Origin of the sequence: Haloarcula onubensis (assembly GCF_031624605.1) — an archaeon.
Taxonomy (GTDB): domain Archaea; phylum Halobacteriota; class Halobacteria; order Halobacteriales; family Haloarculaceae; genus Haloarcula; species Haloarcula onubensis.
Window position 1 is genome coordinate 330569 of the sequence record NZ_JAMQOS010000002.1, and the last position, 55194, is coordinate 385762.

The window sequence follows — 55194 nt, forward strand, 5'->3', positions numbered from 1 at the left end:
GACGAGTTCACCGCGTTCAACGTCGGTGACCACTACAGCCCGTGGGACCGCCGTCGGGTCCCCAACGACCGGGGTGCCCAGGGCGGCCACAACGGCGTCTCGATTCGCTACAGCGCCAACGTCGTCGTCCGGAACCCCACGCTCGTCGACGGCGTCGGCGGTTCTCGTGGCGTGGGCATCAACCGCAACCACGCCCCGATGAACCTCCGGGTCGAGAACCCGGACATCGCGGGGTGGTTCACCGGCATCCGCGCGCCCCCTCGCGGTGAGAGCCCCATCACCGGCGGGCGCCTCGACAACGATATCGACGTCCACGTCATCGGGGGCGGGACCGACCGCCGCTGGACGCCCGCTCAGGACGTGCGCATCGACGGCGTCGACTTCGGCGACGGCGGCCGCGCGTCGGTGTTCCTGCGGACGAATCTCGACGACGACCTCTACGGCGTCTTCTCGCCCGAGGGCGGCGTCGAACTCGACGGCACGCCGCTGTACTTCGAGAGCCAGCGCCCCGACGTGGTGCCGTATCCGACCGCGGCGGACCTCGACGACGCGGGCGAAGACGCCCTGGGTGACCTGACGGACGCCTCGCCGGCCGCGCTCGTCGGGAAGTCAAACCGCGAGCTATCGAACGAGTTCGGCCTCGCCGTCGAGGGGCGACCGCTGCCCGACGACGCGGGCCGACGGTCGGACGTGGCCGGGGGGTTCGCCGCCGGCAGTTCGGGCGGTTCCGCCACCGACGGCCCGCTCCGGGCTGTCGAGTCGGCCGAGGGGTCGCTGTACGAGTTCGGACGGCTCGACCAGGGCGAGCGGCTCTACGTCTACGGCGACGCCGAGTTCCTGACGGTGCCCGGCAAATATGCCGGCCTCACCTACCTTCGCCCGGAGCAGGCGGACGCCGACATCGACCGGCCGTCGGGCTACCGGCTCGACCTCGCGGAGCCGGCCGACGCCTTCGTCGCCTACGACGCCGACGCCACAGCGCCGTGGCTCGACGACTGGACCGACACCGGCGACTCTATCGGCACCGACGACGGCACGCGACGGGTGTTCAGACGGTCCGTGGACGCCGGGACGACCTGGCTCGGGGGCTGTCCGGACACACACCGGATGTACACCGTGTTCGTCAGGTAGGGGCGTCGAGCGGCGGAAACCGGCCGTCGCTACAGGAACAGCGCGGGCACCGTGTTCCGGAAGATGTTGAGCGAGATGAGAAAGAGGAGACCGACGACGAACCAGTTGAACGTCGCCTCGTCGACCTCCAGCCGTCGCAGGTACGTCCCCAGCAGGAGGCCGACGACGGTGACCACCGCGATGACCGAACCGAGCCAGAGCCGGTAGGTCGTCAGCAGGTCGGTGAAGACCGCCATCTGGACGATACGGACCGTGAAGATGGTCCCCAGCACCATCGAGAGGCCGCCGATGTACCGCTCGACGTCCCGCTCGAAGGTGTGGAAGTAGGCCGGCAGCAGCGGCCCGAGGTTGGCCACGGCGAGCAGGAACCCCTCCAGGACGCCCGCCACGCCGAGGGCGATGGGGTGGTGGGCCTCCTCGACGGTCACGAAGTTCTGGACCACCTGGAAGGCCACGTAGCCGAAGATGACCAGGCCGATGAGGAAGGGGACGACGGGGCCGGTTCGATACCGCGCGAGGAAGGTGACGCCGACGACAGTGCCGACGACGGCCAGGACGAGCAGGGCCCACTCCTCGCGGACGAATTTCAGGCCGGTGTCGGTCTCGCCGACCTGGAACATGTTCAGCATCCACGGGGGGATAGCGAGGACGACGACCGCAAGCGTCGGGTCGATGACCGACGCGAAGATGGGGGTGGTGATGAGCGCGTAGCCAAAGCCCAGCATCCCCTTGACGGCGCCGGCGACGACGGCGACGACGACGAACAGGGCGAGCAGACCCACGGAGACGTCTGACTGGAGCCCCTTCGTGACGCTGTCCAGCCCCGGGAAGAACACGACGGAGCCGGTGACGACGGCGAGCGTCGCGACGGCCATCATGACCTCCCGATACTGGAAGTCGCCGAGGTTCGTGACGAACTGCTGGGCGTCGAGGTGTGATTGTTCCGAGCTCATGGACGGATGTGACGCGAGTAGCTGCGTGGGTACAGGACGGCCCCACCGCACTTCGCCCCACGCCTTCCGGTCGTATCTGAAGCGACTGATGACTGTGCGTACCGGGCGAGCCGCCCAGAGCGACGGCCCGAGACGGCGCTCTGGCCCGGTATCGACCGCGTCGGGTGTCTCATAGCTACCAGAAAGTGTTGCAGTCATCCAGGGCGCTGCAGACGGTTTCACCGTTCGCAACCGCGGCTCTCGCTCGTCTCGTCGCGACGGCCGGCCGCCCTCGGCAGGGGCGCCGTCGACGTTCGCTCGCTACGGTCGGTTACTGTACTTACTCGTAAGTTGGTAACCGAGTCATCAGGAATACTTATACTACTTCATGATTGATTATGAATAAGTGGTGGAATGTTCGACAAAGTCCTCGAAGCTTCGAAGCAGAAACTCTCCGCCGGCGTCTCGGACGAGACGGCCGTCGACGAGGAGACGCTCGCGGAGCTCTCGACGTTCGTTCCGGACGACGAGACTGTCGAACACGGGCTGTTGAGTGCGGGCGACCTGACCTGGACGCGGGGGGGCCGCGAGGAGACGCGGTCGCCCGGCCCGGACGGGTACGTGTTCCTGCTGGTTACCGAGCGGCGCGTCCGCGTCGTGGTCGGCGGCGCCGACCCCTCGGAACCCGTCCCGACACTGCCGCTGGGTGCTGTCACCGCCGCCGAGTATCGGCGTTCGCTGTTGTCGAGTTCCTTCATCGTCGAAACCGCCGACCAGCGTGTCTCGTTTTCGCCCGTCGGTGACGACAGCGAGGCCGTCGCGGACTACATAGGGGACGCCGCCGAGGGGTGGCAGCAGATGGATGCGGCCATCGAGAACGCTCGCGAGGTACTCGCTGCCTACCAGGACGAGGACGGGACGTTCGACGACCTCTGGCGCGTCGGCAAGCAGGTCCGGTCGCAAACGAAGACGGCCGCTCGGGCGACGGCTCGGGACAGCGATGCGGTGACGGCCCATCTCCGTCGGATATTCGAACCGATTGCTGCGGACCTCGCCAGGGAACTCCGCAGCGAGGCCCACAGAAGCGCGAGCGAAACCGACATCGCCGAAGACGGCGCCAGCGAGACCTACCAGCAGGCGCGAAAGGTGATGGTGTTCGCGATGGAGATTATCGAAGAGCACACGACGGTCGACGTCAGCCCGTTCGAGGAGAGTCTCGAAGCCCTCGACGACGATATCAGCCGAAGCGAGTGGCAGTGGGGCGGCGCCGAGTAGTCGACCACGAGGTCACGGATTCGACTCCACCCGGCCGCCCGCCGGTCCCGGCGCTCTCCCGCCGGCACGTGCTTGTGCCGATACGCTAGGACCCACGCCTCAGGCGAACAGCTGTCTGGCGTCGTCTATCGCCGCGACCAGCTTGTCGACTTCCTCGCGCGTGTTGTAGACGTAGAAGGACGCGCGCGCCGACGCCGCGACGCCGAGTTTGTCGTGGAGCGGCTGGGTGCAGTGGTCGCCGGCGCGAATCGCGACGGCGGAGTCGTTGAGGATAGAGGAGAGGTCGTGGGCGTGGACGCCGTCGACGTTGAACGCGACGAGGCCGCCCCGCTCCTCGCCGGCGGGCGGGCCGTAGGTCTCCACGTCGCCCTCGGCTTCGAGTCGGTCGAGCGCGTACTGGGCGAGTTCGTTCTCGTGGCGGCGGATGGCGTCCATCCCGATGTCGTCTAAGTAGTCACAGGCCTCGGCGAGCGCGATGCCCTGACAGATGTTGGGCGTGCCGGCCTCGAACTTCCAGGGGAGGTCGTTCCACTTCGACTCCTCGAAGGTGACCTTCTTTATCATGTCGCCGCCGTAGAGGTAGGGCTGCATCTCTTCGAGGATATGTTCCTTGCCGTAGAGGACGCCGATGCCGGTCGGGCCGGCCATCTTGTGCCCCGAGAACGCGAGGAAGTCGGCGTCGATGGCCTGGACGTCGACGGGCCGGTTCGGGACCGACTGGGCGCCGTCGACGAAGATGTAGGCGTCGTGGTCGTGGGCGACGTCGGCCAGTTCCGAGACGGGGTTGACGGTCCCGAGGGTGTTCGAGACGTGGACGACGCTGACCATGGCCGTGTCGTCCGTGATTAGCTCGCGGGCGTGGTCCATGTCGAGGCGGCCCTCGTCGTCGACCCGGATGTACTTGCAGGTGGCGCCGGTCCGCTTGGCTATCTGCTGCCAGGTCACCAGCGAGGCGTGGTGTTCCATCTCCGTGAGGACGACTTCGTCCTCGGGGCCGAGTTCGTTCAGGCCCCAGGCGTACCCCACCAGGTTCTCGCTCTCGGTGGTGTTCTTGGTGAAGACGATCTCTTCGCGGCCCTCGGCGCCGATGAACTCGGCGACGCGGTCGTGGGCCTCCTCGTAGGCGATGGAGGCCTCCTGACTCAGCTGGTGGAGCCCGCGGTGGACGTTGGCGTTGGTCGTCCGGTAGTAGTCGGCGATGGTCTCGACGACCCGTTCCGGCGTCTGTGTGGTCGCAGCGTTGTCGAGATAGACGAGTTGCTCGCCACCGAACTCCCGCTGGAGGATGGGGTACTCCTCCCTGATGGCCGCCACGTCGAGGGGTTCGATATCGGTTTGTCCCATTGGCTACGGAAACGGGTCGGGCAGTGAACTTTCTTTTGGTTCACCAAAACCACGCTTCGTCTGGACCGAAAACCGGCCCCGGAAAGGGCTGAAACCGTCGTTCTCACCGCAGATAGTCGGGGAGGGGTTGATTTCGCCGGACCAGGGATAAATTCGGCTGGAAACGCGCTCCGTTTATCAGCTGCTGAAATAATGACAATTATTTTATTTGAGTGGAACTAGGTGTAAGACAGCAATGGGTGACCCAGACGACCGCGGTTCCGGTGCGGTGAAACAGCCCGACGGCGGCGTGATTCAGCGCGGCCGCGGTGGGCGAGCCCGCTCGCTTCGACCGAACGGGACCCACGAACAGCCCGGTATCGAGCGCCACGAGGTGCCCGGCACCGTCCGCGTGGGCGACTACCACGAGTACCACCACGCCGACCGGTGGAACGCGGTCGACACCCCGCTGCGCGCGGCGGGCGACATCGACTGGCTCGCCAGCGACGAGTGGCTCGCCTACGACGTCTACATACAGGCGGCAGGCAGCTACGAGCTGACGTTTCACGTCGCCGCGGCCGACACCTTCGGCGGCGGCGACCTCGGCGTCGTCGTCGACGACGACCCCCTCCGTCGGGTCGCGTTCGAGTCGACCGGGGGCTGGTACGACTGGGCCGAGGTCACGACCGAGGTCCGACTCCCCCGGGGAATCCACACCCTCCGGCTGGTCGTCTTCGAGGGGGGCTGGAAGCTGAAACAGCTGGAGCTGCGGTAGCCGGTTTAGAGCCAGAGTAGCTGCGCGTGGCGGGTCCCGTCCACGTCGAGGACGTTCTCCTCGTCGACGAAGCCGTGTTCGACGGCCACGTCCACACTCTCGGCCCCGACGATGTTGGCGACGCTACAGCGTGCGAGGCTGTCGACGACCTCCGACTCCGAGACCTGGTCGCCGCCGTAGAACGACTCCTCGACCGTCAGCGAGACGGGGCCGTCCTCGAACGTCTCGCCCATCACGTCGGCGTCACAGACGGAGACGAGCAGCCCCTCGTCGGTCTCGCGTTCGTTGAGTATCATTCGAGCAGCTGCTGTTCGGCCCGGTCGCGCATCTCCTCGACCTCGTCGGCCAGCTCCTCGGCCTTGTCGTACTCGCCCAGCTCTTCGAGCCCACGGGCCTTCTCCTCTAACACGTCGGCGTTCCGGAAGCCCAGGCGGATGGCGTTGTCGAACGCTTCGACGGCGTCCTCGGCCAGCCCCCGCTCCAGCAGGAAGAAGCCCCGGTTGTACCAGGCCTCGCCGAAGCGCGGGTCGATTTCGACCGCGCGCTCGGCGTGTTCTAGGGCCTGCTCACTGTGGCCCGACTCCCACAGCGCGTACGCGAGGTTGGTCTCGGCGGTGGCGGCGTGGTCCGACTCCTCGTCGAAGGTCAGCGCCTCCTTGTACGCGCCGATGGCGGCGTCCCACTCCTCCAGTTGGGCGTGGGCCGCGCCCTTGTTCGTCCAGGCCTCCTGTTCGAGTCGGTCGTCCTCGGTGAACTGCGCGACCCGCTCGAACGTCTCGGCGGCCTGCTCGTGGCGGTTGATGTGCATGTACTCCAGGCCGACGTTCAGGAGTTGCTCCGGGTCGACGGCGTCGCTCGTCACGTTGCGTCGGTCGAGCATGTCCGTCAGCACGCGTGAGTCGACGGGGTCGACCTTGTCCGGGTCGACTTCGAACTCCGGCGGTTCGAGGTCAAAGCCCTCGTAGGGGTCGTCGAACCCCTGGCCCTCCGAGAACTGGTGGTCCTCGCGCTCGCGGTCTGTCATTACCCTCCGATTGTCGGTCAGGTGGGTTAAGGGCTACGTCCCGGGCTCGTCGGCGTCGGTGTCGCTCGGCGCCGCGAACCGGCGTCCCAGAGCGTCGCTCCCCACGGCGAGGGCGGCGAGGCCGCCGGCGCCGAGCAGGTAGCCGACGACGGGTTCGCCGGTGGTGAGCCCGACGATGGCCAGCCCGATGGCCGCCACCAGGATGGCGGTGCATCGCCGGCTGGGCAGGCGGAGGGCGTCGATGTCGTCCATACACGTCGTCTCACGGATGGGTCGGATACGTGTTTCGCCACCGAAGCCAAGGGCGGCCGGCGCGTCCTGGTGTGTATGAGCAAGCGACTGTTCGTCAGCGTCGACCTCGACGGACTGGCCGACGCCGTGCGGGAGGTCCAGGGGCGCTTCGAAGGTGCCGACGGACTGCGGCTGACCGACCCCGAGCAGGCCCACGTCACGCTGACGTTCCTGGGCGACACCGACCCCGACGCCGTCGACGACCTGGTGACAGAACTCGAAGCGGCCGTCGCCGAGAGCGGTGTCGACCCCTTCGGGGCACACGTCGGCGGGCTGGGCGTCTTCCCCTCGCTTTCCTACATCAGCGTCGTCTGGGTCGGGGTCCGCGACGGCGAGGGGGACCGCGAACTGACGGCGCTGCACGAGGCCATCGAGGCCCGCACGACGGCGATGGGGTTCGACGCCGAGGACCACGACTTCACGCCCCATGCCACTATCGCCCGGATGGACCACGCCGGCGGGAAAGAACGGGTTCAGACCGTCGTCCGGGACGAGGACCCCGACGTGGGACGCCTTCGTGTCGAGGAGATTCGCCTGACGGAGAGCGTCCTGCGCGAGGACGGCCCGGCCTACACCACCGTCGAGTCGATACCGCTCTGAGCGCCAGAAATCGGCTCTAGGTCGACCAAAAACAAATCAGATTCATGATAATTCTTATGCCCGTCAGCACAGTAGGGGGGGCATGGTCACCATCGAGAACGTCGCCTTCGTCTTCGTCGCCGGGTTGCTGACGGCGCTGGCGACGGGGCTGGGAGCGGTGCCGTTCTTCCTGGTCGACGAGTTCTCCGACCGGTGGAACGTCCTGCTGTGGGGGGTCGCGTCCGGTATCATGGTCGCCGCGTCGCTGTTCGGCCTCGTCCGTGAGGGGTTGAACTACGGCTCGCCGATTCTGATGGTACCGGGGCTGCTCACTGGGGTCGCCCTCGTCGTCGTCGGCCACAAGGTCCTTGAGGGGTACGACACCGGGCCGAAGAAGTTCGAGCAGGCCGACTTCAAGAAACTCGTGCTCATCCTCGGTATCCTGACGATACACAGCTTTCCTGAGGGCGTCGCCGTCGGCGTCTCCTTTGCGGAATTGGGGCTGGAGGGGAACGTCACCGGGGAGACGGTCGCCATCGCCGGCGTCGCGGTGCCGCTGCTCGCGGTGTTCATGACGGTCGCCATCTCGATCCACAACATCCCCGAAGGGACGGCCATCGCCATCCCGCTGCGCTCGCTGGGGGTCAGCGAACCGAAGATGGTGTGGTGGGCGGTGTTCTCCTCGCTGCCCCAGCCAATCGGCGCCGTCATCGCCTACTACTTCGTGACGCTGGCCCGGCAGTTCCTCCCCTTCGGCTTTGGCTTTGCGGCCGGGGCGATGATATATCTCGTCGCCACCGAGTTCGTCCCCGAGGCGCTGGAGTACGGGCAGAACCTCGCCGGGGGCGGCAAGCGCGAACTGCTGACCGGCGTGCTCGCGGGCGTGCTGGCGATGGTCCCGCTCGCCTTTATATGAGCGAGCGGTTCCTGATGACCTTCAGGTCCACGAAGGCCTGCAGCGGGTCGTCGAACTCCTCGACGCGGTTCTCCATCCGGTAGTTGGAGTGGTCGACGACGAAGTAGTACGGGCCCGCGGTCTGGACGGGTTGGCGGTTCCCGCCGTTGTCAGTCGTCGCTTCGTACAGTTCCTTGCCCTCCGCTGGCACCGCCGCCTGGCTGAACTCGTCGTTGCCCGGTGGCGTCTCCTCGGGGTCGTCGCCCTTGATATACGCGTTGTACCGCTCGAAGTTCGACTCGTCGGTGAAGAAGTAGACGTCGAAGGCCCGCTCGGCCCGGACGATGTACTCGATGGCGCCGCCCGACTCCGAGAGGTTCGGAATATCCGTCTCCATCCACGCGTCGCCCGGGTCGACGGAGACGTCCTGCTGCACGCTCACGATGACTTCGCCGCCGCCACCGAGACACCCGGAGCCGCCGACGACCACCCCCGCACCGACCGTCCGTAGTAACGACCGACGATTCACGTGTGGCTATCTCCCGATTTCTCTACTTAGTTCTATCCGCCCACTTACAATCCCTGATAACGAAAGCAACCTACCCCCGGCCGGAGGACAGCGACCGAAAAGGAAGGAATTTAAGCCGGGACGGAGAAGGTCCGACACCATGAGCAAGAAGTCGAAGGCCAAGAAGAAGCGTCTGGCCAAACTCGACAACCAGAACAGCCGCGTCCCGTCTTGGGTCATGCTCAAGACCGACCGCGAAGTCCAGCGCAACCCGAAACGGCGCCACTGGCGCCGGGGCGACACTGACGAATAATGAGCGCCGGAGACTTCGAGGAGCGGGTCGTCACGATTCCGCTCCGCGACGCCCGTGCCGAGCCGAACCACAAGAAGGCCGACAAGGCGATGAGGCTCGTCCGCGAGCACCTCGCCAAGCACTTCTCGGTCGAGGAGGACGCGGTCCGCATCGACCCCTCCATCAACGAGACGACGTGGGCCCGCGGCCGGTCGAGCCCGCCGAGCAAGCTTCGCGTTCGGGCCGCCCGCTTCGAGGAAGAGGGCGAGGCCGTCGTCGAGGCCGAGACAGCGGAATAACCCTTGCTCCGCGCGGCATTCTCCGGGTCGTCGTACGTCGGTGTCTTCGCCCGAGCGACCGACGACTGCGTGCTGGTTCGCCCCGACGTAGACGAGTCGCTGGCCGAGGATTTCAGCGAGGAACTCGACGTGCCGGCCATCCCCACGACGGTGGGTCACTCCGCGACGGTCGGGGCACTCGCGACCGGTAACGGAAACGGCCTGCTGGTCTCCTCTCGCGTGCGCGAGACGGAAATAGACCGGATTCAGGACGTCGTCGACGTGCCGGTGACGAAACTACCCGGTCGTATCAACGCCGCCGGCAACGTCGTCTGCTGTAACGACTCGGGCGCCTACGTCCACCCCGACCTCTCGCGGGAGGCCGTCCAGGCGGTCCGCGACGGGCTGGACGTGCCCGTCGAGCGCGGCGTCATCGCCGGCGTCAACACCGTCGGCACGGCGGCCGTCGCCACCGACAGCGGCGTCCTCTGTCACCCGAAAGCCACCGACGGCGAACTCGACGCGCTCGAAGACCTGCTCGACGTGCCCGCCGACATCGGCACCGTCAACTACGGCGGTCCGCTGGTCGGCTCCGGGCTCGTGGCCAACGACAGCGGCTACGTCTGTGGCACCGACACCTCCGGCCCGGAACTGGGTCGCATCGACGCCACGCTGGGCTACATCGACTGACGACGCGGCTTTCGGGCGGCACTTCGCTTCGACTGCGAGCGTCGGCTGTCGGCGACGCTCCAGCAATGTCAACATTTATCATGATAGACGCTGGAGATAGATACATGTCAGAGAAAGAACCAACGGTGTCGAAACCGAAACCGCTCGTCTGCCGACGGTGTGACTACGCGACGGAGGTTCTCAGGACCTCCTGTCCGCTGTGTGGCGGCGACATGATATCCGCGCCGGAGAGCTAGCTCCCCAGCGACGCGAGCGTCGCCGCGTTGAGCGCCACGACCCCGAGCGAGACCAGCGCGAACCCGACGAGGACTGCCGTGGCCCGCCGGTCGTCCAGGCGGGCCCACGTGACCACCACGACCAGCAGTGCGCTGAACTTCAACAGGCCGATGCCGGGCGTCCCGTAGGTCTCGATGAACGCCCGGGCGACGGCGTTGCCCTCCCCGAGGCCCCGGTCCATACCCACCATCGTCGTCACGATGTCGAACAGCGACGACAGAATGACGACGGTCCACAGCACGGTGTGTGACTCCGACAACTGGCGCTCGCCGGGGAGCCAGCCGCCGTCAAGCACAGAACTGTCTTCCCCCACTGTTGTCTCTCCAATCGGTGGCGACCGACATAAGCGCTGTTCCCCCACGTCCCGCCGCCGTCCCGGACTCCGGGGGCGCGGGTGAGAATCACCGAAGGGGAAGATACTTCCCTGTCCTGCCCGCACCGGAGGGTATGAGCACGTACACTGTCCGCGGAAGTTTCCCGGCCCGCGACGGGCCACAGCAGTTCGAGAAGGAGGTAGAGGCGCCCAACGAGAACGTCGCCACCGAGCGCGTCTACAGCGACTTCGGCTCCCAGCACAACCTCAAGCGCACACAGATTACCATCGACGAGGTGGCAGCATGATGGGCGGCGGTGGCGGTGGCGGCGGCGGCATGCAGCAGCTGCAACAGGAGATAGAACAGCTCGAAGCCGAGATGGAGGCCATCGACGAGGAAGTCGAGCGCCTGCAGGAGAAGCAATCCGACATCGACGACGCCATCGAGGCCATCGACGTGCTGGAGTCGGGCTCGACGGTGCAGGTCCCCGTCGGCGGCGACGCCTACGTCCGCGCGACGGTCGACGACATCGACGAAATCGTCGTCTCGCTGGGCGGCGGCTACGCCGCAGAGCGCGACCAGGACGGCGCCGTCGACACGCTCGAAGCGAAGAAGGAGACCCTCGACGACCACATCGACGGCCTCCACTCCGACAAGGCCGAGGTCGAGAGCGAGATGACCGAGCTCGAACAGCAGGCCCAGCAGATGCAACAACAGCAGATGCAACAGATGATGCAGCAGCGCGAAGAGCAGTCCGACGAGTAAGGTCCACATGTTCGACGGACTGAAGGACAAGCTCAGCAGCTTCAGAAGCGACGTCGAAGAGGACGTCGACGAGGAGGCCGTCGAGGAGGACGAACCCGGCGACGCCGAGGCGACCCCCGAGGAAGCGGACGCTCCCGAAGCGGAGAGCGCTGCAGACGCGGAAACTGCCGATGCGGAGAGCGTCCCCGAGGACTCGACGGATAGCGCCGAGCACACGCCCGAGGGCGGGCCCGGCGAGGAGACTGTCGAGCCGGCCGCCAAAGCGGCGGCCACGCCAGAGACGCCGGCCGATACCGCCGAGGAGCCGCCGGAACCGGTTGGCGAAGGCGACGACGAAAGCGAAGCCGACGCCGACGAAGCGGCGACGGTCGAAGCAGATACCGAGTCGACGGACGCGTCGGAAGCAGACGCCGCTGAAGCGGACGAGGACGCGGATGCCGACGACGAGGCGGACGCCGCTGAAGCGGACGCCGCTGAAGCGGACGAGGACGCGGATGCCGACGACGAGGCGGACGCCGCTGAAGCGGACGAGGACGACGACGGCGGCCGAAGCTTCACCGAGAAGGCCAAAATCATGGCCACGGGGAAGACGGTCATCGAGGAGGCGGACCTCCAGACGCACCTGGACGACCTCGAACTCGCGCTCCTGTCCTCGGACGTCGAGATGAGCGTCGCCAACGAGATTTTGAGCGGCGTCGAGGCGAACCTCACCGGCCAGACGCGCCGTCGCCTCTCCAGTACGGGGAACCTCGTCCGGGACGCCCTGCGCGAGGCGCTGTTCGACGTCATCAGCGTCGGTCAGTTCGACTTCGACGAACGGGTCCAGGAAGCCGACAAGCCCGTCGTCATCATCTTCACCGGCGTCAACGGCGTCGGGAAGACCACGACCATCGCCAAGCTCTCGCGGTACTTCGAGGACCGGGGCCGCTCGACGGTGCTTGCAAACGGTGACACCTACCGCGCTGGCGCCAACGAGCAACTCGAAAAGCACGCCGAGAACCTCGGCAAGAAGATAATCACGCACGAGCAGGGGTCGGACCCGACGGCCGTCGTCTACGACGCCGTCGAGTACGCGAAGGCCAACGACGTCGACGTGGTGCTGGGCGATACGGCCGGTCGGCTCCACACCTCCGACGACCTGATGGCCCAGCTTGAGAAGATAGACCGCAACATCGACCCCGACATGACGCTGTTCGTCGACGAGGCCGTCGCGGGTCAGGACGCGGTCAACCGCGCCCGCGAGTTCGACGACGCGGCCGAGATAGACGGCGCGATACTTACGAAAGCCGACGCCGACCCACAGGGTGGGGCGGCCATCTCCGTGGCCCACGTCACGGGCAAACCCATCCTCTTCCTGGGGACCGGGCAGGACTACGACGACCTCGAACCGTTCGACCCCGAGGAAATCGTCGACAGCCTGTTCGACGAGTAACCCGTCTCAGGTCTTCCTCACACACTACGCACTATATCGGCGGTCAGCGTCGCCTACGACAGATATCTGTACCAGATACCGTCGAGGACCCTCCGAATTAACTCACGATTTACGTCCCGTACACTGTCACTTACCAAAGGCCCCGCCGGTGTCGGCCCTACCGATGCAACGGAACAGCAAGACTCGACGCGGTGTACTGACGGTCGCCGGCGGCGCGCTGGCTGCCCTCGCGGGCTGTAGTAACAGCGACGGGCAGAGCGGGACGCCGACCGAGACGGGCACCGCGTCGGACGGCATGGAGCCGATGACCGAGACGGCCGAGCCCACCGAATCGGGGACCGAACAGGGCACCGAGTCGGAGGGGACCGAGGAGGGGATGCCCCCCGAAGGCGACGCGATGCTCCGGGTCGCCCACCTCGCGCCGGACGCGCCCAACGTGGACGTGGCCGTCGACGGGACGACGGTCCTCACGGACGTGCCCTTCGAGACGGTGAGCGACTACCTGGCGCTGACGACCGGTGAACACCAGGTCACCGTCACGCCGACCGGCGGGTCGGAGGCGGTGTTCGACGAGGCCGTCACACTGGACGCAGGCCGCCAGACGGCCGCCGCCATCGGCGAAGTGTCGGGCGAGAACCAGCCCTTTACCGTGACGCTGCTGACCGACGACGCCACCGCGGCGGAGGCCGGCAGCACGCGCGTCCGGGCGGTCCACACCATCCCCGACGCCCCCGCCGTCGACGTGACCTCCGGCGAGACGGTCATCGCGGACGGACTCGAGTTCGGCGAGGCCGGCGACTACGTCACCGTCCCGTCGGACGTCACCGCCGTCGAACTCCGCCCCGACAACCTGAACAACGACGCGGAGCCGGTCGCGACGTTCAGCGTCGACCTGACCGAGATGGCCGCACAGACCGTCTTCGCGGCGGGGTATCTCGAACCCTCCGGCGACCAGCCCGGCGCCCGACTCGTCGTGGCGACGGACGCCGAACCCTCCGAAATGGGCGGCGGGACTGAGACCGGCACGGGAATGGGAACCGGCACCCCGTCCGGAACGGAGATGGGGACGCCCACCGGCACGTCGACCGGCGGCATGTAAGCCGGCCCCACGAGCCACGGCGTTCGCCCGTCGTGACGGCGCCCGGGTCACGCTGTCGCGACGCGTCTTTTCCCTGTTCGTCGGTTGCCGCGAGCGGCGGCGCTACGCACCCCTTTCGAGAACTATCGCTCAGCGCCTCGCTGCTCGCGGTTTCACCGCTCGCCCTGACCGAGAGAGTTCGCTTCGAGAGACGGAGTGTAGCGACGTTTCTCGCTGCTCGCGGGTCGCTGCGCTCCCCGCTCGCTTTGTCCGAGGCGCTTCGCTCGGCGACTCGCTTGCTCCACGGCTCACTCCGTTCGCCGTTCCGCTTCGAGGGACCTCACTCCGTTCGGTCCCTCGCTTCCTCCACCGCGTCGACGAACGCCGCCGCGCTCTCGCGGACCTGGTCCATGTCCTTGTTGCGGATGGCCTCGTAGTCGACCAGCGCCGACCCGGCGCCGACGGCGACGGCGCCCGCATCGAAGTAGTCGGCCGCGTTGTCGGCGTCGACGCCGCCGGTCGGCATGATGGGCACGTCGCCCAGGGGTCCCTGGATGGCGCTGATGTGGCCCGGCCCGACGGTGGAGGCCGGGAACAGCTTCAGCATGTCGGCGCCGGCGGCCATCGCGTCGGCGGCCTCCGTCGGCGTCATCACGCCGGGGATGCACAGCACCCCTTCCCGGTTGCACACCTCGACGACGTCCGCGTCGAAGTGCGGACCGAGGACGAACTCGGCGCCGGCCTCGATGGCGTTGCGCGCGGCCGCGGGGTCCATCACCGTCCCCACGCCGACGACGGCGTCGGTGTCGGAGAGCGCGCGGTCGACGGCCGCGACCTGTTCCGAACACCGCTTGGCGTCGGCGGTCAACTCCAGGGCGCGCACCCCGCCCTCGTGGACCGCGCGGGCCACGTCGACCATCTGGTCCTCCGGAATGTCACGCAGGACGGCCGTGACGCCGCTGTCGACGAGTGCCGCTCTGACTTCCTGCTTTCGTGTCATGGGTGTCTCTCGACGGGCCGGCGGGAAAAGCGTAGTCACACACGTCACTCGTCTGGCTCGTACGGCAGGCCGGGGTCGCTCTTTGGCGCGCCGACGCCGAGCACGCGGGCCGACGAGTCGGCGTCGGCGGGATTGAACGCCCGATGTGGGCTCTCCGGTTCGGCGACGAACACCTCGCCGCGCTCGACGACGAACTCCCCTTCCGGCGTCTCGACGTGGACCGGTCCCGAGACGACGTAGAACAGTTCCTCGCGCTGCTGATGATAGTGATACGTGCGCGGGAGCTGTTCGCCGGGCGCCATCTCGTAGGTGGCCGCGTGCAGGGCAAGTAGCTCCGCGGCGTCCGAGATGCCCCGCCGGTCACACGGGTAGTCCTCGGTCTCGGGGAGGTCCGCCGGGTCGATGTGGTGGTAGGTCACGGTGGGTGTCGGTCCGGGAGCGGGGAAAAGCGCACGGTGAGCGGCCGTGACGCCGTCGCCTCAGCCGAGCAACCAGACCAGCGTCGAGAGGGTCACGAGCGAGGCCACGGTGGTCACGACGACGTTCATCGAGGCGAAGGACTCGTCGCCGCCGAGTTCGCTGGTGTAGACGTACGTCGAGACGGCGGTGGGCACGCCGAGCATGACGACGGCGGCCGACAGCGCCGTCGACCCGAGCCCGAGCGCCGAGAACACGACCCACGCGAGCACGGGCATCCAGACCACCTTGAGCAGGACGACGCCGGTGGTCGGCCGCAGCGTCGACAGCGACAGCTCCGCGTCGAGTTTCGCGCCGACACAGACCAGTGCGAGCGGGAGCGCGAGCGTCGAGACGGCGTCGAGCCCGGCGATGGCGACCGACGGCACGGCGACCCCGCCGACGGAGGCGGCGACACCGGCGGCCAGCGACACGAGGACGGGATTCCGCAGAAGCGAGCGCAGTTCGGCCGACAGCGACGCGTCGCTGTCGTTGATGCGGACGAGCGTGAGCATCGTCACGGGGGCGTGGGTCAGCGCGCCCAGCCCGAGGACGACGCTGGCGATGGCGGCGGCCTCGCCCCCCAGCGTCGCCGCTACCAGCGGCAGGCCGAGAAAGCCCATGTTCCCGTGGTAAGACTGCACGATGGCGACGCTCCGGCGGGCGTCGCTCGTCCGCTTCCGGTGGACGAGCCAGCCGACGGCGAGGGTGATTGCGAGGACGGTCCAGAAGCCGGCGAGCAACGCCGGCGAGACGAGTTCGCCCAGGGGGCGGTCGAACGTCGAGGCAAAGACCAGCGACGGCAGGGCGACGTAGAACGCGAAAGCGGTCAGTGTCTCGGTGCGGCGCTCGTCGAGGAGGGAGACGCCGCTGGCGGCCGCGCCGACGGCGAGAAAGACCAGCATGAATCCGAGTTGTTCGAGGACGGCCATACGGACCCCTTCGGGCAGGCGTTTTAGTCGCTTTCGTCACCGGGCCGCCCTGTGACGCGCTCGCAGGGCAAACGGGCCCCGGAGGTCGGGGCCGTTCAGGACGCCGGGACGACGACGGAGGTGCTGCCCGCGTCGGTCGCGACGGTCACGGTGTAGGCCCCCCGCGGCTCGACGGTCCAGAGCACGCCGTCGCCGCCGGTCGTCCCGACCACCTGGCCGTCGATGGTGACGGTGCCGTCGACGGGCGCGTTCGTCTCGTTGTTCGCGGCGCTGACGAGCAGCGGACCGGTCGAACTGGACTGGCGGACAGCCACCGCGAGCGTGTCGTCGACGTTGCGCTCGGTCGCTCTCGTCCGCACGCTGGAGAGCTGGCGGACCTGTTCCTCGTAGAACACGTCGGTCGTCCCGCCGTCGAGATACGCCGTCAGCACGCCGTTCGGGTGATCGGCCGTCAGTTCGTAGATGCCCGAGGTCCCGTAGAAGGTGAAGCTCGGGCGCTGCCGTTCGTACAGCCACGGGTAGAGGTCGGCCGCCCGTTCGTCCGCGACGTCCAGACGGTCCGTCTCGGGGTCGCCGTCGTTCGTCGCCTCCGCGAGGAACTGGTCGGTGGCGCCGGGGTCGCGCGCGTCGTCGAGGCGCGTCTCGCGGACGTACTCGTCGCCGTCGACCGTCGCGAGCATGTAGCCGTCGTCGGACGCCTCGACGTAGAGCGTGCGGTCGGTGGCCCCGCCCGACTGGAGCTGAGCGCCGATGGGACCGGTGAGCGTCCGCAACTCGCCCTCGACGGCCCGCAGTCTGGCGGTGAGCGACTCGTTCAGCGAGTACCTGGGCGCCGTGTTGGGGGCGGCGGCGATACGGTCGACCGTCTCCAGCAGTTCGCTCGCCTCGGCGTTGACGACGAGGCGCGTCCTGAGAAACGCCGTCGCCGATATCTCGCCGCGGGCGTAGCGGGCGACGGCCCTGTCCTGGCGCTCGTCGAGCGCCTGTTCCTGGGCCTCGATGGCGGCCAGGCGGTCCGTGACGAGCCCTGCTCGCGCTTCGCGGCCGTCGGTGCGACGGAACCGCTCCTCGAAGGCGATGGCGTCGTGTCGGTGGTGGAGCTGTGCCGACCAGGCCTCGGTGGCGGTGCCGACGTCGATACCGGTGTCGTTGTAGCTGGCGCGCCGGACTTCGTCGTCCGGGAGGCTGAGTTGATTCGTCGTGTTTTCGACGGTGTCGATACTCGGGAGGGACGTCGCGGTCGTCTGGGGACGCTCTGGCGTGGTGCCGATGCCAGCGACCGGGATACCCGCCGCGGTGACGAACAGCAGCGCGACGAGGAGGGCAGGAAGCGGTCGCATTGCCGACCAGTATAGCGCCAGCGTACAAAAACCTCCCCCATTACGGGACCAGTAACTGCGGTCGGAGAACTGCCGAGACGTTTCACCGCCACCGCTGACGTTTTATTCTTCGATAGAAAGGGTTTTGCCGACGGCCTGTCGACTGTTTGGGTGACATGGCCCCGCGGGCATCCGCCGTCCTCCTCGTCCTCCTCCTGTGTGCGTTCCCAGCGGTCTCGGCGGCCACGCCGCTCGCCGCCACGGCCGGCGCACCGGCCGCGCAGTCGGCCGCGACCCAGGAACTCGAATCCGAGAACACGACGTTTCGCGTCCAGTTACGTCCCAACGGGAACGCGCGCTGGACGGTGACCGAGACGTTCAACCTGTCGGACGCGAACGACACTCGGGCGTTCGAACAGCTCGGCGAGTCGTTCGTCGCGGGCGACGGCGACGCCGGTCCGCTCTCGGAGTTTCGCGCCGCGAGCGACGCGGCGTCGACGGCGACCGGCCGGGAGATGGCGATCACCGACGCGAGCCGTGATTACGTGGTCGACGACGGCCAGGGACGGCTCGTCCTCTCCTTTAACTGGACGAACTTCGCGGCCGTCCGCGGCGGTCGGCTGTTGCTTCGGGACGCGTTCTACACGCCCGATGGGACGTGGTTCACGAACCTCGAAGCGGGGCAGTCGCTCGTCATCTCGCCGCCACGGGGGTACGTCCTGACGAACTCCCCCCAGAACTCCTACATCGACGAGGGCGACCTGCGAATCGACGGCAGCCCGACCACGACGTTCGAACGCGGCGACCTGAACATCGTCTACGAGAGCGACAACGCCACGTCGACGGGGACCGGTCCGATTCGGGGCGGGGACTTCCCGCTGTGGCTCGGCATGAGCCTCCTGCTCGTCGTCGCGCTGGTGGCCGCGTTGCTCTATCTGAACGGGGAAGACGGGTTCCCGGCCGTGGGCGCGACCGACACCGACGACGGCGGCGGGGACGCCCCGGCGCCCGAGATAGCCACCGACGACGCGGAGCCGTCGACCGACGACATCGACGTGGAACTGCTGAGCGACGAGGAGCGCGTCGAGCGGCTGCTCACACAGAACGGCGGGCGGATGAAGCAGGCCCGCATCGTCAAGGAGACCGGCTGGTCGAACGCCAAGGTCTCGCAGTTGCTCTCCGCGATGGACGAGGACGACCGCATCGACAAGCTCCGCATCGGGCGGGAGAATCTCATCTCCTTCCCCGACGAGGACGTCACCGAGATCGAGGACTGACCGGCGGTAGCGTTTTCTCGCTGCCGACCGTCCGTTCGGTGTGCAACTACTTGTCACAGTGGCGCCGGGGTCCCGGTCGGCCGGGAGCGCCGACGGCGCCGAGTACGCCCTCGGGGAGTGGGACGCACACGCCCTGGAGGCGGCGGTCGGGCTGCGGGCGACCCGCGACGACATCGAGGTCGTCACCGCCACCGTCGGCCCGCCGGCGGCCGAGCCGGTCGTCCGGGCGGCGCTGGCGAGGGGGGCCGACCGCGCGGTCCGTGTCTGGGACGACCGGGTAGACGGGACCGCCCTGCTCGACGCTCGGGTGACGGCGCGGCTCCTGGCTGCGGTCGCCGCCGACGTGGACCCGACGCTCGTCCTGGCGGGCGCTCAATCCGGACCCGACGGGTTCGCCGCGACCGGCGTGGCTCTGGCGGCCCGTCTCGAATACGGCTGGGCGACGGTCGTCACCGACCTGTCGCTCGACCGCGAGGCGGGCGTCGTCTCGGTCCGCTGTGACCGCGGCGGCAACCGCACCGAACTGGTCGACGTCGACCTGCCGGCCGTCCTGACCGTCGGCGCCGGTTGCAACGAGCCGCGACCGGCGAGCCTCGGCGCGGTCAGGGCCGCCCAGCGCGCCGACGTCGCGGTCCGGTCGCTCGCCGACATCGGGACCGAGCCCGACGCCGTCGAGGGTGCGCTCACGCCGGTGGACACCGCCGACCGGGACCGGAGCGTGACGCTGTTCGAGGGCACGCCAGCGGAGACGGCCGCCGACGTGGCGGCGGTCCTCCGCGCGCACGGGGTGGAACCGTGACCGTCCTCACCGTCGCCGAGCACTGCGGCGGCCGACTGTGCGACGTGAGCCGGGAGGCACAGACCGCCGGACGGGAACTGGCCGAGGCGACCGGCGACCCCGTCCACACCGCCGTCGTCGGCGACGACGCCGAGCAGGTCGCCGAGGGACTCGCTCGCGACGGCGTCGACACGATACACACGGTCCCCGGTGGCGACGGGTTCAATCACGACGTGTACGTGCAGACGCTGTCGCAACTGGCGGCGTCCGTCGACGCCCGGGCCGTCCTCGTTCCGCACACGGCGACCGGGCTGGACTACGCGCCGGCGCTCGCGGTCCGACTCGACTGGCCCGTCGTGACGGACGCCGTTGCGCTCCACGCCGCGGACGGCCTGGCTGTCACCCGCGAACTGGACGGCGCGTCGACGACACTCGCCGTCGACGGCGGGCGGGCCGTCGTGACCCTCCGGCCCGGCGAGTGGCCCCCCGAAGACGGGACCGGCGAGACCGACGTGGTCCCCTTCGCGGCCGACGTCGACGACGAAGCGGTCCGTTCGACGATGACCGGCCACGAGGCGCTCACCGACCCCGACCTGGCCGAGGCCGACGTGGTCGTGGCTGTCGGGCGCGGTATCGGTGCGGAGGCGCATCTGGACGCGATATTCGACCTCGCGGACGCCGTCGGCGGGACCGTCGCCGCCGCCAGCCCGCCGGTGAAACGCGGATGGGTCTCGGCAGAGCGACTGGTCGGCCACTCTGGCGTGACCGTCGCCCCCGATGTCTATCTCGCTATCGGCATCTCCGGGGCCGCCCAGCACCTCGCCGGGATGCGCGAGAGCGACACCGTCGTCGCAGTCAACAGCGACCCGACCGCGCCCATATTCGACGTGGCCGACTACGGCGTGGTCGCCGACCTCTTCGATATCGTTCCGGAACTCATCGCGGAGTTCCACCCCGACGACGGCTGAAATTTACGGCGGCGCTGTTTGCGTCGAGTCGGGTTGGGGAGAGCCGTGCTACTGGACCGTTTTAGGAAGCTAATAGCCGCCAGTAGGCTCTTCTTTACTGCCAAGACCCCGGTTTCCGGTAAACTTATGATGTGTGATTAATGATGTACGTGTCAGCAAGAGGGGTGAGTATGGACCGGTCGTTTTTGCGACCGCGTGGGACCTCTCAGCACACGATACATCACAATGACAGACCGGATTACTGAACACATATCAAGACGGAGCGCACTCAAATCACTGGCTGTCTCGGGGACAGTCGGCCTCGCCGGGTGCGGGGGAGTCTTTTCGGAATCCGAGACCGAGTACGGTCCGACCGACGTCCCGCCCAAACAGGCCGGCATCGAGGAGTGGGGACAGAAGCTCAATGAGCACGCGAGAGAGGCCAACATCGACTGGGAGCAGTTCAAGGACGACGACATCACGCTGACGTTCGGGATGGGACTGCACCCGTACTCGACGACGTTCTCGACGACGGCCGAAGGCGAGGAGAAGGCGGTCAAGGACTATTTCACGGATCTTACAGGTATCGAAATCGAGTACGAAATCGTCTCCGAGGACAAGTTCTGGTCCGAGACCGAGAACGCGCTCTCCAGCGACGACAACCCGTACGACGGCATCATGAACGGGCTGTGGCCATCGGGCGGGTACCACTTTGGCGACGACGGTACCTCCTGGGTCCGTGACCTCATTCCCTTCATCAACGACGCCAGTCTGACCGACAAGAAGTGGCTCAAGATGGGCGACTTCCGGCGCCAGACCATCGAGTTGATGTCCTACCCCAACGCGGACGGTACCGTCGAGCTAACGGCGCTGCCCAACGGTATCGAGTTCTACGGCGGGACGGCCATCCACAAGCCGACGTTCGAGAAGCTCGGGCTCAGCGAACCGACGAACTTCGCGGAACTGGAGTCCTGTGCCAAGACGATAGCCGAGTCCAACGAGGTCGACCGCCTGGGTATCGTCTCCCGGACCAGTTCGGCCACGCTGTCGGCGGCCAACTGGGGGACGATGTTCAAGACCTACGGGGGCGAGTGGATCGACCGAGAAGAGCGGGTGCCACGGCTCAACGAGGAGCAGGGCGTCGCATCCCTCGAACGGTTCGGCAATATGCTGAACCAGTACGGCCCGGTCGACCCCGGGACCTACGACTGGTACGCCAACAACAACGCCTACAGCAACGGCGACGTTGGGATAATGTACTCGACGCCACAGACGTCCGGCATCGTCGACACCCAGGTCATGCGGGAGACGAAGTGGCTCCCGCCGCTGCAGGGGCCGGACGGCCGCGACCCGGTCGTCGACACCTGGGTCTGGGCGACCGGTATCACCGCCACCACGCCCAACCCGGAGGCGGCGTGGCTCTACCTCCAGTGGGCTAACTCCCGGATGGCGAACCTGCTGCTCTCGACTCGCCAGTGGGAGGGTGACGGGCCCCGGGCGGGGTATGCCCGGTTCAACTACATCAAGGACCAGGTCCAGCAGGGCAACGCGCCGCCGGTCCCCGGCGAGGGCTACATCAGCGCCTTCGAGGAGGGAATGAGCGCGGTCCCCGGCGGCAACCCCGACGACCCGAGCAGTTATCCGCCAGTCCCGGTCGACACACCCCAGAACATGAACATCATGGGCGAGGCGGCCAAGGCGATGAGCAGCGTCGTCAGCGGCCAGCGGACCGCACAGGCCGCCCTCGACAGCGCCGCCTCGACTATCGAGAGCAACGGCTACCTCTCCGAGGAGTCGATTCCCGCTCGCTACGTCGCGGACGACAGATTCTTAGACAGGGACTACGGCCAGCAATACGGAACTAACGGGAGCTAATAGACAAACGATGAGCACGGACGACACACCAGAGGCCCGAAGCGTCGACGAAGCCAGTAGTATCCTTCCCGGATTCCTAGCGCGGAGCTTCCTCGCGAAATTCCTGGTCGCGCTGCTGTTGATATCGGTCGTCATCGTCGGTGTGAGCGCGAACACCTACAACCAGACGTCCAACCAGTTGACCGAGGAGACCCGGACCGAGTACATCGGTGTCGCAAACCAGAGCGCGGCACAGATTGCGGACTGGCGCGAGTCACGGAGCGACACCACCCGCCGCCTCTCGCAGTTCGAGGTGGTCCGCAGCGGGACCCAACAGGAGCGGCAGGCGTTCCTCCAGAGCGAGAAAGAGCAGCTCCCGGAGGACGTCCACAACGTTCACCTCGTCAACCTCTCGAACGCGAACATCACCGCCAGCACGGACGAATCCGAAGTCGGGCAGAACCTCAACACGCGGGAGGCACCCTGGCAGACCCAGACGGAGCTGGTGTACAACAGCGACGGCGTGTTCATCTCCAGCGCAGAGGAGGCGCTGACGCGCTCGCTCGTGTCGTTCGTGACGCCAGTCGAGACGACGGACGGTGAGAACCGGTACCTCGTGGTCCAGGCCGACATGGACGCACTGGCCGGGAGCCTCCCGGCGCCGTCCGAGGACGTCTACTCGCAGGTCGTCGACTCCCAGGGCCGCATCGTCGCGGGGACCCAGGAGACCCAGGCCCTCGACCGTAACGACGGGAGCCTCTCCGTGTACACGGAGAACCCAGACCAGCTGGGCGTCCTCCAGAGCGGCCTCAACGGCCAGACCGAATTCGTGCAGGGCAGCGATATCAACGGGACGACGGCCCCGTCACACGGCTCCTTCGCAGTCGCGTTCGCCCCGGTCGCGGGCGAGGACTGGGTCGTCGCGACCCACGTCCCGCTCTCGACGGCGTACGCGCTCCGGAGCACTATCACCACGAACCTGCTCGTCCTCTCGGGCGCAGCGTTCTTCGGCATCGCCGTCATCGGCATCGTCTTCGGGCGCGGCGCGACCAGCGCGCTGAACCGGCTGACCGAGAAAGCCGAGCGCCTGGAGGCCGGGAACCTCGACATCGACCTCGAGGTGACCCGCCGCGACGAGTTCGGCCAACTGACGGCCTCGTTCGCGAACATGCGCGACGCGCTCCGGGACCGCATCCAGGAGGCCGAGTCCGCCCGCAAGGAAGCGGAGGTCTCCCGGCAGGAAGCGCTCGCCATGACCGACTACCTCCAGGAGAAGGCGGAGGACTACAGCGAGGTCATGCAGCGGTGTGCGAACGGCGACCTGACCCAGCGCATGGAGATCGACAACGAGAACGACGCGATGGACCGCATCGCGGAGGAGTTCAACGACATGCTGGGCGAACTGGAGAAGACCACCGGGCAGCTCAAGACCTTCAGCGAAGAGGTCGCCGAGTCCAGTGAGATCGTGCTGACCAACACGGAGAACGTGCGCCAGTCCGGAGAGCGGGTCACGGACTCCATCGAGGCCATCAACGCGGACGCGACCGACCAGGAGGCCCGCCTCGAAGAGCTGGCCGCCGACCTCGACGGCGTCATCGACCGGCTCCACTCGCTGAAGGGCAACCCACACGTCGACATCAACGAGGAACTGGCCCAGTTCCAGTCCGTCGCCGACGTCCTCGAACAGGCGACCGGCCGGAGCCAGTCCATCCGGACGGAGGCCGAGAGCGCCGCCGAGACCTCCAAACAGCAGGCCGACGAGCTGGACGAGGTCTCCGAACGCGCCGACCGGCTGAAACGCTACGCGAAACCGCTCGGTGGTATCCTCGACCGCTTCGAGACCGCCGCCGAACACGAGTTCGTCTTCTCGGGCGGTCCGAGCCAGCCGGTCGACAACGACGACTGAGACGGTCTGTCACACGCGGTCCGGCCATCTTTCTCGGCGCACCCCCCACGGACACCCAGCAGTGTTCCGTTTAGCAGCGACGCTTCACAGAGCCAGCCGGAACGTTCTGGCTGATAGCACCCCGATTTTGCTCCCAACGGACGACCGAACGCTGGGTCGTCAGGTACTTTTCCCCGTGGTCCTAACTCGGCGCTAATGGAGTATCTCGAGGCGCGTCGTGACCGCGTCGAGGCGCGGCTACAGGCCGTCATCGACGACGTCGAACCCGACGAACTCGCGGACCAGGTCGGCCACGTCGTGCTCTCGGGGGGGAAACGGGTCCGGCCGACGGTGGCGGTGCTCGTCTGTGAGGCGCTGGGCGGGGACCCGGCCGACGCCGTCGACTACGCCGTCGGCATCGAGCTGGTCCACAACGCCTCGCTCGTCATCGACGACATCATCGACGAGTCCGAGGTCCGCCGCGGGACGCCCGCGGCGTGGGCGCAGTACGGCCACGGCTCGGCCATCATCGCCTCCGACGGGCTGCTCGGGGAGGCCTTCGCCCTCTTTTCGGCGGACGAGCGGGCGATGCAGACCGTCTCCGAGGCGATGGTCGAACTCGGTGAGGGCGAGGCTATGGAACTGATCGCCCAGCCGACCAACGAGGCCGAGTACATGGAACTCGCCCGCCGGAAGACGGGCGCGCTGTTCCGGGCGGCCGCCGAACTGGGCGCTATCGCCGCCGACGCGGACGCCTACACCGTCGAGGCGATGGGCGAGTACGCCCAGCGGGTCGGCGTGGCCTTCCAGATGCGCGACGACGTGTTAGACGACACCGCCGACGAGGAGACGCTGGGCAAGCCGACGGGCCACGACGCCGAGATGGAACGGCCCTCCTTCGTCGAGGTGACCGACCTCACGACCGAGGAGGCAAACGCCAGGGCCCGCGCCGAGTCCGACGCCGCCCTCGAAGCGCTGGAGACGGTCGATGCGTCTCACTCCCAGTCCGTCGAGTACCTGCGGGAGCTAGCCGAGTTCGTCGTCGTTCGGGAACGGTGACTCGGAAACTCGGTTTTTGTGACGACATGTGATTGTGTGACGCAGACAACCACCGGTGCAGAGAGCCAGAAAGCCCCGACTGGCTTCGGTCCCGCGACTCGCTGCGCTCCTCGTCGTTCGCTCCGCTCACTCTTGCGGTGCTTACTTCGCCGGGGTTCCCGAAGCCAGTCGCCCCTTTCAGTCCCACCCATGCTGGCTGACCAACCGGGCTACGGGTGGACTGAAAGGGGCGGCATGCTACACTCGGGGGGCTCGTTGCGCTCCTCGGCCTCCGGCCTTCGGTGCTTACGTCGTCCGCCTTCGTGTAGCATGCCGGGGCTTTCTGGCTGTTCCCTATCGCTCTACCACCGAAGACCGTCGCTCCGAGAACAGCAGGTCTTTAGCCGGTTCTCGACAAAGCGCCTCCAATGACAGTCATCGGTGTCGTCGGACTCCCCGGCAGCGGCAAGAGCGAGGCGGCCGAGGTCGCAAGCGAGATGGGCGTGCCGGTCGTGACGATGGGCGACGTGATTCGCGCGGAGTGTCGCGAGCGCGGGCTGGACCCGGCGACCGACCACGGGACCGTGGCGAAGGCGCTGCGCGAGGAGAACGGGCCGGGCGCCATCGCCGAGCGGTCGCTGCCGGTCATCGAGGCCGAGCGCGAGGATAGCGACACCGTCCTCGTGGACGGCATCCGCTCGGACGTGGAGGTCGAGGCGTTCCGCGAGGCCTTCGGCGAGGCGTTCGTGCTGGTCGAGATAACCGCGCCATTCGACGTTCGGGCCGAGCGACTGGACCTCCGGGGCCGGGACGCCGGCGTCGACGAGGGCGGCGAAGCCTTAGAGGACCGCGACGAGCGCGAACTGGGCTTCGGGATGGGCGCGGCGATGGAGATGGCCGACGTGACCGTCGAGAACACCGACTCGCTGGCGGCGTTCCAGCGACGTATCCGGGCGCTGCTGGAAGAGGGCGTGGAGGCCCAGTCGTGAGTAGCGTCTACAGCGTCGACGTCGAGATTACCGCGCCGGTCAACGACACCGAGGTCACGGCGCGGGTCGCAGACGCCGTTCAGAACCTGTTCCCCGAGGCCGACCCCGACCACCGCGCGGGCGAACTCGTCGCCGAGGTCCACACGATGGAGGGGTTCTCGGCGGAACTGCACCGAGCGGAGATTCTGGACACGGCCCGTTCGGTCTTCTTCGACAGTCTGGCGGGCGACCGCTTCGCGTTCGACCTGAAGAAACAGGCGGCCTTCGAGGGCCGCGTGAACTTCGCCGTCGGCGAACCCGCCGAACTGGGCGACATCCACGTCGAGGTGACGGTCCGCGAACCGGACGCCGATAGCTACATCGACTACGTCGCGCCGCCGACCGAGGACGGGAAACCGATAGACACGGAATGACGGACGCCCTCTGTTTCGCGCTGGACGGCGTGCTGGTCCAGCGGACCCGCTCGGACGCCGAGATTCTGCGGGACGTCTTCGCCGCCCACGGCGTCGACCCGACGGACGAGCTACTGGCGACGGCGCGTGACTCGTTCCGGCGCGCTTTCGAGGGGTTAGAGCCCGAGCCCTACCGGCAGTCGATGGCGGCGGCCGTCGCGGCGGCCGACAGCGGTGCCGACCCCGACGCGATGGTCGCGACGCTGCGGGAGGAAACCTACGCCGGGACTGCAGTGCCCGAGGCCGCCCGCGAGAGCCTCGCCGGGCTGGCCGACGACAGCGCGCTCGCGGTGATAACCGACGGCCCCCGCGAGTGGCAGGTCGGGAAGCTCGACTACCACGGCCTGTCCGACCGCTTCGACGCCGTCGTCGCCTCCTACGACGCCGGCGCGCACACGCCCGATACCGCTCCGTTCGAGCGCCTGGGCGAGCGGCTCCCCGCCGAGGAGTACGTGATGGTCGGGGACAGCGAGGCCGTCGCGGGCGCGCGAGCGGCCGGGTTCGTCCCGATAGAATACGCTAGGGAGGGCCCGGACCTCTGGGCGACTATCGACGCGCTGCTCTGAGCCGCCGTCGACGCGTCACTCTCTCCGCCTGTCTCACTCCTCCGCCAGGTAGACGCCGGCTTTCGGATGCTGGTCCGCGTCCTCCACGAGTCGGCCGTCGTCGCGGCCGGATTCGATGGCGGCCTTGGCCGACCGACGGCTCAGCCCGCCGACGACCGTCATGACGTCGATGAGCTGGTCCTCGTTGACGCCCTTGCGGCCGCCGGCCGCGTTGTTGAGTACCGACGGGGCCTCCGCCTCGAAGAACCGGATGTAGGCCGCGGGGTCGCGCTCGCCGCCCAGCCGGTCGTGCCACGTCGCCGGGTACTGGCTGATGCGGTCGTCGCCGAGTTCGTACAGGCGACCGGTGTCGTCGACCCAGCTGTCGGACTCGGTGAGGCGCTCGGCTATCGTCTCCTCGAACGTGTCGACGTCGAAGCTGCTGTCCTCGCGCTCGGCCAGTTCGCGGGCGTAGGCGTCGATAGCCTCGCGCGAGACGCCGGGCTGTTCGTCGTGGTGCCGTTCGAGGATGTCGAGGAGCTCCCTGCTGCCGAGGGCGTCGCCCTCGTGGACGATTTCGTCGACCGCCTCCTGGTCGGTGTTCACCATGCCGGCGGTACTGTCGGCTAGTTGATAAATGGGTGGCTTTCAGACGCCACTGAGGAAGATGGCCAGCCACTCCCCGACCTCGCGGCGCTCGGTCACGCGGACCGACTCGACCCACTTCACCCACTGGAACCCCCGGCGGCCGGGCGCGACAAGCCGGAGGGGGTAGCCGTGACCGTGGGAGAGCACGTCGCCGTCGACGCGGGTAGCGAGCAGAGCGTCGCGGGCCGCCTCGATGGGGAGGCTCCACCGGTAGCCCGTCACGGAGCGAAACTGCACCCACGCGGCGGCGTCGTCGGGGTCCGCGGCGTCGAGCAGGTCGCCCACGCGCACCCCCTGCCAGTCGTGTTCGGAGTACCAGCCGCTCGTACAGTCCAGCAGCGCCCGCCCGCTCGCGCCCGTGGGGAGGTCCGCGAGGTCGTAGGCCGTCCCGTTCGCCACGCGCCCGCCGACGGTGAGCGTCCAGTCGGCGGGGTCGACGGGGTCGGGGTCGTCCGCGACCCAGCTCGTCACCGGGAAGCGGTTGCCCGCGTCGCTACCCTCCTCGCGGGAGCCGGTGAAGCGCCGGTCGGCGCCGGCGGTGTCGAGCGCGTCGTTGACCGGCCCCTGGAGCCGCCAGACGACCGCGCCAGTCGCGACGAGGCCGGCGTAGCGGATGGCGTCGCGGCGACCGTGTCGCATCGCGGTCGCGGGGGAGTGGACGCGATAGCGCAGGTGGGCCAGCAACAGCGGCGCGACGAGTAGCCCCAGCGCGGTGTGGAGGTGAAAGAGGCCCCACGGGCCCAGGTCGAGCGAGCCGCCGAATAGCCACCAGACGCCGGTGACGAGCGCCCCGGTCGCGTCGACCGCGAGCGCGACCGAGAGCACCCGCGCGCCGGTCAGGCGCCCGGGGGCGACTCGGTGGCGGACCCGCCACAGCTTGACGGGCAACAGACAGACGAGGACGATTCCGGAGACGGCGTGGAGGTCGATGACCCACGCAGCGGCGACCGTCCCGACGAAGATGGTCCCGATACCCGTCGCCAGGAGCGTGGCGACGGCGACGAACAGCCCCCAGTCGACGGCCCGCGGCGAGGGGGTGTACCGGCGCCAGTCCATACCGACCCGTGGCGCTGGACGGGCTTAGTACGCCCGCTGGTGCGGGCGAGTGACTCAGTAGGCCCGCTGCAGTGCCACGTCGCCGCCGTCCGTCCGGACGGTGACGGTGTCGCCGCCGTTGTTCCAGACCGCGCCGCTCGCGCCCCAGTAGCGCGCCGTCGCCGTGTCGGTCCCGCTGCCGGTGTGGAGGGTCACGCGCTCGCCCGGCGCGAGCGAGTACTCCCCGAAGGCGTAGCTGTGCCCCGCGGCGTCGGTGACGGTCCAGCCGGACAGCGCGAGCGACTGGTCGCCCCGGTTCGCGAAGACGAGGTACTCGTCGTTCAGGTTCTCGTTGTCGTTGCCGGCGGCGTCTTCGTGTATCTCGACGAGCGCGAGCCCCGAGGGACTCGCCGTCGCCGTGGGCGTCGTCCAGTCGGCCGCGTCGGGGTCGGTACAGCGCCAGAGGCCGCGCCGGTCCTCGCGGGCGCTCGTCTCGGCGCTCGTGAACGACTCCTGTCGGCTGAACTCGCTGTCGTAGACGCGGGCGCGGCCGGACGCGACGAGCCGGTAGTTGAACAGGCGGTCGTCCACGACCACGTAGGCGAGCAAGCGGTCGTAGTAGCCCCGCCGGTCGAGGTTGGGGTCCGTGGCGATGCCGATGCTCCGGCCGAGCAGGCGGTCCTTGGCGAAGTTCGACGCGTTGATCCCCGCACTCCGGAGACAGTCCTCGCCGGCGGCGGTGTCGGGGACGCCCTCGAACTCCGAGGGGTCGTTCTCGGTGTGGACCTCCGGCGTGTCGACCCCGACCAGCCGGACGGTGTCGCGGGTGCCGTTGCGGTACTCGACGCGGATCGTGTCGCCGTCGACGACGGCGGTGACGCTGACCCGGGTGAGGTCGTCGGGAACGTCGGCTGCCGTCCCCGTCGGGGCGGCGCCGTCGCTCCCGGTCGGGACGAGGCCGCCACAGCCCGCGAGCAACACCAGCGCGACCACGACTTCGACGCGACGGCCTGTCATCGTCGGACCGAGGGCGGCCACCTACAACACGCTGTCGGGCGGAGAGTTATGCCACTGGCCCGAGCAGTTCCAGCCGATGCTCGCCCTGCACGTCAGTGAGGTCATGCAGACGCCGGCACGGACCATCACCCCCGAGAGCTCCGTCGTCGAGGCCGCGACGCGGCTCCGAGACGAGGGCATCGGCTCGCTCGTCGTCGAGCGCGACGGGGAGTGTGTCGGTATCGTCACCGAGAGCGACATCGTCGCCGTCACCGCCGAGGAGGGCGACACGCGCAAGCTGACCGTCGGGGACGTGATGGCGACGGCGCTCGTGACCGTCGGGCCCGACGCACCCATCGAGACCGCCGTCGAGCGCCTGCGCACCCACGGTATCAAGAAACTGCCCGTCGTCGAGGACGGCGAACTCGTGGGCATCGTGACGACGACGGACATCTCGCGGTACGTCCCCCACATCACCCGGCCGAAACTGTCGACCGAGTCCCACCCCGAGCGCCGTCGCTTCACGCGCCCGGACACGCTGTACGAGGACGACGACTGGGAGTTCGACAGCTACGGCGTCGCCGACGGCATCGACGTGGGCGACCACGTGCGCTTCTCGAAGACGCTCTCGGAGAGCGACGTGGAACGCTTCGCCGAGATAAGCGGCGACACCAACCGACTCCACCTCGACGACGGGTTCGCGGAGGGGAGCCGGTTCGGCCGCCGCATCGTCCACGGGACGCTCGTCTCCGGTATCATCAGCGCCGCGCTGGCTCGGCTCCCGGGACTGACCATCTACCTCTCGCAGGAGCTTTCCTACCGGGGCCCGGTGGATATCGGCGACCGCGTCACCGCCCACTGCGAGGTGGTCGAACAGCTCAAAGCGGACCGCTTCCGACTGTCGACGGCCGTCGACGACGGCGACGGCGAGACGGTCGTCGAGGGCGAGGCCGTCGTCATCTCGGACCCGATTCCGGACAGTGCCTAATCAGGGCACCAGTAGGAAGACGAGCGCCAGCGCAATCCACCCTATCTTCAGCCCCGTGTTCACCGCGATGACCTTCGAGCCAAAGTCGCGGCCCCAGATGCCGTACTGGAAGGGGATAGAGCGTTTGAACGTCGAGACGGCGAAGGAGACGATGCCGCCGACGAGCATCGTCGCCACCGCGGTCCGAGCGGTGAAGGTGCCGTTCTCGACGAGCGGCGCGATGACGACGGCGCCCGAGGTGGTATCGAGCGCGAAGGCCGCCACCACCGGAACGGCCGCGCCCGGCAGGCCGAGCAGGCCGGTCAGGCCGTCGGCAGTGACCGAAAGTGCCTGTCCGGAGCCGCCGGCGAGTGCGAGAATCTCCTCGGAGTAGGCCACCAGCAGGGCGACGACGACGTAGATGGCGGCCAGCCGCGGGAGAACGTCGCCGAGCTTCTCGCCGGTCTCGCCGAGGGCCTCGCGCACGCGGTCCCGGTTCGCGCCGTCGTCCACGGCCGCTCCGGTGTCGTCCACCGCCGCACCGCCGTCCGTCGTCGGTCCCTCGGCCATCGCCGCGTGGTCGACGTTCGAGCCATCGAGCAGGACGGCGCCGGCGGCGATACCGGTCAGCGTGATAGCCAGCGCGACGAGTCCCCGCGTCGTCACGTAGAGCACGCCCACGCGGGCGCCCAGGATGGGGATGAGGATGGGGGCATAGAACGTGACGATGTGCTGGGCGAAGCCAAAGAACGTGTTGATGGTCACCGCCACGAGGGTCGCGCGGTCGTCGAGGACGCCGGAGTCGCGGAAGTCGGCGAGCATCCCGTAGCCGGCCGTCGGCGAGGCCGTCGTCGTCAGGATGGCGGTGCCGACCTCGTCGGGGAGGTTGGCCGGGCCGGTGAGATACTGCGAGACGACGGCTATCTTCTCGACGAGGCCAAAGGCGACCGCCAGGTTCGCGAGGAAGACGCCTATCGAGAGGAAGACGGCGATTCGCAGGACCCGAACGAGGACGTCGGAAAGCAGCGCGACCAGCGAACTCACGCGGCGTAGTTGGGCCGAGAGCGCCATAGGAGCGTCGGTCTCGCCGCCCCGGAGCGTTGGGCCCGCCGGCTTGCGCTGGCAAGCTATCGACGGCGACGGACGCTGGCTCGCTGCAGACGGACGCTACCGACCCTGTCTCAGAGCCGAAACCTCGATGCGAGACCATGTCGGACTGTCTGGGGCCAGACAGCGGGCCGGGAGCCTGCCAGTGCAAGCGGGTCCTGCAACATGGTAGCGATTGTTATACACCTGAGGTAGTGATAGCGATGGGAACATCCTCTGACCGACCAGACGTGTCGCACAACAACTATGGCTGACGGCGACCGGTCGCGGGGCGTCGACCGACGCCGGTTCGTGAAGGCGCTCGGCGCCACCGGGCTGGCGGCCAGTGGCGGCCTCGCGGGCTGTCTCTCGCGGGGCGCGAGCGGGCCACAGACGATACAGGTCGCGGCCAACACCGACTTCAAGTCGAACGTCGGGAAGATAGAGTCGAAGCTCCACGAGGTCGGCCTCTCGGAAGACATCGAGATTTCGGCCATCGCGGGCGTCTCCTCGTCGGGGGCGCGCAAACAGCAGTACAACCGCTGGCTGTCGGGCAACTTAGAGCAGCCGTCGCTGTTCATGATGGACAGCGGCTGGACGATACCGTTCATCCTGCGCAAGCAACTGGTCGACATCTCCGAAATTCGGCCCGAACTGGCCAACAAGATACAGAACGAGTACTTCGAGACGTTCGTCCGGTCTATCGAGGACCGGACCGGCGGGCTCTACGGGGTGCCACTCTTTCCCACCACGGGGACGATGCTCTACCGGAAGGACCTCGTCAAAGAAGCCGGATTCTCGCCGGAGCGGAACAACTGGGCCACCGAGCCACTCACCTGGCAGAAGTTCTCGCGGGTGACGAAAGAGACGATGGACGCCACGGACACCCGGTGGGGCTTTTCCTTCCAGGCAAACGCCTACGAGGGGCTGGCCTGCTGTGACTTCAAGGAGTTCACCGGCTCCTGGGGCGGTTCGTACTTCGGCGAGAAGGACAACCTCTTCGGGCCGGTCGGCGAGCGTCCCGTCACCGTCGACAGCGACCCGGTGGTGAACGCGACCCGGATGGTGCGGACCTTCATCGACGGCGACGCCGACAACGCGCTCGACTCGGTCGCCGGCGACATCTCCCCGCGAGCGGTCCTCCAGTGGCAGGAGGCGACATCGCGACGGCCCTTCGCGAACGGGAACGTCGTGATGCACCGGAACTGGCCCTACGCTATCGCGCTCGACGGCGCGGAGGACGCGTTCGGTCGTGACCTCGGCGTGATGCCGATTCCCTACGGTGTCACGGAACAGGAGGCCAAATACGACGGCTACGGCGGCACGACGTCGTCGCTTGGCGGCTGGCACATCACGCTCAACCCCAGCACGCCAAAGCGGGAGCCGGCGCTCGAAGTGATGGCGGCGCTGACCGAACCGGAGATGCAACTGTTCCTCTTCGAGTTGCTCGGCTGGCTCCCGCCGCGGCCGGCGCTGTTCGAGACCGAGCGGATGAAAGACGTGCCCGTGATGGGCCGCTACGTCGACACGCTGAAGCTGACGGCGGAGAACTCGACCCCGCGGCCGGTGACGGTCGCGTGGCCACAGGAATCCACGAAGATAGCACAGCAAGTCAACGCCGCACTCAGCGGCGACGGGACTCCCACCCAGCAGATGCAGACGCTCAAAGGACAACTGCAAGCAATCGAGGACGCATCGGAGCGCAAAGACGCCGCGGGCGGCGGTGGCGGACAGCCCGCGTCGGGCACCGCCACCTCGGGAGGCGGGTGAGATGGCCACCGAGACCGGTTCTGGACAGTCCGTCTCGCTGACCTCTCCGGGGAGCTGGGTCGAGAGCCTGAGCGACACCCAGTTTGCCTACCTACTGTTGACGCCGTGTCTGCTGGTCTTTGGCGTCATCGCGTTCTGGCCGCTCTTCCGGACGTTCCAGATGTCCCTGCACGCCGACCTGCTGTACGGCGCCGAGCGCCTCGGCCCGTTCGTCGGCCTGGAGAACTACGTCGAACTCCTCACCGGGGAGCGCAACGCCGCCCTGCCCCGGCCCTTCTTCGACCCGAACCAGATATTCACGAGCGCGCTCACGGTGACCATCATCTTCACCGTCGTCAGCGTCTTCTTCGAGACGCTGCTTGGCTTCGGGCAGGCGCTCATCCTCAACCAGGAGTTCCGCGGTCGGCGCTGGGCGCGGGTCGCCATCATCCTCCCGTGGGCGGTGCCAATCGTCATCCAGGGGATGATTTTCTTCCTGCTCTTCCAGCCCACCATCGGCTTCCTCGTGGAGCCACTCAACCAGTTGGGCATCTTCTCGTCGACGCCACAGGCCAACAGCCTCGACTCGCTCATCATCGTCATCGTCGCCGACGTCTGGAAGACCTCGGCCTTCATGGCGCTCATCATCCTCGCCGGGTTGCAGAGCATCGACCGGTCGCTGTACGACGTTGCCGACGTGGCGGGGGCCTCGAAGTTCGAGCGCTTCCGGACCATCACGCTGCCGCTGGTGTTGCCGTCGGTGCTGGTCGCGATGCTGTTCCGGACCATCGGCGCGATGCGGGTGTTCGGCCTCATCGAGACCGTCTCCTCGTGTAGCACCGTCCCGTCGCTGTCCTGTCTGGTCATCCAGGCGTTCAGTTCGAGCCGATACGCGTCGGCCGCGACGGTGGCGTTCGTGACGGCGGCCATCATCGGTCTCGTCGTCTCGGTGTACATCGTGAAGTTCGCCGACGTCGAGGGCGGAGGTGGGTTCTGATGGGTACCGAGACCCAGAACCGCACGACGAACGCGACCGAATCGGAGGACAAGAGCTTCGTCCAGCGGTGGGCCAGCGGCAGCATCTCGAACCCGGAGCGGACCTACAAGGTGCTGTTCTACATCGTCACCATATCCTTCCTGGTGACGACGCTGTTCCCGTTCTACTGGCTCGCCGTCGTGGCGCTGACGCCACAGGGCAGCCTCACGAACGTCGGACTGTTGCCCAACGGCTTCAACCCCAGTGCGTTCGTCGAGGTGTTCACGACGGTGCCGTTCCACATCTACATGCTCAACAGCGTCATCATCGGACTGTTGACGACGGCGCTGGTGCTGGTGCTCGCGAGTCTGGCGGGCTATGCCTTCGGGCGCTTCGAGTTCCCGGGCCGGACCCCGCTCATGCTCATCTTCCTCGCCATCAGCTACTTCCCCCCGGCGGCGTTCCTGCTGCCGCTCTTTAACCTCTTTACGGCGAACATCACGTTCTTCACGCTGCCCGGCGGGAGCGAAGTCACGAGCCCGATGCTGTTCAACGGGCCCGGCGCGATGGTGTTGCCCTACACCGCCCTGTTCCTGCCGCTGTCTATCTTCATCCTGACGACGTTCTACAGCCAGATTCCCGACGGGCTGGAAGACGCGGCCCGCGTGGAAGGGAACACCCGTCTGGGCGCGCTGTTCAAGGTCATCATGCCGCTGTCGGCCCCCGGTGTCGCCACCGCGGGCGTGCTGACGTTCATCGCCGTCTACAACGAGTACTTCTTCGCGTTCCTGATGACCGACGGTCGCGTGCAAAACTGGGGCACCATCGTCTGGGGCCTGCTCAGCTACCAGGGCCGGTACCAGACCTCGTACAACCTCATGGCCGCGGCGAGTCTGGTGGGGGTCATCCCCATCGCCATCCTCGTCGTCATCGCACAAGAGAAGATTGTCAGCGGGTTGACCGCTGGCGGACTCAAAGAATGACACGGAGAATCCACTAATGGGAGACGTAACGTTCGACGACGTTCGCAAGGAGTACGACGACACGACCGCAGTCGAGGGCCTCGACATCGACATCCAGGACGGCGAGTTCGTCACGCTCGTCGGCCCGTCGGGCTGTGGGAAATCCACCTCGCTGGAGACGGTCGCGGGGCTGACAGAGCCCACCAGCGGGTCGGTCTACATCGACGACGAGAACGTGACCGGCCGGCCGCCGAAGGACCGCGACATCGCGATGGTGTTCCAGAACATCGCGCTGTTTCCCCACATGGACGTCTACGACAACATCAGCTACGGCCTGCGCCTGCGGGACACCGACAGCGACGAGGTCGACCGCCGCGTCGACGAGGCCGCCGAGATGGTCCAGATGCAGGGGATGTTAGACCGTATGCCCGACGAGATGTCCGGCGGCCAGCAACAGCGCGTCGCCATCGCCCGCGCCATCGTCCGCGAGCCGGCGGTGTTCCTGATGGACGAGCCGCTGGCGAACCTGGACGCGAAGCTCCGGGTCCACATGCGGACCCAACTGCAGGAGCTCCACCGGGAACTCGACACGACAATCATCTACGTCACCCACAACCAGGAGGAGGCGATGACGATGTCCAGTCGCATCGCGGTGATGAACGAGGGCGAACTCCAGCAGTTCGACGAGCCCCTCGAGTGTTACTACCACCCGAAGAACCGCTTCGTCGCCGGCTTCATCGGCTCGCCCTCGATGAACTTCATCGAGGGCCGGCTCACCGAGGACGGCGTCGAGACGGACCACTTCACGCTGGCCGTCGACCGCGAGTTACCCGACGCCGAGCTCGGTCAGGCGGTGACCGTCGGCGTCCGGCCGGAGGACATCACCCTCGCCGACAGCGCGACCTTCGAGACCGACTCCGGGCCGGTCGACACCCAGGACGAGAGCGAGTTGGACGGGGCCTACTCCGACCCGATAGATGTCGTCACCGACGTGCTGGAACCGGTCGGCGACGACATCTACGTCTACACGCGCTTCCCCGACGCGGGCGAGAGCGGCGCCTCGTCGGCCGCGCCGGCAGGGTCCGACGGGCAGGCGGCGGCCGACGCCGAGGCGGACGGACACACGGAGGCCGGCGAGAACGCGAGCGAGGAGCGACTCCTCATGAGCATCCCGCCGATGCCGGACATGTCGACCTACGAGGCCGAGGGCCAGCGCACGCAGATCGTCCTGAACCTCGATATGGTCCACCTGTTCGACGGCGAGACCGGCGAGGCTATCACGCACGGGCTCACGTCCGAGACGGTGAGCGACCACGGCACGTCCGCCAGGGCCGAAAGCGACTAGCCGACGCCGCTCTCACCCCGCTCGGTTCTCGGGACTTGCACCTTCAAGCACCAGCGTTGCCACGCCGGGCCCGATAGCACGGTCGATGGACGACACCCAGTCGACAGCCACGGACGTCTCGGTCGAGCGCAACGAGGAGATATTCAACGACGACGGCCAACTCGTCGGCGTCGTCGGCGACGCGACCGACGAGGGATTCGTGGTCGAGACGGTCGCCTCGGCGGCCGTCGAACACGGCGACGCGGCGGCCAGCGAGGAGGACGAACCCGGCCAGACGTTCGGCGAGGGCTACATCATGTGGCGCTGTACGGAGTGTGGCGAGATGGGCGAACTCGACGACGGCCTCCCCGAGGCGTGCCCGAACTGCGGCGCGCCCAAAGAGGCCCTCGCGAAGGCACGCGAGGACTGAGCGCCACCGCTCGCCCGGTTCCGACCGGCTACACCAGCACCCTGACGGCGCCGAAGAGAACGAGGACGCCCAGCACGTCACAGACGTTCGTCACGATGGGGATGACCACGTCGTCTGGGTCGAGTTCGAACCGGTAGGCGGCGTAGGTCGTTATCGTCGTGACGGCGACGGCCAGCGCCGCGAGTACGACGCCGCTCGCGAGCGCGACCGCGACGACCGTCAGGGCCGCGAGTTCGCTCCCGCCCAGCAGCGTCTGTAACAGCCACGCCCCGACGCCGACGGCGGGGAAGACGGTGACCGCGAGGGCAATCGTGGCGACGGCGTTGCCCAGCAGGCGGTCGTCGGCCGCGTCGAACGAGAGCAAGCCCAGATGCAGTGCCGTCGAGAGCCGCGCCGCGAGGATACTGCCGAGATTGCCGGCCATCCCGATGGTGACCGGCACGAGCACGAGCAGCGTCGGGTACCGGAGCAGCGTCCCCTCGAACGTATCGAGGACGATGCCGCTGCCGAGTTCGATGGTCGTGAGGACCACGAGCACGGGCAGCATCCGGCGGACGATGCCCCGAACGGTCCAGGCCGACGCCGCCACGCTACCCACCTCCCAGCGCGAGCACGATACGGGTCGACACCAGCAGCGTCGCGATGCCGACGACGTCGCCCGTCGTCGTCACGACCGGCCCCGCGAGCGTGTCCGGGTTCAGCCCGCGTCGGTAGCCCACGAAGACGACCGAGACGACCGCGACCGTCAGCAAGACACCGGAGATAAGCCCCGCCAGCAGCGCGATGGCCACCATCGTCGCCAGCGGCGCCGCGGGCCGGTCCAGAACTGCCAGCAGCGCGACCGCCAGGACGGCGGCGATGGCGCTGACCATGACGCCGTTGGCCAGCGCCGCCGCGACGGCCGCGTTCACCCGCTCGTCGTCCGTCGAGAACGTCGGGTCGACCAGCCCCTGGTGCAGCGCCGACCCCAGCCGCGCCCCCAGCGACCCGTAGACGTTCCCCCGCGTCGCCAGCAGCGCCGGGACCAGCACGAGCAGGCCCGCAACCTGCTCAAGTTCGGCGTCCATCCCCCCGAGAACCACGCCCGCGAACAGTCCGCCGGCGGCACTGAGCGCCAACACGGGGAGTGACTCCCGGTAGGCCTGCTGGGCCACCTCGCGGACGGTCATTACGACACCCAAGCGTATCCAGTCGCAAAAAGCACCCGTGTTCGACTCTGGAATCGACGCGAGTGATACCGTGACCACTACGGATACTACTCTGGCTACGGCTGTAAGCGAGACTGAGAGCCAGAAAGCCCCCGCGCTCTCGGCTTTGGTTCGCGGGCCGAAGGCCCGCTCACCAAGACGAGGGACCTGCGGTCCCTCGCGAACTGCGACTCGCTGCGCGCGCTCGTTTCACTCGCGTGCTTGCTTCGTCTCGAACGCCGAGAGCGCGGCCCCTTTCAGTCCCACCCGTAGCTGTTTGACCAGCCGGCATGGGGGGCTGAGCGAAGCCGGAGGCTTCGCGAGGGTTTGGAGACGCGAAGCGTCCCCAGGGACTGAAAGAGTCGGGGCTTTCTGGCTGTTCGTAACGCCGTTAGAACCATCGACGGTCACCGTTGCTAGCGACCGAAGTGTTCACACGGGCTGGCGCCTACCACGGAGTAATGAGCGAACCACGGGTGTTGCTGACGAACGACGACGGCATCGACGCGGCGGGGTTGGCGAGCTGTTACGAGGAACTCCGGGCGGTCGCGGACGTGACGGTGGTCGCGCCGATGGACAACCAGAGCGGGGTCGGGCGGACCCGGAGCCACCGGACAACCGTCGAGTCCCACCCCTGGGGGTACGCGCTGGACGGCACGCCCGCCGACTGCGTGGCCTACGGGCTCCGGGGCCTCGACGCGGCGTTCGACCTCGTGGTCTCGGGCTGTAACCACGGCCCCAACGCCGGCAACTACGTGGTGGGCCGCTCGGGGACGGTCGGCGCCTGCGTCGAGGCCGGCTTTCTGGGGACACCGGGCATCGCGGTGTCGGCGTACCACTGCGAGGACTTCTTCGTCCACCCGGCGGACGACTACGACTTCGACCGGCCGGCCCGCGTCATGACCGAGGTCGTGGTCCGGGCGCTGTCGGGCGATATCTTCGACACCGCCGACTTCCTGAACCTGAACGTCCCCGTCGACGTGGCAGACCCGGAGATGCGCCTGACCGAACCCTACCACGACTACGACCTGCGGGTCGAACACGACACGGAGACGCCGGGCGACGAACAGGCCACCCAGGGCACCGTCGGCGACATCGCCCTGCGGGACGTGGTCTGGCCCGACACCGCGGGGTGGGAGAACCCCTTCGAGAGCGACGCGGACCTCGCCGAGCGCTACCCCGAGGGCAGCGACCGCCGGGCCATCGTCGAGGGCGCGGTCAGCGTCTCCCCGCTGACGGCCCCCGCCGTCGGCGTCACGACGAGTGCGCTCGAGACCATGGTCTCGGAGTTCAACGAGAGCGGCGCGGCACGCGAGCGGGCCGGCGGCCAGTAGTTACTGTTCCAGGGGCGCCTCGTCGTGCTCTCGAAGGCGTCCCTCGTCGTCGAAGCGCCCCCGGACGCCGGTCGTGTACCACTCGCCCGCGCTCGTGCTGGCGGCCACGTCGCTGGTCTCCCAGTAGGCCTCGACGACGTGGGCGCCGCGGACGGCTAACTCGTCGGCCTCGGTCACTGCTACCTCCGTCCCCGGGAGCGGCGTCCCCAGCGCCTCGGGCGCCCCGGAGCCGTACGGGGTCACACACCCCACTCCGGTGAGCTCCGGCGCGCCGTACACCTGGCTCACGGGGATACCGACGCCCCAGAGGAACTCGACCAGTTCGGCACCCACCGGGTCGGGGCCGGCGATGGCGAAGTCGAGGTCGGCGATTCCGAACGACTCCCGCAGCGGGCCGAAGACGACCCGTGCGGCCGCCGAGTCGGTCAGCGACCCGGTCGCGCCCTCGCGGAGGGCCCGCCCGCGGTCGACCGCCGCGCCGTCCGCCAGCCGGCGTTTCAGGCCGCCCATGTCGTCGATGGCCGCCCGGAGCGCGGCGGCGAGTCCCTCGTAGAACTCGGCGCGGCCGACCAGCACGTCGGGCTCGAGGGCGCTCAGTTCCGCCCGCAGGTCCTCGCCCGGGAGATACGCCGCTGTCGCTCCGCGGTCCCAGAGGTAGTACGTCGCCACCCGGGGGAAGAGGCGCGACAGCGGCCCCGGGCAGGTCCCCGTCGACCCGCGGGTGACCGGGAACTGCTCGCCGAGCATCGCCACGGCGGCGAGCAGGTTCCGATGGGTGACCGCACAGCCGAGCGTCCCCGTCTCCTCGTCGACCGGCGCCACGACCGTCGCCACGTCGTGGGGGTCGGCGTCGAAGCCGGGGAGGTGGTCGCGGTCGCCCGTCGGCAGGGCGTCCAGTTCGAACACCGTCCCGGCGGCCTCCCGTAGCGCCGCGCTCGCGCTGTCGTCGGCCACGAGCGTGTCGACGCCTGTCGTGGTCTCGACCGCCACCGCCCGCGTGTCCGCGGGGTCGATGGGGACCGACACGACGCCCGCGAGGTGACAGGCCAGGTCGACGACCGACCAGGCGTAGCCGGACCGGGCACAGAGCCCGAGCGTCGACCCCGGCGAGACGCCGGCCTCCAGCAGACCGCTGGCGACGGCCCACGCCTGGTCGTACAGGTCGCGAAACGTCCGGGTCGCGTAGCCGTCCCCGTTCGGGGCGTAGGCCACCGGTCTGTCGCCGTGGCGGTCGACCAGCCGGCCGAACCACTCGGCCATCGACCCCCGTGGGATGGAGACGGCGCCGCCGGCCCGGACGTCGCTGGCCAGTGTCACCTCGCCGTCGTCGTCGGCTGCGTAGGTCCGCTCGCCCTCCCGCTCGCTGTTGAGCTTCCCCGGCTGGTAGTCGTAGTCCTCGGGCACTTCCTGTCGGTAGTAGTGGCTGTACTTCTGGTCGACGTCGGGGCCCGCGATGTGGGCGTCGAGCCACTCCTTCGTGAACTCCAGGACGTCCGTCGTGATTGGTTCGCCGTTTTCGTGGCGCTCACGGAACTCCCCTACCGTCTCGACGAACTCCTCGTGGAACTCCCGGTGCTGGTAGAAACAGTCCGCACAGTCCATAGCGTAGCCACAGTCCTGCATGAACTCCTCCTCGTCGCCGAAGTGGTACTCCGTGTACCGCTCCAGTTCCTCCAGGATATCCCCGACCACGGCCTCGGAGTGACCCGCCTCGATAGCGACGTGCAGGTCGTTCAACAGGCCAAAGAGGTGTTTGTGCTGTTCGTCGAAGCGGTCGATGTCGGTGCTGTAGCGCTCGTCGCTCCACTCGATGAACTCACCCTCCGACTCTGCCATGTGACAGGATTTGGAATTTTCCCTGAAAAGTCCGGGCGGGGATTCCCAGCGGCTGAAAAGCCCGCGCCGCTCAGAACGGCCCCATACCGCCCATACCGCCCATCCCGCCGCCCTCGCCCTGCTGCATCTGTTTCATCATGCGCTCCATGTCGCCGTCGCCCATCCCCTGGAACTGCTTCAACATCTGGGACATCTGCTTGTGCTGTTCGAGCAGTTCGCGCACGCGCTCCTCGGGCTTGCCCGAACCCGCACAGATGCGCTCGGTCCGCTCCTGGCCGATGATGCGCGGGTTCTCTAACTCCTCCTCGGTCATCGAGTCCATGATGACGTCGAAATCGCGCATTCGCTCCTGGGTGACGTCCATCGCGTCGTCGGGCAACTGGTCCATCAGCCCGCCGCCCAGGCCGGGAATCATGTCCATCACCTGGTCGAGGGGGCCCATGTTGTTCATCGTCTCCATCTGCTTGCGCATGTCTTTCAGGGTGAAAGAGCCCTCGAGCATCTGCTCTGGGTCCCAGTCGTCCTCGTCCTCGCCCGTCTCCTGCATCGCCCGCTCGACGCGCTCGGTGAGCTGTTTCAGGTCGCCCATGCCCAGCAGCCGGGAGATGAAGCCAGAGGGCTCGAAGCGCTCGATGTCCTTGACCGTCTCACCGGAGCCGAGGAACGCGATAGTGGAGTCGGTCTCGTCGACGGCGGCCAGCGCGCCCCCACCTTTCGCCGTCCCGTCGAGTTTGGTGATGACGACGCCGTCGATGCCGATGGCCTCCTGGAAGTCCGCCGCCTGGCTCTTGGCGCTCTGGCCCATCGCCGCGTCCAGCACCAGCAGGTCCCGGTCGGGCTGGACCTCGTCCTCGATGCGTTCTATCTGCTCGATGAGCTCCTCGTTGAGCCCGTCCCGCCCCGCAGTGTCCACGATGCGGACGTCGGCCTCTTCGGTGGCCTCGAGCCCGTCGCGGGCGATTTTGACCGGGTCGTCCTCGTCGGGGTCGCCGTAGAAGTCGACCTCCGCCCGCTCGGCCATCTCCTTCGACTGGTCGTAGGCGCCGGGCCGGTCGGTGTCGGTCTGGATGATGGCCGGCCGCAGCCCCTTCGTCGAGAACCACCACGCCATCTTGGCGGCCGTCGTCGTCTTCCCCGACCCGTACAGGCCCGCGAGCATGATGGTCTGTTCCTCCAGAGGGAGGTCGGTGGACTCGCCCACCAGTTCGACCAGTTCCTCGTAGACGATGCGAAGCACCCAGTCCCGCGGCGTCGTGCCCGCGGGCGGGTCCTCCTCCAGCGCGCGGGTCTTGATGTTGTTCGACAGCTCCTGGACCAGCGCCACGTCGACGTCTGCCTGCAACAGCGACCGCTGAATCTCCTTGACGATGTCCTCGATGTCCTCCTCGGAGATGCGTGACTTCCCCCTGAGGTTGTCCAGCGTCCCCCGAAGGGAGCTTCCGAGATTGTCGAGTACCATTGTTACGGGTACGTACACCGCCACGCGGGTAAAGGCTTACCAACCACCTTTTTACTGCGGGGGGTTCGCGGAGCGAACCCCCGCTTGCAAAAACGTGGGCGAGCCGGAATCGCGGCCACGCCGCGATTCCGGGGAACCGGCGGCAAAGCCGCCGGATACTCTCCGTAACGGGCCTGCCCTTCCCCGTCGGCGCGGCACGGCGGCCGCGCCCGGCCACTGCGACCGCTACTACCCGTGACTCGCCACGCAGAGCGTCCTCAGTTGACTTCGTTGTGCATCTCGTCTATCATCTCGTCGAGGTCCGGTCGGCCGCCGCCGGGCTGCTGGGGGGTGTAGCTGAACTCGCCCTTGCCGTCCGGGGCGTCGCCCTGCGTCCACGGCTGGTCGGGCTCCTCGCGTTCCTCCCGGGTCGTGGACATGAACGTGTAGTTGTACTCCTGGTTCTCCTTTTCCTGGTCGAAGCTGTTCGGGACGGGGCGGTGCTCGCCGATGGCCTCGAGGGCGGCGTGCCACTGGTTCTGGTGCATCGTGTCGCGGGCGATGAGGTACTCCAGCATGTCCTCCATCCCGGGGTCGTCGGTGAACTCGTAGAGTCGCGTCGCGAGCAGTCGGCCGGTCGACTCGGCCATGATGTTGGCGTACATGTCGGCCGCGAGGTTGCCCGAGGCGACCACGTAGTTGCCGGTGAAGGCGTTGCCGTTGCTGTCGACGGGCATCGCGTGGAGGCCCGCGGAAAGCGCCTGTCGTGGCTGGCCCGAGCGCAGCATCTCGTCGATGACGGCGTCCTCGCGGGCGGCCTCGCGGGCCTCGTCGGATGCCCCTTCGAGGTTCTTCGAGACCGCCGTGGCGAGCATCTCGATGTGACCCAGTTCCTCCGTCGCGGTCTCCATCAGGAACTGCCGGATATCCTGTTTCTCCGCGGGGACGGCGAAGGCCTGGAACATGTACTGGAGGGCGACACGCATCTCGCCTTCGGCGCCGCCGATGGCCTGCTGGAGCAGCTTGGCGAACTTCGGGTTGGGCTCTTCGACCTCGACCTCGAACTGGAGTTCGTCGTCGTGGTAGAACACGCTCTAATCGACGCATAGCAGCCGAAAAAGCGGGATGCCTGCAGTTGCGAGTGGCGGCTGCGACGCTACTCCGGAACCTGGGCGATGGTCGTGATAGCGCGGGGGCTGCCACGGCCACCTTTTTCATCGTCGGGTGTCCTCGCGAGCTGTTGGCTCGCTGCGGGCACCCTCCTCGAAAACCGTGGGCGAAAAAGGCGCGAATCGCTGCGCGATTCGCGTGAACCGACTCGCTTCGCTCGTCGGACGCTCACTCCGGAACCTGGGCGATGGTCGTGATAGCGCGGGGGCTGCCCGGCCGGGACTGCTGGATGTGGTGTTCGAACTCGGTGAAGCCGGCCTCGCGGAACATCCGGTCGGCCTCGTCCTCGTCGTAGAACAGCATGATGGCGTCGGCCACCTTCTGGAAGACGGAGGAGTTGGGGTAGTCGGGGCCGACGATGAGGACCTGGCCACCGGGTTTGGCGATGCGGCGACACTCCGCCAAGGCGTCGACGGGGTTTGGCCAGTACTCGATGGAGCCCGAGGACCACACCACGTCGAAGGTGTCGTCTTTGAAGGGGAGTCGCTCCGCGTCGCCAAGGTGAAAGCGGACGTTCCCGTGCTTGCCGAACTTCTGGTAGGCTTTCGAGAGCTGGTGTGGGCTCTGGTCCAGCCCGTAGACGGTGTCGACCTCTTCGAGCAGGCCTTCGGTGGCGAAGCCGGTGCCACAGCCGATGTCGACCACCGTGTCGTCGGGCTCCAGCCCGAGCATGTCGATTGCCTCGTCGCGCATCCGCTCGTCCCAGACGAAGGGGTTGATCTGGTCGTACACCTTCGAGAGGTACTTGTAGAACGTCCGCGCCCGGGCCTTGTTCTCGAGGACTCCCATTGCTCGCGTTTGGGCCTGACTGGTGATAATTCCCCGGATTCTCTCCCGCGTTCGGCCCCAGAGACGCGTCGGTCGACGCCGCGAAAACTTCGCAACTACCAAATAGCCGCTATGGTAAGGTTCGGACGATTAGAGAATGCCACGGCCAGAAGTTCTAGACCGGATACAGGAGGCCGAGCAGGAGGCCGACGATATCGTCGCCGAGGCCGAGGCGGACCGCGAGGAGCGTATCGCGGACGCCCGCCAGGAGGCCGACGAGATTCGCGAACAGGCCCGCGAAGAAGCCGAGGCGGCGGCCCAGGAGCGCCTCGATGACGCGCGCGAGGAGATAGAGGCCGAGCGCGAAGCACTCATCGAGGAGGGCCAGAACGCTCGCGAGGAGCTCGAATCCCAGGCCGAAGGGCGCGAAGACGAGGTGGTCGACTACGTCACAGACCTCTTCGAGGAGGCGGTGCATGCTCAGACCTGAGAAGATGTGCCGCGTCTCGGTGACGGGGTCGAGACGCGTCATGGGCCCCGTCGTCGAGGCGGTCCACGACCTGGAGATGCTCCACGTCACCGAGTACGACGGTTCGTGGGACGGCTTCGAGCCCGGTGACCCGGTCGAGGGCGCCGACGAGGCCTCCGACCAGCTCGTCACCGTCCGCTCGCTGAAGTCCATCCTCGACGTGGACGCCGACGACGCCGGGCCGACCCGGCTCGTCACCGACGAGGCGCTCGAAGAGGACCTGGAGGAGGTCCGGACGGAGGTCACCGAACTCGACGACCGACGCGACGCGGTCCGTGACGACCTGCGCGACGTCGAGGACCGCATCGACACGATGGAGCCGTTCGTCAAGCTCGGTATCGACCTGGACCTGCTGCGGGGCTACGACACGCTCGCCGTGGCGGTCGGTGAGGGCGACGCCGACGAAATCGAGGACGCGCTCGCCGACAGCGACATCGAGACCTACCAGCTGTTCACCGAGGGCGACGTCGTCGCGGCCTTCGCACGCGCCGACGATGACGAGCTTCAGGACGCGCTGGTCGGGGCGACGTTCTCGGCGCTCTCGGTCCCCGAGGGCGACGGCGACCCCGGCGAGTACTTGGAGGAGCTGAACCACCGCAAACAGCAGCTCGAATCGAAGCTCGCGACGGTCGAGGACGAACTGGAGGAGCTTCGCCTGGACTACGCGGGCTTCCTGCTGGCCGCGGAGGAGAAACTGGCCATCGAGGTCCAGAAGACCGAGGCGCCGCTGACCTTCGCGACGACGGAGAACGCCTTCATCGCCGAGGGCTGGATTCCCGACGAGCGCTACGAGCTGTTCGAACAGCAGGTCGGCAGCGAGGTCGGCGAGGCAATCGACATCGAGAAGCTCGAAATCGCCGAGTACGAGGACGGCCACGCCCACTCCCGCGAAGAAGCGGCCATCGAGGAGAGCGAGGAAGCCGCCGAGGAAGGCGGCCCGACCGCCGACGAGGAGGGCAGTCCCGGCGAGGCCGTCGCCGACGGCGGACTGGTCACGATGAGCAGCGACAGCCCGCCGGTCATCCAGAAGAACCCCCGCGGGGTCAAACCGTTCGAGTCGCTGGTCGAGGTCATCAACCGACCCAAGTACAACGAGTTCGACCCGACGGTGGCCTTCTTCCTGACGTTCCCGGCCTTCTTCGGGTTCATGATCGGCGACTTCGGCTACGGTGCGGCCTACCTGCTGCTTGGCTACCTGCTGTACTCCCGGGTCGACAGCGACGTGCTCAAGAGCCTGGGCGGCGTCGCGATGTGGGCCGGCGGGTTCACGATGCTCTTTGGCGTGCTGTACGGCGAGATATTCGGGCTGCACCAGCTCGGTGAGATAGTCTGGGGCGGCAACCCGCCGATACACAAGGGGCTGCAGCCACACTACGGTGAGTACGCCACCGCGTGGCTCGCCATCAGCTTGCTCGCCGGGATGGTCCACCTCGCTGCGGGCTGGACCTTCGACTTCGTCGAGAACCTCGGTCACGGGCTCTGGGACGCCATCACCGAGAGCGGGTCGTGGCTCCTGATGCTGTTCGGTCTGTGGGCGTGGATTTTCTCCGGCGCGAACGGTAGCGCACCGGAGTTCCTCTACGCCGCAGGCGGGATCTTCGACGGGAACCCGATTCCACTCGGGTTTACCGGCCTGCCGGCACTGAACCTGTTCACGCTACCGGTTATCGGCGCGCCATTCTCGGCGTGGCTGGCCGTCTTCTTCGTGGGCCTCGGCCTGCTGTACCTCGCCGACCCGATAGAGATTGTCGAGTTCCTGAACGTGCTCGTCAACGTGCTCTCGTACACCCGACTGGCCGCGGTGCTGCTCGCCAAGGCGGGGATGGCCTTCGTGGTCAACCTCCTCTTTTTCGGCGTGTACGTCACCGGTGAGGGCGCCGACGCGGAGTGGCACTTCGGTATCAACCACTCTCCACAGCACATGCTCGAACAGGGAACCTACCACGGCCACGAGGTGACCGAAGTGATGTTCGGCGGCCTGATGCACTCCGGTATCGGCGGGGTCATCGGCGGCCTGCTCGTCCTCGTCGTCGGCCACCTGCTCGTCCTCGTGCTGGGTATCACCAGCGCCGGCCTGCAGGGCGTGCGTCTCGAGTACGTCGAGTTCTTCGGGAAGTTCTACGAGGGCGGCGGCAAGCCGTACAACCCCTTTGGCTACGAGCGGACCTACACCACCGAAGACTGAGCCGTCGGCCGCTCCGGCGCCGACCGCCGGTCGGTTTCTCCGTATCTGATAACTGTCCAGAAGGTCCTTCAGCACCGCGAAATCACGGGACTGGACTGCTGACGAACTTGGGAACCTTTATGAACTCCGTGGCGTCACATACGCATGTTCGGACACGAGCAACCCTAGAGAGGACTTCAACGCTATGATCGAAACCATCGCACCCGTTGTCAACGCTGTACTGCAGGAAGGTGGCGCTGCTGCGCCGGCCATCCCAAACAAGGCCGCTGCTGCCCTCGCCGTCGGCATGGCTGCCCTCGGTGCCGGGCTGGCGGAGCGAGGTATCGGGGCCGCCGCTGTCGGTGCCGTCGCGGAGGACGACAGCATGTTCGGCCGTGGACTCATCCTGACAGTCCTGCCGGAGACGCTCGTCATTCTCGCGCTGGTCGTCGTCTTCGTCGTCCCTAACTAACGTACCCCCCTTTTCAACAATGAGTCTTGAAACAGTTGTAGAGGACATCCGAGACGAGGCCCGCGCGCGTGCAGAGGAGATACGCGACGAGGGCGACGAGCGCGCCGAGGAGATTATCGCCGAGGCCGAGGCCGACGCGGAGGAGATCCGCGAGGAGCGCGAGGCCGAAGTCGAGCGCGAGATAGAGCAGCTGCGCGAGCAGCGCCTCTCGTCGGCGAAACTCGAGGCCAAGCAGGCACGCCTGGGCGCCCGCCGCGACGTGTTAGAGGAGGTCCACACCGAGGTCGAGCAGGCCGTCGCCGACCTCGAGGGAGACCGTCGCGAGGAGCTGACCCGCGCGCTACTCGACGCCGCCGTCGACGAGTTCGACGACGGGGCGACGCTGCTGGTCCACGGTCGCAGCGAGGACCAGGCGCTCATCGAGGATATCCTCACGGAGTACGACGGCGCAACGTTCGCCGGGAGCCACGATTGTCTCGGCGGTGTGGTTGTCGAGAGCGAGGCCTCCCGGGTCCGGGTCAACAACACGTTCGACTCGGTCCTGGAGAGCGTCTGGGAGGACAACCTGAAAGCAATCAGCGACCGCCTCTTCGACGACCAATGAGCAGCTACGGAACAGCATCCAGTGGCCGGGGCGGCAACTACGAGTACGTCATCGCTCGGGTCCGCTCCCGCCGCGCCTCGCTGTTCGACGACGACGACTACCGCAAACTCGTGCGGATGGGGACGAGCGAGATAGCTCGCTTCATGGAGGAGACGGAGTACGAGACGGAGATGAACGCGCTGGGCGCACGCTACAGCGGCTCGGACCTCGTCGAGTACGCGCTGAACCGGAACCTCAGCAAGCACTTCGACGACCTGCTGGCGTGGTCCGAGGGCGGGCTGTACGACTACATCGCTCGCTACCTGCGGAAGTTCGACGCCTGGAACGTCAAGACGGTCGTTCGCGGGCTCTACGCCGGCTCCGACGCCGAGGAGGTCGAGGACGACCTCATCCGCGCCGGCGAGTTCGGCGACGACCGCATCGACAGCCTGCTCGGCGCGGGCTCCATCGAGGAGGTCGTCGAGTCGCTCTCGGACACCATCTTCGGCGACTCGCTCGCCGACGCCTACGAGGTGTACGAGGACCAGAACGTGCTCGTGCCCCTGGAGAACGCCGTCGACCGAGCGTTCTACGAGACGCTCCTCGAGGGCCTGCCGGAGAACCCCGAAGTCGACAGCCCGACGGGACTGTACGTGCGGTTCCTGCAGGCGGAAGTGGACTTCCGGAACCTCCGGAACGCCTTGCGGCTGGCCCGCAGCGGGGCCGACACGGACCCGACGGAGTACTACATCGCCGGCGGTCGGCTGTTCGACGAACAGTCGCTGGCCCAGTTGACGGCCAACGTCGACGGACTGGTCGCCGCGGTCCGCGAGAGCACCTACGGCGACGACCTCGACGAGGCGCTGGACTCACTGGAGGACGCCCAGAACCTCGTCGAGTTCGAGCGCGCGCTGGACGCGGCGCTCTTGGAGTACGCCGACACGCTGTCGAACCGGTACCCGCTGTCGGTGTGTCCGGTGCTGTCGTACATCCTCGCCAAGGAGCGCGAGGTCGACAACATCCGGGCCATCGCCCGCGGTCGCGAGGCGGGCCTTGGCCCCGACGAGATAGAACAGGAGCTGGTGATACTATGAGCCAGGAGATAGCGGTCATCGGGAGCCCGGAGTTCACGACGGGCTTTCGGCTGGCGGGCGTCCGCAGGTTCGCGGACATCCCCGCGGAGGAGAAAGAGGAACAGCTGGACGACGCCGTCTCGGAGATGCTGGGAGACGACGACGTCGGTATCGTCGTGATGCACGACGACGACATGGACCATCTCTCCCGGTCGGTCCGGAAAAGCGCCGAGACGAGCGTCGAACCCGTGCTGGTGACGCTCGGCGGCGACGGCGCCGGGAGCGGCGGGCTGCGTGAACAGATCAAACGAGCCATCGGTATCGACCTGATGGACGAGGACTAACAATGAGTCAAGCAACAGAATCCGACGTCCGCGAGGACGGCATTATCGAAAGCGTCTCGGGACCGGTCGTAACGGCTCGGGACCTCGACGCCCGGATGAACGACGTCGTCTACGTCGGTTCGGAAGGGCTGATGGGCGAGGTCATCGAGATCGAAGGCAACATAACCACCATCCAGGTGTACGAGGAGACCTCCGGCGTCTCCCCGGGACAGCCGGTCGAAGGGACCGGCGCCCCGCTGTCGGTGGACCTCGGGCCGGGCATGCTCGACGCCATCTACGACGGCGTCCAGCGCCCGCTCGACGTGCTCGAAGAGAAGATGGGCTCGGCGTACCTCGACCGCGGTGTCGACGCGCCGGGTATCGACTTAGAGAAGACCTGGGAGTTCAACCCCGAAGTCGAGGAAGGTGACTCGGTCGAGCCCGGCGACATCGTCGGTATCGTCCCCGAGACGCCCAGTATCGACCACAAGGTGATGGTCCCGCCCAACTCCGATGGCGGCGAGGTCACGTCGGTCGAGTCGGGCAACTACACCGTCGAGGAGACGGTCGTGGAACTGGACTCGGGCGAGGAGATACAGATGCGCCAGGAGTGGCCGGTGCGCCAGCAGCGCCCCTCCGTCGAGAAGGAGACGCCCACGGAGCCGCTCATCTCGGGCCAGCGCGTGCTCGACGGCCTCTTCCCCATCGCGAAGGGCGGGACGGCCGCGATTCCCGGCCCCTTCGGCTCCGGGAAGACCGTCACGCAGCACCAGCTCGCCAAGTGGGCCGACGCGGACATCGTCGTCTACGTCGGCTGTGGCGAACGGGGCAACGAGATGACGGAAGTCATCGAGGACTTCCCCGAGCTGGAGGACCCCATCACGGGCAACGCCCTGATGGACCGGACCTGCCTCATCGCGAACACGTCGAACATGCCCGTCGCAGCGCGTGAATCCTGCGTCTATACGGGTATCACCATCGCGGAGTACTTCCGCGACATGGGGTACGACGTCGCGCTGATGGCCGACTCCACCTCCCGGTGGGCCGAGGCCATGCGCGAAATCAGTTCGCGACTGGAGGAGATGCCCGGCGAGGAGGGGTACCCCGCGTACCTCTCCGCTCGCCTGAGCGAGTTCTACGAGCGGGCCGGCTACTTCCAGAACATCAACGACACCGAGGGTTCGGTCTCGGTCATCGGCGCCGTCTCCCCGCCCGGCGGGGACTTCTCGGAGCCGGTCACCCAGAACACCCTGCGTATCGTCAAGACGTTCTGGGCGCTGGACGCCGACCTCGCGGAGCGTCGGCACTTCCCGTCTATCAACTGGAACGAGTCCTACTCGCTGTACCGCGAGCAGCTCGACCCGTGGTTCGTCGAGAACGTCCGCGACGACTGGCCCGAGACGCGACAGTGGGCCATCGACACGCTGGACGAGGAAGCGGAGCTACAGGAGATCGTCCAGCTCGTCGGGAAGGACGCGCTGCCGGAGGACCAGCAGCTGACGCTGGAAATCGCCCGCTACCTGCGTGAGGCGTGGCTCCAGCAGAACGCGTTCCACCCGACGGACACCTACTGCGAGCCCGAGAAGACGTACCGCATCATGGACGCCATCAAGACGTACAACGACGCCGCCTTCGAGGCGCTCGACGCCGGTGTCCCGGTCGAGGAGATCACGGACATCGACGCCGCGCCCCGTCTCAACCGCATCGGCGTCCAAGAGGACTACAACGAGTACATCGACGAGCTCGAGGACGACATCACCTCGCAGCTCCGGGAGCTATACTAATGAAAGAGTACCAGACAATCACCGAGATTAGCGGCCCGCTGGTGTTCGTCGAGACCGACGAGCCGGTCGGCTACGACGAGATCGTCGAGATCGAGACCGGCGACGGCCAGACGCGCCGTGGCCAGGTGCTCGAATCGGCGAGCGACTACGTCGCCATCCAGGTGTTCGAGGGGACGGAAGGTATCGACCGCGAGGCCTCCGTTCGCTTCCTGGGCGAGACGATGAAGATGCCCGTCACCGAGGACCTGCTGGGGCGGGTCATGGACGGGACCGGCCAGCCAATCGACGGCGGCCCCGAAATCGTCCCGGACGAGCGCCAGGACATCGTCGGCGCGGCCATCAACCCCTTCTCGCGGGAGTACCCCGAGGAGTTCATCCAGACGGGCGTGTCCGCCATCGACGGCATGAACACGCTCGTGCGCGGCCAGAAGCTGCCCATCTTCTCGGCGTCGGGGCTGCCCCACAACGACCTCGCGCTCCAGATTGCGCGACAGGCGTCCGTGCCGGAAGAAGAGGAGGGCGAGGACGACGACGGCTCCGAGTTCGCAGTCATCTTCGGCGCGATGGGTATCACGGCCGAGGAGGCCAACGAGTTCATGGACGACTTCGAGCGCACCGGCGCGCTGGAACGCTCCGTCGTCTTCATGAACCTCGCGGACGACCCCGCCGTCGAGCGGACCATCACGCCGCGACTCGCGCTCACCACGGCCGAGTACCTGGCCTTCGAGAAGGACTACCACGTGCTGGTCATCCTCACGGACATGACCAACTACTGCGAGGCGCTGCGTGAAATCGGCGCCGCGCGTGAGGAGGTCCCGGGCCGACGTGGCTACCCCGGCTACATGTACACCGACCTGGCCCAGCTCTACGAGCGGGCGGGTCGTATCGAGGGTCGCGACGGTTCGGTCACGCAGATTCCCATCCTCACGATGCCGGGCGACGACGACACCCACCCGATTCCGGACCTGACCGGATACATCACGGAGGGCCAGATATACATCGACCGCGACCTCAACAGCCAGGGCGTCCAGCCGCCGATTAACGTCCTGCCCAGCCTGTCGCGGCTGATGGACGACGGTATCGGCGAAGGCCTCACGCGGGCCGACCACGCCGACGTGAAAGACCAGATATTCGCCGCCTACGCCGAGGGTGAGGACCTGCGTGACCTCGTGAACATCGTCGGTCGCGAGGCGCTGTCGGAGCTTGACAACAAGTACCTCGACTTCGCGGACCGCTTCGAGGACGAGTTCGTCGACCAGGGCTTCGACACGAACCGCGACATCGACGAGACGCTCGAACTCGGCTGGGACCTGCTCTCGATGCTCCCGAAAGACGCGCTGAACCGCATCGACGAGGAGCTTATCGAGGAGCACTACCGCGAGGAAGAGACGGCAGAAGAGGTCGCTGCGGACTGAGACCGGCGAGTTCGGCCACCAGCCGCTTTCGCTCTCTAGGCCGAATCTACCGCTGGCGCCCCGGGTTCGCGCAACCTTCGCCGCTTCTTGCCTAACTGTTTGGGTGTTCTAAACTTTATCTTGGAAACCCAAACTCTAGTTGCACTATGCCACAACCAGGAAGCGAACAGATATGGCTATGGCTCGGCACAGCAGGCATGTTCCTCGGCATGCTGTACTTCATCGGCCGAGGCTGGGGCGAGACGGACGACCGTCGCCAGAAGTTCTATATCGCCACGATACTGATAACGGCGATCGCCTTCGTGAACTACCTGGCGATGGCGCTTGGCTTCGGACTGACGATAATCGAGTTGCCCAACGACCCCGAGGCGCCCATCTACTGGGCCCGCTACACGGACTGGCTCTTTACCACACCGCTGTTGCTGTACGACCTCGCGCTACTCGCGGGGGCGGACCGTAACACCATCGCGTCGCTCGTCAGCCTCGACGTGCTGATGATCGGCACCGGTGTGGTCGCGACGCTGTCGGCCGGGAGCGGGGTGCTCGCCGCCGGCGCGGAGCGACTCATCTGGTGGGGTATCAGCACCGCCTTCCTGCTCGTCCTGCTGTACTTCCTGTTCAGCACGCTGTCGAGCAGGGTGACCGACCTCCCCAGCGACACACAGGGGACGTTCCGAACGCTGCGGAACCTCGTGGCCGTCGTCTGGCTGATATACCCCGTCTGGTGGCTCATCGGCACCGAGGGGCTGGCCCTGGTCGGCATCTTCACCGAGACGGCCGGCTTCATGGTCATCGACCTGGTCGCGAAGGTCGGATTCGGGTTCATCCTCCTGCGCAGCCACAGCGTCCTCGACGGCGCGGCCGCGCCGACGGGTGCGACGCCGGCGGATGACTGAAACGGACACCACACACCGCATCGCGGGCGACGGGCCCGCGGTACGGTCCGCCGACTGACGCCCTTTTTTGAGACCGTCACCGACCCCGAGACGACTGAAAACGGTTAACTGGCTACGCCCGAAACGCCCCTGTAATGGCGAAGGACGTCAAACCCACTCGGAAGAACTTGATGCAGATAGAGGACCGCATCGAACTCTCCGAGCGCGGGCACGATACGCTGGAGAAGAAGCGTGACGGCCTCATCATGGAGTTCATGGATATCCTCGACCAGGCACAGGACGTCCGTGATGACCTCGACGACTCCTACGACCGCGCCCAGGAGGCCATCAACATGGCCCGGGCGATGGAGGGCGACGTGGCGGTGCGGGGCGCCGCAGCCGCGCTCAAGGAACACCCCGAACTGACCACCCAGTCGAAAAACATCATGGGCGTCGTCGTTCCCCAGATAGACTCCACGGGCGTCAAGAAGTCCCTCGACGAGCGGGGCTACGGCGTGATGGGCACGTCCGCCCGCATCGACGAGGCCGCCGACGCCTACGAGGAACTCATCGAGAACATCATCCTCGCCGCCGAGGTAGAGACGGCGATGAAGAAGATGCTCGAAGAGATAGAGACGACCAAACGGCGCGTCAACGCCCTGGAGTTCAAGCTCCTGCCCGACCTCCACGACAACAAGGAGTACATCGAGCAGAAGCTCGAAGAGCAAGAGCGCGAGGAG

Annotated in this window: 60 protein-coding genes (2 of these 60 only partly in view); 39 read left to right on the forward strand and 21 right to left on the reverse strand. The window is 67.4% G+C overall.

The window, feature by feature from the left end; all coding sequences use genetic code 11:
- On the forward strand, positions 1-1131 hold the end of the coding sequence (locus tag NDI86_RS08440) for a G8 domain-containing protein (protein WP_310899976.1). The gene continues 1650 nt to the left of window position 1, outside the view; only the last 1131 of its 2781 coding nucleotides appear in the window; its start codon lies off the left edge, out of view; the stop codon is at positions 1129-1131.
- A gap of 29 nt (positions 1132-1160) precedes the next feature.
- Here NDI86_RS08440 and NDI86_RS08445 read toward each other — a convergent pair whose 3' ends face one another.
- Entirely contained in the window at positions 1161-2084 is a 924-nt protein-coding gene (locus NDI86_RS08445) for a TSUP family transporter (RefSeq protein WP_310899977.1), read from the reverse strand.
- Between the two features lie 393 nt (positions 2085-2477).
- Between NDI86_RS08445 and NDI86_RS08450 the strand changes: the two genes are divergently transcribed.
- Positions 2478-3338, forward strand: coding sequence for a hypothetical protein (locus NDI86_RS08450; RefSeq protein WP_310899978.1), 861 nt, complete (start codon positions 2478-2480; stop codon positions 3336-3338).
- A gap of 99 nt (positions 3339-3437) precedes the next feature.
- Here NDI86_RS08450 and NDI86_RS08455 read toward each other — a convergent pair whose 3' ends face one another.
- The gene (locus NDI86_RS08455) at positions 3438-4682 is read right to left on the reverse strand and encodes an aminotransferase class V-fold PLP-dependent enzyme (RefSeq protein WP_310899979.1); all 1245 of its coding nucleotides are present in this window, start codon (positions 4680-4682) and stop codon (positions 3438-3440) included.
- A gap of 235 nt (positions 4683-4917) precedes the next feature.
- On the opposite strand from NDI86_RS08455, the gene NDI86_RS08460 reads away from it, so the two are divergent.
- Complete coding sequence (locus tag NDI86_RS08460) at positions 4918-5436, forward strand: carbohydrate-binding protein (protein WP_310899980.1); 519 nt, start codon at positions 4918-4920, stop codon at positions 5434-5436.
- Positions 5437-5441: 5 nt separating this feature from the next.
- Here NDI86_RS08460 and NDI86_RS08465 read toward each other — a convergent pair whose 3' ends face one another.
- Genes NDI86_RS08465 through NDI86_RS08475 form a run of 3 tightly spaced genes read right to left on the reverse strand, consistent with a single transcriptional unit; the run spans position 5442 to position 6712 of the window.
- A complete protein-coding gene (locus tag NDI86_RS08465) occupies positions 5442-5732 on the reverse strand; it encodes a DUF424 domain-containing protein (RefSeq protein ID WP_310899981.1) in 291 nt (96 codons plus the stop codon).
- Complete coding sequence (locus tag NDI86_RS08470) at positions 5729-6460, reverse strand: tetratricopeptide repeat protein (RefSeq protein WP_310899982.1); 732 nt, start codon at positions 6458-6460, stop codon at positions 5729-5731. The genes NDI86_RS08465 and NDI86_RS08470 overlap by 4 nt, the downstream gene beginning before the upstream one ends.
- A gap of 33 nt (positions 6461-6493) precedes the next feature.
- Positions 6494-6712, reverse strand: a complete 219-nt coding sequence (locus tag NDI86_RS08475; protein WP_310899983.1) for a hypothetical protein — start codon at positions 6710-6712, stop codon at positions 6494-6496.
- 75 nt (positions 6713-6787) lie between these two features.
- On the opposite strand from NDI86_RS08475, the gene thpR reads away from it, so the two are divergent.
- Together thpR and NDI86_RS08485 are read left to right on the forward strand one after the other, a co-directional pair.
- Positions 6788-7351: an RNA 2',3'-cyclic phosphodiesterase gene (gene thpR, locus NDI86_RS08480; RefSeq protein ID WP_310899984.1), complete on the forward strand. Its 564-nt coding sequence runs from the start codon at positions 6788-6790 to the stop codon at positions 7349-7351.
- Between the two features lie 82 nt (positions 7352-7433).
- Positions 7434-8246, forward strand: a complete 813-nt coding sequence (locus NDI86_RS08485; protein ID WP_310899985.1) for a ZIP family metal transporter — start codon at positions 7434-7436, stop codon at positions 8244-8246.
- On the opposite strand, the gene NDI86_RS08490 is transcribed toward NDI86_RS08485, so the two are convergent.
- The gene (locus NDI86_RS08490) at positions 8239-8754 is read right to left on the reverse strand and encodes a hypothetical protein (protein WP_310899986.1); all 516 of its coding nucleotides are present in this window, start codon (positions 8752-8754) and stop codon (positions 8239-8241) included. The two genes, NDI86_RS08485 and NDI86_RS08490, sit on opposite strands and share 8 nt — an antisense overlap.
- Before the next feature lie 139 nt (positions 8755-8893).
- Here NDI86_RS08490 and NDI86_RS08495 point away from each other — a divergent pair, with 139 nt between their 5' ends.
- The 4 genes from NDI86_RS08495 (at position 8894) to NDI86_RS08510 (ending at position 10229) form a co-directional block, all read left to right on the forward strand.
- The gene (locus tag NDI86_RS08495; protein WP_220588816.1) at positions 8894-9046 is read left to right on the forward strand and encodes a 50S ribosomal protein L39e; all 153 of its coding nucleotides are present in this window, start codon (positions 8894-8896) and stop codon (positions 9044-9046) included.
- The gene (locus NDI86_RS08500) at positions 9046-9324 is read left to right on the forward strand and encodes a 50S ribosomal protein L31e (protein ID WP_310899987.1); all 279 of its coding nucleotides are present in this window, start codon (positions 9046-9048) and stop codon (positions 9322-9324) included. The genes NDI86_RS08495 and NDI86_RS08500 overlap by 1 nt, the downstream gene beginning before the upstream one ends.
- A 3-nt stretch (positions 9325-9327) precedes the next feature.
- Positions 9328-9993, forward strand: a complete 666-nt coding sequence (locus tag NDI86_RS08505) for a translation initiation factor IF-6 (RefSeq protein WP_310899988.1) — start codon at positions 9328-9330, stop codon at positions 9991-9993.
- A 104-nt stretch (positions 9994-10097) separates the two neighbouring features.
- A complete protein-coding gene (locus NDI86_RS08510; protein ID WP_310899989.1) occupies positions 10098-10229 on the forward strand; it encodes a hypothetical protein in 132 nt (43 codons plus the stop codon).
- On the opposite strand, the gene NDI86_RS08515 is transcribed toward NDI86_RS08510, so the two are convergent.
- Positions 10226-10582 carry a DUF5658 family protein gene (locus NDI86_RS08515; protein WP_310899990.1) on the reverse strand — a complete coding sequence of 119 codons (357 nt, stop codon included), beginning with the start codon at positions 10580-10582 and terminating at the stop codon, positions 10226-10228. The two genes, NDI86_RS08510 and NDI86_RS08515, sit on opposite strands and share 4 nt — an antisense overlap.
- A gap of 134 nt (positions 10583-10716) precedes the next feature.
- Between NDI86_RS08515 and rpl18a the strand changes: the two genes are divergently transcribed.
- The 4 genes from rpl18a (at position 10717) to NDI86_RS08535 (ending at position 13879) form a co-directional block, all read left to right on the forward strand.
- Complete coding sequence (gene rpl18a, locus NDI86_RS08520) at positions 10717-10890, forward strand: 50S ribosomal protein L18Ae (RefSeq protein ID WP_310899991.1); 174 nt, start codon at positions 10717-10719, stop codon at positions 10888-10890.
- A complete protein-coding gene (pfdA, locus tag NDI86_RS08525; RefSeq protein ID WP_310899992.1) occupies positions 10887-11348 on the forward strand; it encodes a prefoldin subunit alpha in 462 nt (153 codons plus the stop codon). Before rpl18a ends, pfdA begins: the two co-directional genes overlap by 4 nt.
- 7 nt (positions 11349-11355) lie before the next feature.
- Entirely contained in the window at positions 11356-12780 is a 1425-nt protein-coding gene (ftsY, locus tag NDI86_RS08530) for a signal recognition particle-docking protein FtsY (RefSeq protein WP_310899993.1), read from the forward strand.
- Between the two features lie 163 nt (positions 12781-12943).
- The gene (locus NDI86_RS08535) at positions 12944-13879 is read left to right on the forward strand and encodes a DUF4397 domain-containing protein (RefSeq protein ID WP_310899994.1); all 936 of its coding nucleotides are present in this window, start codon (positions 12944-12946) and stop codon (positions 13877-13879) included.
- Between the two features lie 319 nt (positions 13880-14198).
- On the opposite strand, the gene NDI86_RS08540 is transcribed toward NDI86_RS08535, so the two are convergent.
- The 4 genes from NDI86_RS08540 to NDI86_RS08555 all read right to left on the reverse strand — a co-directional run bounded on the left by NDI86_RS08540 (position 14199) and on the right by NDI86_RS08555 (position 17586).
- Positions 14199-14858 carry a bifunctional 4-hydroxy-2-oxoglutarate aldolase/2-dehydro-3-deoxy-phosphogluconate aldolase gene (locus tag NDI86_RS08540; RefSeq protein WP_310899995.1) on the reverse strand — a complete coding sequence of 220 codons (660 nt, stop codon included), beginning with the start codon at positions 14856-14858 and terminating at the stop codon, positions 14199-14201.
- Between the two features lie 44 nt (positions 14859-14902).
- Positions 14903-15277, reverse strand: a complete 375-nt coding sequence (locus NDI86_RS08545; protein WP_310899996.1) for a cupin domain-containing protein — start codon at positions 15275-15277, stop codon at positions 14903-14905.
- A 60-nt stretch (positions 15278-15337) separates the two neighbouring features.
- The gene (locus NDI86_RS08550) at positions 15338-16246 is read right to left on the reverse strand and encodes an AEC family transporter (RefSeq protein WP_310899997.1); all 909 of its coding nucleotides are present in this window, start codon (positions 16244-16246) and stop codon (positions 15338-15340) included.
- Between the two features lie 95 nt (positions 16247-16341).
- Positions 16342-17586, reverse strand: coding sequence for a DUF7094 domain-containing protein (locus NDI86_RS08555; protein WP_310899998.1), 1245 nt, complete (start codon positions 17584-17586; stop codon positions 16342-16344).
- A gap of 155 nt (positions 17587-17741) precedes the next feature.
- Between NDI86_RS08555 and NDI86_RS08560 the strand changes: the two genes are divergently transcribed.
- The 9 genes from NDI86_RS08560 to NDI86_RS08600 all read left to right on the forward strand — a co-directional run bounded on the left by NDI86_RS08560 (position 17742) and on the right by NDI86_RS08600 (position 27351).
- A complete protein-coding gene (locus NDI86_RS08560; RefSeq protein WP_310899999.1) occupies positions 17742-18842 on the forward strand; it encodes a helix-turn-helix transcriptional regulator in 1101 nt (366 codons plus the stop codon).
- Positions 18843-18882: 40 nt separating this feature from the next.
- Positions 18883-19641 (forward strand): electron transfer flavoprotein subunit beta/FixA family protein, encoded by a 759-nt coding sequence (locus NDI86_RS08565; protein ID WP_310900000.1) that lies wholly within the window; start codon positions 18883-18885, stop codon positions 19639-19641.
- Positions 19638-20588 carry an electron transfer flavoprotein subunit alpha/FixB family protein gene (locus NDI86_RS08570; RefSeq protein WP_310900001.1) on the forward strand — a complete coding sequence of 317 codons (951 nt, stop codon included), beginning with the start codon at positions 19638-19640 and terminating at the stop codon, positions 20586-20588. Before NDI86_RS08565 ends, NDI86_RS08570 begins: the two co-directional genes overlap by 4 nt.
- Before the next feature lie 225 nt (positions 20589-20813).
- Positions 20814-22442, forward strand: coding sequence for an ABC transporter substrate-binding protein (locus tag NDI86_RS08575; RefSeq protein ID WP_310900002.1), 1629 nt, complete (start codon positions 20814-20816; stop codon positions 22440-22442).
- 10 nt (positions 22443-22452) lie between these two features.
- Entirely contained in the window at positions 22453-24327 is a 1875-nt protein-coding gene (locus NDI86_RS08580; RefSeq protein WP_310900003.1) for a PDC sensor domain-containing protein, read from the forward strand.
- A gap of 195 nt (positions 24328-24522) precedes the next feature.
- Positions 24523-25365: a polyprenyl synthetase family protein gene (locus NDI86_RS08585; protein ID WP_310900004.1), complete on the forward strand. Its 843-nt coding sequence runs from the start codon at positions 24523-24525 to the stop codon at positions 25363-25365.
- A gap of 407 nt (positions 25366-25772) precedes the next feature.
- A complete protein-coding gene (locus tag NDI86_RS08590; RefSeq protein ID WP_310900005.1) occupies positions 25773-26333 on the forward strand; it encodes an AAA family ATPase in 561 nt (186 codons plus the stop codon).
- Positions 26330-26746, forward strand: coding sequence for an RNA-binding domain-containing protein (locus NDI86_RS08595; RefSeq protein ID WP_310900006.1), 417 nt, complete (start codon positions 26330-26332; stop codon positions 26744-26746). Before NDI86_RS08590 ends, NDI86_RS08595 begins: the two co-directional genes overlap by 4 nt.
- Positions 26743-27351, forward strand: a complete 609-nt coding sequence (locus NDI86_RS08600; RefSeq protein WP_310900007.1) for an HAD family hydrolase — start codon at positions 26743-26745, stop codon at positions 27349-27351. The genes NDI86_RS08595 and NDI86_RS08600 overlap by 4 nt, the downstream gene beginning before the upstream one ends.
- Before the next feature lie 33 nt (positions 27352-27384).
- Here NDI86_RS08600 and NDI86_RS08605 read toward each other — a convergent pair whose 3' ends face one another.
- The 3 genes from NDI86_RS08605 to NDI86_RS08615 are packed head-to-tail and all read right to left on the reverse strand — an operon-like array spanning position 27385 to position 30030.
- Positions 27385-27939 (reverse strand): hypothetical protein, encoded by a 555-nt coding sequence (locus NDI86_RS08605; protein WP_310900008.1) that lies wholly within the window; start codon positions 27937-27939, stop codon positions 27385-27387.
- A 39-nt stretch (positions 27940-27978) separates the two neighbouring features.
- Entirely contained in the window at positions 27979-29034 is a 1056-nt protein-coding gene (locus NDI86_RS08610) for a molybdopterin-dependent oxidoreductase (protein ID WP_310900009.1), read from the reverse strand.
- A 54-nt stretch (positions 29035-29088) separates the two neighbouring features.
- Positions 29089-30030, reverse strand: coding sequence for a lamin tail domain-containing protein (locus NDI86_RS08615; protein WP_310900010.1), 942 nt, complete (start codon positions 30028-30030; stop codon positions 29089-29091).
- A gap of 76 nt (positions 30031-30106) precedes the next feature.
- Between NDI86_RS08615 and NDI86_RS08620 the strand changes: the two genes are divergently transcribed.
- Entirely contained in the window at positions 30107-30997 is an 891-nt protein-coding gene (locus NDI86_RS08620; protein WP_417936252.1) for a CBS domain-containing protein, read from the forward strand.
- On the opposite strand, the gene NDI86_RS08625 is transcribed toward NDI86_RS08620, so the two are convergent.
- Positions 30998-32047, reverse strand: coding sequence for a nucleoside recognition protein (locus NDI86_RS08625; RefSeq protein ID WP_310900011.1), 1050 nt, complete (start codon positions 32045-32047; stop codon positions 30998-31000). It lies immediately after the preceding gene.
- A 282-nt stretch (positions 32048-32329) separates the two neighbouring features.
- Between NDI86_RS08625 and NDI86_RS08630 the strand changes: the two genes are divergently transcribed.
- From NDI86_RS08630 to NDI86_RS08650, 5 genes are all read left to right on the forward strand, one after another.
- A complete protein-coding gene (locus NDI86_RS08630) occupies positions 32330-33832 on the forward strand; it encodes an extracellular solute-binding protein (protein ID WP_310900012.1) in 1503 nt (500 codons plus the stop codon).
- 1 nt (position 33833) lies between these two features.
- Positions 33834-34808: a carbohydrate ABC transporter permease gene (locus tag NDI86_RS08635; RefSeq protein ID WP_310900013.1), complete on the forward strand. Its 975-nt coding sequence runs from the start codon at positions 33834-33836 to the stop codon at positions 34806-34808.
- Positions 34808-35770, forward strand: a complete 963-nt coding sequence (locus NDI86_RS08640; protein WP_310900014.1) for a carbohydrate ABC transporter permease — start codon at positions 34808-34810, stop codon at positions 35768-35770. Before NDI86_RS08635 ends, NDI86_RS08640 begins: the two co-directional genes overlap by 1 nt.
- A gap of 16 nt (positions 35771-35786) precedes the next feature.
- Positions 35787-37094, forward strand: a complete 1308-nt coding sequence (locus NDI86_RS08645) for an ABC transporter ATP-binding protein (RefSeq protein ID WP_310900015.1) — start codon at positions 35787-35789, stop codon at positions 37092-37094.
- An 85-nt stretch (positions 37095-37179) separates the two neighbouring features.
- Complete coding sequence (locus NDI86_RS08650) at positions 37180-37503, forward strand: DUF7130 family rubredoxin-like protein (RefSeq protein ID WP_310900016.1); 324 nt, start codon at positions 37180-37182, stop codon at positions 37501-37503.
- Between the two features lie 28 nt (positions 37504-37531).
- Here NDI86_RS08650 and NDI86_RS08655 read toward each other — a convergent pair whose 3' ends face one another.
- Together NDI86_RS08655 and NDI86_RS08660 are read right to left on the reverse strand one after the other, a co-directional pair.
- The gene (locus NDI86_RS08655) at positions 37532-38050 is read right to left on the reverse strand and encodes a magnesium transporter (protein ID WP_310900170.1); all 519 of its coding nucleotides are present in this window, start codon (positions 38048-38050) and stop codon (positions 37532-37534) included.
- A gap of 43 nt (positions 38051-38093) precedes the next feature.
- On the reverse strand, positions 38094-38672 hold the full coding sequence (locus tag NDI86_RS08660) for a magnesium transporter (RefSeq protein ID WP_310900017.1): 579 nt from the start codon (positions 38670-38672) through the stop codon (positions 38094-38096).
- Positions 38673-39151: 479 nt separating this feature from the next.
- Between NDI86_RS08660 and surE the strand changes: the two genes are divergently transcribed.
- Positions 39152-40024 carry a 5'/3'-nucleotidase SurE gene (gene surE, locus NDI86_RS08665; RefSeq protein WP_310900018.1) on the forward strand — a complete coding sequence of 291 codons (873 nt, stop codon included), beginning with the start codon at positions 39152-39154 and terminating at the stop codon, positions 40022-40024.
- Here surE and NDI86_RS08670 read toward each other — a convergent pair whose 3' ends face one another.
- The 4 genes from NDI86_RS08670 to NDI86_RS08685 form a co-directional block, all read right to left on the reverse strand.
- Complete coding sequence (locus NDI86_RS08670; protein ID WP_310900019.1) at positions 40025-41860, reverse strand: bacteriohemerythrin; 1836 nt, start codon at positions 41858-41860, stop codon at positions 40025-40027.
- 70 nt (positions 41861-41930) lie between these two features.
- Positions 41931-43319: a signal recognition particle protein Srp54 gene (locus tag NDI86_RS08675; protein WP_310900020.1), complete on the reverse strand. Its 1389-nt coding sequence runs from the start codon at positions 43317-43319 to the stop codon at positions 41931-41933.
- Between the two features lie 257 nt (positions 43320-43576).
- Positions 43577-44389 carry a manganese catalase family protein gene (locus NDI86_RS08680; RefSeq protein ID WP_310900021.1) on the reverse strand — a complete coding sequence of 271 codons (813 nt, stop codon included), beginning with the start codon at positions 44387-44389 and terminating at the stop codon, positions 43577-43579.
- A gap of 247 nt (positions 44390-44636) precedes the next feature.
- Entirely contained in the window at positions 44637-45284 is a 648-nt protein-coding gene (locus tag NDI86_RS08685) for a methyltransferase domain-containing protein (RefSeq protein WP_310900171.1), read from the reverse strand.
- Between the two features lie 109 nt (positions 45285-45393).
- Here NDI86_RS08685 and ahaH point away from each other — a divergent pair, with 109 nt between their 5' ends.
- The 10 genes from ahaH to NDI86_RS08735 form a co-directional block, all read left to right on the forward strand.
- On the forward strand, positions 45394-45726 hold the full coding sequence (gene ahaH, locus NDI86_RS08690) for an ATP synthase archaeal subunit H (RefSeq protein ID WP_310900022.1): 333 nt from the start codon (positions 45394-45396) through the stop codon (positions 45724-45726).
- The gene (locus NDI86_RS08695) at positions 45713-47950 is read left to right on the forward strand and encodes a V-type ATP synthase subunit I (protein ID WP_310900023.1); all 2238 of its coding nucleotides are present in this window, start codon (positions 45713-45715) and stop codon (positions 47948-47950) included. Before ahaH ends, NDI86_RS08695 begins: the two co-directional genes overlap by 14 nt.
- A gap of 184 nt (positions 47951-48134) precedes the next feature.
- The gene (locus tag NDI86_RS08700) at positions 48135-48401 is read left to right on the forward strand and encodes a F0F1 ATP synthase subunit C (RefSeq protein ID WP_310900024.1); all 267 of its coding nucleotides are present in this window, start codon (positions 48135-48137) and stop codon (positions 48399-48401) included.
- A gap of 19 nt (positions 48402-48420) precedes the next feature.
- A complete protein-coding gene (locus NDI86_RS08705; RefSeq protein ID WP_310900025.1) occupies positions 48421-49005 on the forward strand; it encodes a V-type ATP synthase subunit E in 585 nt (194 codons plus the stop codon).
- Positions 49002-50078, forward strand: coding sequence for a V-type ATP synthase subunit C (locus tag NDI86_RS08710; protein WP_310900026.1), 1077 nt, complete (start codon positions 49002-49004; stop codon positions 50076-50078). The genes NDI86_RS08705 and NDI86_RS08710 overlap by 4 nt, the downstream gene beginning before the upstream one ends.
- Positions 50075-50401: a V-type ATP synthase subunit F gene (locus tag NDI86_RS08715; RefSeq protein ID WP_310900027.1), complete on the forward strand. Its 327-nt coding sequence runs from the start codon at positions 50075-50077 to the stop codon at positions 50399-50401. The genes NDI86_RS08710 and NDI86_RS08715 overlap by 4 nt, the downstream gene beginning before the upstream one ends.
- 2 nt (positions 50402-50403) lie before the next feature.
- The gene (locus NDI86_RS08720; protein ID WP_310900028.1) at positions 50404-52164 is read left to right on the forward strand and encodes an ATP synthase subunit A; all 1761 of its coding nucleotides are present in this window, start codon (positions 50404-50406) and stop codon (positions 52162-52164) included.
- Entirely contained in the window at positions 52164-53579 is a 1416-nt protein-coding gene (locus tag NDI86_RS08725) for an ATP synthase subunit B (RefSeq protein ID WP_310900029.1), read from the forward strand. Before NDI86_RS08720 ends, NDI86_RS08725 begins: the two co-directional genes overlap by 1 nt.
- Positions 53580-53725: 146 nt before the next feature.
- A complete protein-coding gene (locus NDI86_RS08730; RefSeq protein WP_310900030.1) occupies positions 53726-54475 on the forward strand; it encodes a bacteriorhodopsin in 750 nt (249 codons plus the stop codon).
- A gap of 134 nt (positions 54476-54609) precedes the next feature.
- Positions 54610-55194, forward strand: partial view of a V-type ATP synthase subunit D gene (locus NDI86_RS08735; RefSeq protein WP_310900031.1) — the 5' portion only. The gene runs 108 nt beyond the window's last position; 585 of the gene's 693 nt are visible here — the first part of the coding sequence; the start codon lies at positions 54610-54612; its stop codon lies beyond the right edge, outside the window.

Coding starts and splice junctions, on each gene's coding strand:
- NDI86_RS08475 (WP_310899983.1), bottom strand. CDS start 6,712: ATGGACGACATCGACGCCCTCCGCCTGCCCAGCCGGCGATGCACCGCC.
- NDI86_RS08510 (WP_310899989.1), top strand. CDS start 10,098: ATGTCAGAGAAAGAACCAACGGTGTCGAAACCGAAACCGCTCGTCTGC.
- pfdA (WP_310899992.1), top strand. CDS start 10,887: ATGATGGGCGGCGGTGGCGGTGGCGGCGGCGGCATGCAGCAGCTGCAA.
- NDI86_RS08670 (WP_310900019.1), bottom strand. CDS start 41,860: ATGGCAGAGTCGGAGGGTGAGTTCATCGAGTGGAGCGACGAGCGCTAC.
- NDI86_RS08445 (WP_310899977.1), bottom strand. CDS start 2,084: ATGAGCTCGGAACAATCACACCTCGACGCCCAGCAGTTCGTCACGAAC.
- NDI86_RS08635 (WP_310900013.1), top strand. CDS start 33,834: ATGGCCACCGAGACCGGTTCTGGACAGTCCGTCTCGCTGACCTCTCCG.
- NDI86_RS08695 (WP_310900023.1), top strand. CDS start 45,713: ATGCTCAGACCTGAGAAGATGTGCCGCGTCTCGGTGACGGGGTCGAGA.
- NDI86_RS08600 (WP_310900007.1), top strand. CDS start 26,743: ATGACGGACGCCCTCTGTTTCGCGCTGGACGGCGTGCTGGTCCAGCGG.
- NDI86_RS08715 (WP_310900027.1), top strand. CDS start 50,075: ATGAGCCAGGAGATAGCGGTCATCGGGAGCCCGGAGTTCACGACGGGC.
- NDI86_RS08495 (WP_220588816.1), top strand. CDS start 8,894: ATGAGCAAGAAGTCGAAGGCCAAGAAGAAGCGTCTGGCCAAACTCGAC.
- NDI86_RS08645 (WP_310900015.1), top strand. CDS start 35,787: ATGGGAGACGTAACGTTCGACGACGTTCGCAAGGAGTACGACGACACG.
- NDI86_RS08550 (WP_310899997.1), bottom strand. CDS start 16,246: ATGGCCGTCCTCGAACAACTCGGATTCATGCTGGTCTTTCTCGCCGTC.
- NDI86_RS08580 (WP_310900003.1), top strand. CDS start 22,453: ATGAGCACGGACGACACACCAGAGGCCCGAAGCGTCGACGAAGCCAGT.
- NDI86_RS08705 (WP_310900025.1), top strand. CDS start 48,421: ATGAGTCTTGAAACAGTTGTAGAGGACATCCGAGACGAGGCCCGCGCG.
- NDI86_RS08500 (WP_310899987.1), top strand. CDS start 9,046: ATGAGCGCCGGAGACTTCGAGGAGCGGGTCGTCACGATTCCGCTCCGC.
- NDI86_RS08640 (WP_310900014.1), top strand. CDS start 34,808: ATGGGTACCGAGACCCAGAACCGCACGACGAACGCGACCGAATCGGAG.
- NDI86_RS08610 (WP_310900009.1), bottom strand. CDS start 29,034: ATGGACTGGCGCCGGTACACCCCCTCGCCGCGGGCCGTCGACTGGGGG.
- NDI86_RS08630 (WP_310900012.1), top strand. CDS start 32,330: ATGGCTGACGGCGACCGGTCGCGGGGCGTCGACCGACGCCGGTTCGTG.
- NDI86_RS08620 (WP_417936252.1), top strand. CDS start 30,107: ATGCTCGCCCTGCACGTCAGTGAGGTCATGCAGACGCCGGCACGGACC.
- NDI86_RS08710 (WP_310900026.1), top strand. CDS start 49,002: ATGAGCAGCTACGGAACAGCATCCAGTGGCCGGGGCGGCAACTACGAG.
- NDI86_RS08465 (WP_310899981.1), bottom strand. CDS start 5,732: ATGATACTCAACGAACGCGAGACCGACGAGGGGCTGCTCGTCTCCGTC.
- NDI86_RS08725 (WP_310900029.1), top strand. CDS start 52,164: ATGAAAGAGTACCAGACAATCACCGAGATTAGCGGCCCGCTGGTGTTC.
- NDI86_RS08585 (WP_310900004.1), top strand. CDS start 24,523: ATGGAGTATCTCGAGGCGCGTCGTGACCGCGTCGAGGCGCGGCTACAG.
- NDI86_RS08730 (WP_310900030.1), top strand. CDS start 53,726: ATGCCACAACCAGGAAGCGAACAGATATGGCTATGGCTCGGCACAGCA.
- NDI86_RS08455 (WP_310899979.1), bottom strand. CDS start 4,682: ATGGGACAAACCGATATCGAACCCCTCGACGTGGCGGCCATCAGGGAG.
- NDI86_RS08555 (WP_310899998.1), bottom strand. CDS start 17,586: ATGCGACCGCTTCCTGCCCTCCTCGTCGCGCTGCTGTTCGTCACCGCG.
- NDI86_RS08575 (WP_310900002.1), top strand. CDS start 20,814: ATGACAGACCGGATTACTGAACACATATCAAGACGGAGCGCACTCAAA.
- NDI86_RS08590 (WP_310900005.1), top strand. CDS start 25,773: ATGACAGTCATCGGTGTCGTCGGACTCCCCGGCAGCGGCAAGAGCGAG.
- NDI86_RS08535 (WP_310899994.1), top strand. CDS start 12,944: ATGCAACGGAACAGCAAGACTCGACGCGGTGTACTGACGGTCGCCGGC.
- rpl18a (WP_310899991.1), top strand. CDS start 10,717: ATGAGCACGTACACTGTCCGCGGAAGTTTCCCGGCCCGCGACGGGCCA.
- ftsY (WP_310899993.1), top strand. CDS start 11,356: ATGTTCGACGGACTGAAGGACAAGCTCAGCAGCTTCAGAAGCGACGTC.
- ahaH (WP_310900022.1), top strand. CDS start 45,394: ATGCCACGGCCAGAAGTTCTAGACCGGATACAGGAGGCCGAGCAGGAG.
- NDI86_RS08675 (WP_310900020.1), bottom strand. CDS start 43,319: ATGGTACTCGACAATCTCGGAAGCTCCCTTCGGGGGACGCTGGACAAC.
- NDI86_RS08450 (WP_310899978.1), top strand. CDS start 2,478: ATGTTCGACAAAGTCCTCGAAGCTTCGAAGCAGAAACTCTCCGCCGGC.
- NDI86_RS08660 (WP_310900017.1), bottom strand. CDS start 38,672: ATGACCGTCCGCGAGGTGGCCCAGCAGGCCTACCGGGAGTCACTCCCC.
- NDI86_RS08650 (WP_310900016.1), top strand. CDS start 37,180: ATGGACGACACCCAGTCGACAGCCACGGACGTCTCGGTCGAGCGCAAC.
- NDI86_RS08485 (WP_310899985.1), top strand. CDS start 7,434: ATGGTCACCATCGAGAACGTCGCCTTCGTCTTCGTCGCCGGGTTGCTG.
- surE (WP_310900018.1), top strand. CDS start 39,152: ATGAGCGAACCACGGGTGTTGCTGACGAACGACGACGGCATCGACGCG.
- NDI86_RS08720 (WP_310900028.1), top strand. CDS start 50,404: ATGAGTCAAGCAACAGAATCCGACGTCCGCGAGGACGGCATTATCGAA.
- NDI86_RS08700 (WP_310900024.1), top strand. CDS start 48,135: ATGATCGAAACCATCGCACCCGTTGTCAACGCTGTACTGCAGGAAGGT.
- NDI86_RS08625 (WP_310900011.1), bottom strand. CDS start 32,047: ATGGCGCTCTCGGCCCAACTACGCCGCGTGAGTTCGCTGGTCGCGCTG.
- NDI86_RS08560 (WP_310899999.1), top strand. CDS start 17,742: ATGGCCCCGCGGGCATCCGCCGTCCTCCTCGTCCTCCTCCTGTGTGCG.
- NDI86_RS08470 (WP_310899982.1), bottom strand. CDS start 6,460: ATGACAGACCGCGAGCGCGAGGACCACCAGTTCTCGGAGGGCCAGGGG.
- NDI86_RS08605 (WP_310900008.1), bottom strand. CDS start 27,939: ATGGTGAACACCGACCAGGAGGCGGTCGACGAAATCGTCCACGAGGGC.
- NDI86_RS08615 (WP_310900010.1), bottom strand. CDS start 30,030: ATGACAGGCCGTCGCGTCGAAGTCGTGGTCGCGCTGGTGTTGCTCGCG.
- NDI86_RS08655 (WP_310900170.1), bottom strand. CDS start 38,050: ATGCTGCCCGTGCTCGTGGTCCTCACGACCATCGAACTCGGCAGCGGC.
- NDI86_RS08540 (WP_310899995.1), bottom strand. CDS start 14,858: ATGACACGAAAGCAGGAAGTCAGAGCGGCACTCGTCGACAGCGGCGTC.
- thpR (WP_310899984.1), top strand. CDS start 6,788: ATGAGCAAGCGACTGTTCGTCAGCGTCGACCTCGACGGACTGGCCGAC.
- NDI86_RS08460 (WP_310899980.1), top strand. CDS start 4,918: ATGGGTGACCCAGACGACCGCGGTTCCGGTGCGGTGAAACAGCCCGAC.